Origin of the sequence: Solibacillus sp. FSL W7-1324, assembly GCF_038008025.1 — a bacterium.
Lineage (GTDB): Bacteria > Bacillota > Bacilli > Bacillales_A > Planococcaceae > Solibacillus.
In genome coordinates this window covers 3305001-3360000 of record NZ_JBBOYH010000001.1, presented here as the reverse complement: position 1 = coordinate 3360000, position 55000 = coordinate 3305001, and the positions used below count along the sequence as shown (strand labels likewise).

At 40.9% G+C, this 55000-nt stretch carries 43 protein-coding genes, 2 rRNA genes and 3 riboswitches (1 of these 48 running past the window's edge); of the genes, 35 read left to right on the top strand and 10 right to left on the bottom strand.

Annotated features, from left to right (window positions below; all coding sequences use genetic code 11):
* Positions 1-74 precede the first annotated feature (74 nt).
* From MKY71_RS16735 to tsaD, 8 genes are all read left to right on the top strand, one after another.
* Positions 75-3003, top strand: a 23S ribosomal RNA gene (locus tag MKY71_RS16735).
* Between the two features lie 163 nt (positions 3004-3166).
* Positions 3167-3282: ribosomal RNA gene (gene rrf / locus MKY71_RS16730) — 5S ribosomal RNA — on the top strand.
* Between the two features lie 132 nt (positions 3283-3414).
* On the top strand, positions 3415-4506 hold the full coding sequence (locus MKY71_RS16725; protein ID WP_340733409.1) for an NADH-dependent flavin oxidoreductase: 1092 nt from the start codon (positions 3415-3417) through the stop codon (positions 4504-4506).
* A 147-nt stretch (positions 4507-4653) separates the two neighbouring features.
* Positions 4654-4992, top strand: coding sequence for a hypothetical protein (locus MKY71_RS16720; RefSeq protein ID WP_340733407.1), 339 nt, complete (start codon positions 4654-4656; stop codon positions 4990-4992).
* A gap of 199 nt (positions 4993-5191) precedes the next feature.
* A complete protein-coding gene (tsaE, locus tag MKY71_RS16715; RefSeq protein ID WP_339174004.1) occupies positions 5192-5644 on the top strand; it encodes a tRNA (adenosine(37)-N6)-threonylcarbamoyltransferase complex ATPase subunit type 1 TsaE in 453 nt (150 codons plus the stop codon).
* Entirely contained in the window at positions 5641-6345 is a 705-nt protein-coding gene (tsaB, locus tag MKY71_RS16710) for a tRNA (adenosine(37)-N6)-threonylcarbamoyltransferase complex dimerization subunit type 1 TsaB (RefSeq protein WP_340733406.1), read from the top strand. Before tsaE ends, tsaB begins: the two co-directional genes overlap by 4 nt.
* Positions 6345-6788 (top strand): ribosomal protein S18-alanine N-acetyltransferase, encoded by a 444-nt coding sequence (gene rimI, locus MKY71_RS16705; protein WP_339174001.1) that lies wholly within the window; start codon positions 6345-6347, stop codon positions 6786-6788. The genes tsaB and rimI overlap by 1 nt, the downstream gene beginning before the upstream one ends.
* Positions 6788-7801: a tRNA (adenosine(37)-N6)-threonylcarbamoyltransferase complex transferase subunit TsaD gene (gene tsaD, locus MKY71_RS16700; RefSeq protein ID WP_340733405.1), complete on the top strand. Its 1014-nt coding sequence runs from the start codon at positions 6788-6790 to the stop codon at positions 7799-7801. The genes rimI and tsaD overlap by 1 nt, the downstream gene beginning before the upstream one ends.
* A gap of 572 nt (positions 7802-8373) precedes the next feature.
* On the opposite strand, the gene MKY71_RS16695 is transcribed toward tsaD, so the two are convergent.
* Positions 8374-10314 (bottom strand): ABC-F family ATP-binding cassette domain-containing protein, encoded by a 1941-nt coding sequence (locus tag MKY71_RS16695; RefSeq protein WP_340733403.1) that lies wholly within the window; start codon positions 10312-10314, stop codon positions 8374-8376.
* A 247-nt stretch (positions 10315-10561) separates the two neighbouring features.
* Between MKY71_RS16695 and MKY71_RS16690 the strand changes: the two genes are divergently transcribed.
* From MKY71_RS16690 to tatC, 3 genes are all read left to right on the top strand, one after another.
* Entirely contained in the window at positions 10562-11197 is a 636-nt protein-coding gene (locus tag MKY71_RS16690) for a redox-sensing transcriptional repressor Rex (RefSeq protein ID WP_079523189.1), read from the top strand.
* Positions 11198-11275: 78 nt separating this feature from the next.
* Positions 11276-11503 carry a twin-arginine translocase TatA/TatE family subunit gene (gene tatA, locus MKY71_RS16685; protein WP_008408483.1) on the top strand — a complete coding sequence of 76 codons (228 nt, stop codon included), beginning with the start codon at positions 11276-11278 and terminating at the stop codon, positions 11501-11503.
* Positions 11504-11520: 17 nt separating this feature from the next.
* Positions 11521-12345, top strand: a complete 825-nt coding sequence (gene tatC / locus MKY71_RS16680) for a twin-arginine translocase subunit TatC (RefSeq protein WP_340733401.1) — start codon at positions 11521-11523, stop codon at positions 12343-12345.
* A gap of 79 nt (positions 12346-12424) precedes the next feature.
* On the opposite strand, the gene MKY71_RS16675 is transcribed toward tatC, so the two are convergent.
* Positions 12425-13153 carry a CPBP family intramembrane glutamic endopeptidase gene (locus MKY71_RS16675; protein ID WP_339196318.1) on the bottom strand — a complete coding sequence of 243 codons (729 nt, stop codon included), beginning with the start codon at positions 13151-13153 and terminating at the stop codon, positions 12425-12427.
* 275 nt (positions 13154-13428) lie between these two features.
* Here MKY71_RS16675 and groES point away from each other — a divergent pair, with 275 nt between their 5' ends.
* Entirely contained in the window at positions 13429-13713 is a 285-nt protein-coding gene (gene groES, locus MKY71_RS16670) for a co-chaperone GroES (RefSeq protein WP_008408486.1), read from the top strand.
* A gap of 113 nt (positions 13714-13826) precedes the next feature.
* A complete protein-coding gene (groL, locus tag MKY71_RS16665) occupies positions 13827-15458 on the top strand; it encodes a chaperonin GroEL (protein WP_339173985.1) in 1632 nt (543 codons plus the stop codon).
* Between the two features lie 108 nt (positions 15459-15566).
* Here groL and MKY71_RS16660 read toward each other — a convergent pair whose 3' ends face one another.
* Positions 15567-18980, bottom strand: a complete 3414-nt coding sequence (locus MKY71_RS16660; protein ID WP_340733399.1) for a beta strand repeat-containing protein — start codon at positions 18978-18980, stop codon at positions 15567-15569.
* A 210-nt stretch (positions 18981-19190) separates the two neighbouring features.
* Positions 19191-20279: a tetratricopeptide repeat-containing glycosyltransferase family 2 protein gene (locus tag MKY71_RS16655; protein WP_340733397.1), complete on the bottom strand. Its 1089-nt coding sequence runs from the start codon at positions 20277-20279 to the stop codon at positions 19191-19193.
* Between the two features lie 141 nt (positions 20280-20420).
* On the opposite strand from MKY71_RS16655, the gene MKY71_RS16650 reads away from it, so the two are divergent.
* Positions 20421-21785, top strand: coding sequence for an S-layer homology domain-containing protein (locus MKY71_RS16650; RefSeq protein WP_340733396.1), 1365 nt, complete (start codon positions 20421-20423; stop codon positions 21783-21785).
* A 147-nt stretch (positions 21786-21932) separates the two neighbouring features.
* On the opposite strand, the gene MKY71_RS16645 is transcribed toward MKY71_RS16650, so the two are convergent.
* Complete coding sequence (locus MKY71_RS16645) at positions 21933-22679, bottom strand: alpha/beta hydrolase (RefSeq protein WP_340733395.1); 747 nt, start codon at positions 22677-22679, stop codon at positions 21933-21935.
* A 187-nt stretch (positions 22680-22866) separates the two neighbouring features.
* On the opposite strand from MKY71_RS16645, the gene MKY71_RS16640 reads away from it, so the two are divergent.
* From MKY71_RS16640 to MKY71_RS16595, 10 genes are all read left to right on the top strand, one after another.
* Positions 22867-23754, top strand: a complete 888-nt coding sequence (locus MKY71_RS16640) for a LysR family transcriptional regulator (RefSeq protein WP_340733394.1) — start codon at positions 22867-22869, stop codon at positions 23752-23754.
* A gap of 5 nt (positions 23755-23759) precedes the next feature.
* Positions 23760-24602, top strand: a complete 843-nt coding sequence (locus MKY71_RS16635) for a tetratricopeptide repeat protein (RefSeq protein WP_340733393.1) — start codon at positions 23760-23762, stop codon at positions 24600-24602.
* 143 nt (positions 24603-24745) lie between these two features.
* A complete protein-coding gene (locus MKY71_RS16630; RefSeq protein ID WP_340733392.1) occupies positions 24746-25237 on the top strand; it encodes a chemotaxis protein in 492 nt (163 codons plus the stop codon).
* A gap of 142 nt (positions 25238-25379) precedes the next feature.
* The gene (gene hemG, locus MKY71_RS16625; protein WP_340733391.1) at positions 25380-26765 is read left to right on the top strand and encodes a protoporphyrinogen oxidase; all 1386 of its coding nucleotides are present in this window, start codon (positions 25380-25382) and stop codon (positions 26763-26765) included.
* 87 nt (positions 26766-26852) lie between these two features.
* A riboswitch (SAM riboswitch) is annotated at positions 26853-26950 on the top strand.
* A 103-nt stretch (positions 26951-27053) separates the two neighbouring features.
* Positions 27054-28898, top strand: coding sequence for a bifunctional homocysteine S-methyltransferase/methylenetetrahydrofolate reductase (locus MKY71_RS16620; protein ID WP_340733390.1), 1845 nt, complete (start codon positions 27054-27056; stop codon positions 28896-28898).
* Positions 28891-32322 carry a methionine synthase gene (metH, locus tag MKY71_RS16615; RefSeq protein ID WP_340733389.1) on the top strand — a complete coding sequence of 1144 codons (3432 nt, stop codon included), beginning with the start codon at positions 28891-28893 and terminating at the stop codon, positions 32320-32322. Before MKY71_RS16620 ends, metH begins: the two co-directional genes overlap by 8 nt.
* Before the next feature lie 68 nt (positions 32323-32390).
* Entirely contained in the window at positions 32391-32903 is a 513-nt protein-coding gene (locus MKY71_RS16610) for a GNAT family N-acetyltransferase (RefSeq protein ID WP_340733388.1), read from the top strand.
* 129 nt (positions 32904-33032) lie between these two features.
* On the top strand, positions 33033-34064 hold the full coding sequence (locus MKY71_RS16605; protein ID WP_340733387.1) for a fatty acid desaturase: 1032 nt from the start codon (positions 33033-33035) through the stop codon (positions 34062-34064).
* 88 nt (positions 34065-34152) lie between these two features.
* On the top strand, positions 34153-35289 hold the full coding sequence (locus MKY71_RS16600; protein ID WP_340733386.1) for a sensor histidine kinase: 1137 nt from the start codon (positions 34153-34155) through the stop codon (positions 35287-35289).
* Positions 35286-35900, top strand: a complete 615-nt coding sequence (locus MKY71_RS16595; protein WP_339196295.1) for a response regulator transcription factor — start codon at positions 35286-35288, stop codon at positions 35898-35900. The genes MKY71_RS16600 and MKY71_RS16595 overlap by 4 nt, the downstream gene beginning before the upstream one ends.
* 94 nt (positions 35901-35994) lie before the next feature.
* Here MKY71_RS16595 and MKY71_RS16590 read toward each other — a convergent pair whose 3' ends face one another.
* From MKY71_RS16590 to MKY71_RS16580, 3 genes are all read right to left on the bottom strand, one after another.
* On the bottom strand, positions 35995-36966 hold the full coding sequence (locus MKY71_RS16590; protein WP_340733385.1) for a proline dehydrogenase family protein: 972 nt from the start codon (positions 36964-36966) through the stop codon (positions 35995-35997).
* A 375-nt stretch (positions 36967-37341) separates the two neighbouring features.
* Complete coding sequence (locus MKY71_RS16585; RefSeq protein WP_340733384.1) at positions 37342-38694, bottom strand: ammonium transporter; 1353 nt, start codon at positions 38692-38694, stop codon at positions 37342-37344.
* 28 nt (positions 38695-38722) lie between these two features.
* Positions 38723-39064: a P-II family nitrogen regulator gene (locus MKY71_RS16580; protein WP_079523171.1), complete on the bottom strand. Its 342-nt coding sequence runs from the start codon at positions 39062-39064 to the stop codon at positions 38723-38725.
* A 362-nt stretch (positions 39065-39426) separates the two neighbouring features.
* On the opposite strand from MKY71_RS16580, the gene MKY71_RS16575 reads away from it, so the two are divergent.
* The 9 genes from MKY71_RS16575 (at position 39427) to MKY71_RS16535 (ending at position 51625) form a co-directional block, all read left to right on the top strand.
* Entirely contained in the window at positions 39427-40896 is a 1470-nt protein-coding gene (locus MKY71_RS16575) for a nicotinate phosphoribosyltransferase (RefSeq protein ID WP_340733383.1), read from the top strand.
* Positions 40897-40914: 18 nt separating this feature from the next.
* Positions 40915-41739 carry an ammonia-dependent NAD(+) synthetase gene (gene nadE, locus MKY71_RS16570; RefSeq protein ID WP_339176663.1) on the top strand — a complete coding sequence of 275 codons (825 nt, stop codon included), beginning with the start codon at positions 40915-40917 and terminating at the stop codon, positions 41737-41739.
* Between the two features lie 153 nt (positions 41740-41892).
* On the top strand, positions 41893-42834 hold the full coding sequence (locus tag MKY71_RS16565) for an AAA family ATPase (RefSeq protein ID WP_339173950.1): 942 nt from the start codon (positions 41893-41895) through the stop codon (positions 42832-42834).
* Complete coding sequence (locus MKY71_RS16560) at positions 42834-44021, top strand: DUF58 domain-containing protein (protein ID WP_339173947.1); 1188 nt, start codon at positions 42834-42836, stop codon at positions 44019-44021. Before MKY71_RS16565 ends, MKY71_RS16560 begins: the two co-directional genes overlap by 1 nt.
* Positions 44018-46168, top strand: coding sequence for a DUF4129 domain-containing transglutaminase family protein (locus MKY71_RS16555; protein ID WP_340733382.1), 2151 nt, complete (start codon positions 44018-44020; stop codon positions 46166-46168). The genes MKY71_RS16560 and MKY71_RS16555 overlap by 4 nt, the downstream gene beginning before the upstream one ends.
* 31 nt (positions 46169-46199) lie before the next feature.
* Positions 46200-46301: riboswitch (purine riboswitch) on the top strand.
* A 132-nt stretch (positions 46302-46433) separates the two neighbouring features.
* A complete protein-coding gene (guaA, locus tag MKY71_RS16550; protein ID WP_445265755.1) occupies positions 46434-47972 on the top strand; it encodes a glutamine-hydrolyzing GMP synthase in 1539 nt (512 codons plus the stop codon).
* A 310-nt stretch (positions 47973-48282) separates the two neighbouring features.
* Positions 48283-50343: a bifunctional diguanylate cyclase/phosphodiesterase gene (locus tag MKY71_RS16545; protein WP_340733381.1), complete on the top strand. Its 2061-nt coding sequence runs from the start codon at positions 48283-48285 to the stop codon at positions 50341-50343.
* Positions 50321-50470 (top strand): hypothetical protein, encoded by a 150-nt coding sequence (locus MKY71_RS16540; protein ID WP_339173936.1) that lies wholly within the window; start codon positions 50321-50323, stop codon positions 50468-50470. The genes MKY71_RS16545 and MKY71_RS16540 overlap by 23 nt, the downstream gene beginning before the upstream one ends.
* A 249-nt stretch (positions 50471-50719) precedes the next feature.
* Positions 50720-51625 carry a DUF2382 domain-containing protein gene (locus MKY71_RS16535; protein ID WP_339173934.1) on the top strand — a complete coding sequence of 302 codons (906 nt, stop codon included), beginning with the start codon at positions 50720-50722 and terminating at the stop codon, positions 51623-51625.
* Positions 51626-51917: 292 nt separating this feature from the next.
* On the opposite strand, the gene MKY71_RS16530 is transcribed toward MKY71_RS16535, so the two are convergent.
* Together MKY71_RS16530 and MKY71_RS16525 are read right to left on the bottom strand one after the other, a co-directional pair.
* On the bottom strand, positions 51918-52319 hold the full coding sequence (locus MKY71_RS16530) for a hypothetical protein (RefSeq protein ID WP_339173932.1): 402 nt from the start codon (positions 52317-52319) through the stop codon (positions 51918-51920).
* A gap of 77 nt (positions 52320-52396) precedes the next feature.
* Complete coding sequence (locus MKY71_RS16525) at positions 52397-52807, bottom strand: NUDIX hydrolase (RefSeq protein WP_339173930.1); 411 nt, start codon at positions 52805-52807, stop codon at positions 52397-52399.
* A 198-nt stretch (positions 52808-53005) separates the two neighbouring features.
* Positions 53006-53107, top strand: a riboswitch (purine riboswitch).
* A gap of 141 nt (positions 53108-53248) precedes the next feature.
* Between MKY71_RS16525 and MKY71_RS16520 the strand changes: the two genes are divergently transcribed.
* A complete protein-coding gene (locus tag MKY71_RS16520) occupies positions 53249-54583 on the top strand; it encodes an NCS2 family permease (protein WP_339173928.1) in 1335 nt (444 codons plus the stop codon).
* A 95-nt stretch (positions 54584-54678) separates the two neighbouring features.
* Positions 54679-55000, top strand: partial view of a GNAT family N-acetyltransferase gene (locus MKY71_RS16515; protein ID WP_340733379.1) — the 5' portion only. It continues 155 nt past the right edge of the window; the window shows 322 of its 477 coding nt (coding positions 1-322); it begins with the start codon at positions 54679-54681; its stop codon lies off the right edge, out of view.

The window sequence follows — 55000 nt, the reverse complement described above, 5'->3', positions numbered from 1 at the left end:
AAACTTTTTGAGTAAACTCAAAAAAATCTGAACGCAATTACGCCAAGGCGAAATTGATCTAAGTGTTAACTTTTGGTTAAGTTAATAAGGGCGCACGGTGGATGCCTTGGCACTAGGAGTCGATGAAGGACGGCACTAACACCGATATGCCTCGGGGAGCTGTAAGTAAGCTTTGATCCGGGGATTTCCGAATGGGGGAACCCACTATCTTTAATCGGATAGTATCTTCACGTGAATTCATAGCGTGTCGAAGACAGACGCAGAGAACTGAAACATCTAAGTACCTGCAGGAACAGAAAGAAAATTCGATTCCCTGAGTAGCGGCGAGCGAAACGGGAAGAGCCCAAACCAAAGAGCTTGCTCTTTGGGGTTGTAGGACACTCTATACGGAGTTACAAAAGAATGAACTAGACGAAGCGACTTGGAAAGGTCCGCGAAACGAGGTAAAAGCCCTGTAGTCAAAAGTTCATTCCCTCCAGAGTGGATCCTGAGTACGGCGGAACACGTGAAATTCCGTCGGAATCCGGGAGGACCATCTCCCAAGGCTAAATACTACCTAGTGACCGATAGTGAACCAGTACCGTGAGGGAAAGGTGAAAAGCACCCCGGAAGGGGAGTGAAATAGATCCTGAAACCGTGTGCCTACAAGTAGTTAGAGCCCGTTAATGGGTGATAGCGTGCCTTTTGTAGAATGAACCGGCGAGTTACGATTACGTGCGAGGTTAAGTTGAGAAGACGGAGCCGCAGCGAAAGCGAGTCTGAATAGGGCGAATTAGTACGTGGTCGTAGACCCGAAACCAGGTGATCTACCCATGTCCAGGGTGAAGGTGAGGTAACACTCACTGGAGGCCCGAACCCACGCACGTTGAAAAGTGCGGGGATGAGGTGTGGGTAGCGGAGAAATTCCAATCGAACCTGGAGATAGCTGGTTCTCTCCGAAATAGCTTTAGGGCTAGCCTCGTGATTGAGAATACCGGAGGTAGAGCACTGTTTGGACTAGGGGGGCATCTCGCTTTACCGAATTCAGACAAACTCCGAATGCCGGATATTTATACACGGGAGTCAGACTGCGAGTGATAAGATCCGTAGTCAAGAGGGAAACAGCCCAGACCACCAGCTAAGGTCCCCAAGTAATCGTTAAGTGGAAAAGGATGTGGCGTTGCTTAGACAACCAGGATGTTGGCTTAGAAGCAGCCATCATTTAAAGAGTGCGTAATAGCTCACTGGTCGAGTGACGCTGCGCCGAAAATGTATCGGGGCTAAACGATTCACCGAAGCTGTGGATGCATACTTTGAGTATGCGTGGTAGGAGAGCGTTCTAACAGCGTTGAAGTCAGACCGGAAGGACTGGTGGAGCGGTTAGAAGTGAGAATGCCGGTATGAGTAGCGAAACATGGGTGAGAATCCCATGCACCGTATGACTAAGGTTTCCTGAGGAAGGCTCGTCCGCTCAGGGTTAGTCGGGACCTAAGCCGAGGCCGATAGGCGTAGGCGATGGACAACAGGTTGATATTCCTGTACCACCTCCTCACCGTTTGAGAAATGGGGGGACGCAGTAGGATAGGGTAAGCACGCCGTTGGTTGCGCGTGTTCAAGCAGTAAGGCGTGTATGTAGGCAAATCCGCATACTTTAACGTTGAGCTGTGATGACGAGCTCGTATGAGCGAAGTTCCTGATTTCACACTGCCAAGAAAAGCCTCTATCGAGGTGAGAGGTGCCCGTACCGCAAACCGACACAGGTAGTCGAGGAGAGAATCCTAAGGTGTGCGAGAGAACTCTCGTTAAGGAACTCGGCAAAATGACCCCGTAACTTCGGGAGAAGGGGTGCTTCTTTGGGTGCATAGCCTAGAGAAGCCGCAGTGAATAGGCCCAGGCGACTGTTTAGCAAAAACACAGGTCTCTGCAAAACCGTAAGGTGACGTATAGGGGCTGACGCCTGCCCGGTGCTGGAAGGTTAAGAGGAGCGGTTAGCGCAAGCGAAGCTGTGAATTGAAGCCCCAGTAAACGGCGGCCGTAACTATAACGGTCCTAAGGTAGCGAAATTCCTTGTCGGGTAAGTTCCGACCCGCACGAAAGGCGTAACGATCTGGGCACTGTCTCAACGAGAGACTCGGTGAAATTATAGTACCTGTGAAGATGCAGGTTACCCGCGACAGGACGGAAAGACCCCGTGGAGCTTTACTGTAGCCTGATATTGAATTTTGGTACAACTTGTACAGGATAGGTAGGAGCCAGAGATCTCGGAGCGCCAGCTTCGAAGGAGGCGTCGGTGGGATACTACCCTGGTTGTATTGAACTTCTAACCCATGCCCCTTAGCGGGGTAGGAGACAGTGTCAGGCGGACAGTTTGACTGGGGCGGTCGCCTCCTAAAGAGTAACGGAGGCGCCCAAAGGTTCCCTCAGAATGGTTGGAAATCATTCGTAGAGTGTAAAGGCATAAGGGAGCTTGACTGCGAGACCTACAAGTCGAGCAGGGTCGAAAGACGGGCTTAGTGATCCGGTGGTTCCGCATGGAAGGGCCATCGCTCAACGGATAAAAGCTACCCCGGGGATAACAGGCTTATCTCCCCCAAGAGTCCACATCGACGGGGAGGTTTGGCACCTCGATGTCGGCTCATCGCATCCTGGGGCTGTAGTCGGTCCCAAGGGTTGGGCTGTTCGCCCATTAAAGCGGTACGCGAGCTGGGTTCAGAACGTCGTGAGACAGTTCGGTCCCTATCCGTCGTGGGCGTAGGAAATTTGAGAGGAGCTGTCCTTAGTACGAGAGGACCGGGATGGACATACCGCTGGTGTACCAGTTGTCTTGCCAAAGGCATCGCTGGGTAGCTATGTATGGACGGGATAAGTGCTGAAAGCATCTAAGCATGAAGCCCCCCTCAAGATGAGATTTCCCATTACGCAAGTAAGTAAGACCCCTGAAAGACGATCAGGTAGATAGGTTCGAGGTGGAAGTGCGGTGACGCATGCAGCTGACGAATACTAATCGGTCGAGGACTTAACCACATTTTATTGCACAAACTCAATGAAACGTTTATCCAGTTTTGAAAGAATGAAAATTTTTTCAAGGGTTTCAAGACACACTAGTGTATTGGAAGCCGATTAAGGAACGTCTACTAAAAGCACCACGTCCTGTGGTAACGTAGACGCCAGCACATCCATGTGCAAGTGAAGTGATGATGGCAAAGAGGTCACACCCGTTCCCATACCGAACACGGAAGTTAAGCTCTTTAGCGCCGATGGTAGTTGGGGGCTTCCCCCTGTGAGAGTAGGACGTCGCTTCGCACACGCAAAACCACTGAGGAATCAGTGGTTTTTTTGTTGTTTATAAAATGGATATTTAAATTGAGGACCTCTAACTTGAAAATAAAATGCAGTTTCGTTAAAGTACTTACATAGCAAAAGGGAGGAATTGTAATGAAGGCACTTTTTGAAAAATTTAAATTGAGTGAAGAGGTTGAATTACGTAACCGTTTAGTTATGGCACCGATGACAACCTACTCTGCAAATGAAGATGATACCGTTTCCGATGAGGAAATCACATATTATAAAGAACGTGCTGAAGGAGCCGGGATGATCATTACAGCGTGCGCATATGTTGCAGCAAACGGTAAAGCATTCCCAGGGCAAATTGCCGCTCATGAAGACCGTTATATTCCAAGCTTGCGAAGAATTGCACAGGCTATACAACAAGGCGGTGCTAAAGCGGTATTACAAATTCATCATGGTGGCCGTCAATCGTATCAACAGTTAGTACCGAATGGAGATGTTGTAAGCGCGAGTACAGCTGTTACCATCGAGAAAAAAGAAGCACGTGCATTAACTCTTGAAGAAACTAAAGAAATGGTTAAAGCGTATGGAGAAGCGACAAGAAGAGCAATTGAAGCGGGATTTGACGGTGTTGAAATCCATGGTGCGAATACGTATTTAATTCAACAGTACTTCTCAGCCTTTACTAATAAAAGAACTGACGAATACGGCGGATCATTTGAAAATAGATTGCGTTTCCCATTACAAGTGGTAAATGAAGTCATTAAAGTAAAAAACACATATGCAGATGAAAAGTTTATTATCGGGTACCGTTTCAGTCCGGAAGAGCCTGAAGAAGATGGTATTACAATGGATGATACAGTGAAGTTGGTGGATGAATTAGCGAGAACAGCGCTAACGTATTTGCATATTTCACTTGGTGATTACAAATCTGAAACACATCGTTATGTAGAAGGCCAACAAAACCGTATTTCTGTGATCCACGACTTATTAAATGGACGTAAACCATTAATTGGTGTCGGTTCAATTTATACTCGTGAAGAAGCAGAACAAGCGTTACAGTTAGGTGCAGATTTAGTAGCACTTGGTCGTGCCTTATTAATTGAGCCGCATTGGGTGGAAAAGGTACAAAACGGTGAAAACGTTGTAACATCTTATGATGAAAATATTGATACTGTAATCCCTGGTCCTTTAATGGAGAAAATTCTGTCAAGACCAGGATGGATTCCAGGTATATAATTTAATACTAGACATTAGAATATAAAAATCTAAGTTTATTAAAATAAGGAGGATACGGATACGTTCGTATTCTCCTTTTCCTATTGGGAATGTTTGAACCGCTTAATTTCGGGAATGGTTTCATAAGGATATTGAGGGGGGATACAAATGAATAAAAAGGGCTTTTATGTCTTCCTGTCTATTTGTCTCGTTATGTTGCTGACAATGTTAATAGCAGCTTGTCAGGATGAAGTTTTAGAGATAGAAGAAAGTAATACATATGTTTGGCAAAAATACATGAATGAAGATGAATATGAAAAAGTAAAAGAAGGGATGTCTTATTTAGACGTTGTGCGCATTTCTGGAGGTGCCGGACAGAAGATCAATAAAGATACTTATGAATGGAATGATGAAATTCTGCTGACGAAAGGATATCGCTTAAAATTTAACGATGAAGTATTAGTAAAAAAAGAAGTAGTGGAACGCAAAGGTAATTCAAAGCGTTAGGGATTCGCTAAAAACTAAATACAGAGTAATCAGGAACATTCACTTTTTTTCAAAAAAAATGAGTGTTTTCTTTTTTTCATAGCTACTTTATCTTAGTGTATTTAAGTAAGAACCAATCCAAAAGTGATACATTTTGAACAATTGCTTCAGTTCAAGTAAACTAGAGATAATGGATTTTTTTTTGGAAGGAAGCAATCAGATGATATTTGAAAAAGATATAAATACGCTGGAAGAAACGCAAGCGCTTGCGATGAGATTGGCGGAATTAGTCGAGCCGCAGTATACGATTACACTTGAAGGTGATTTAGGTGCCGGCAAAACGACATTTACACAGAGTTTTGCAAAAGGGCTTGGCGTAAAAAGAACGGTCAATAGTCCAACATTTACGATTATGAAGCAATATGTAGGTCGTATCCCACTTAATCATCTTGATGTATATCGTCTGGAAGATAGCGATGAAGATTTAGGTTGGGAAGAAATTTTTTATGGGGATGCTGTAACAGTTGTGGAATGGGCACATCTTATACAGGAAGATTTGCCAGAAGAGCGTTTAGCAATTGAAATTACACGCATCGATGAAACGAAACGCAAATTTGTATTGAAGCCGATAGGCGAAAAGTATGTTCGCCTTTGTGAGGAGTTATTAAAATGATTTGGTTAGGTATAGAGACAGCAAATGCACCGCTTTCTGTCGCCATCGTACAAGATAATAAAGTAATTGCAGAAGTTGTACAAAATATAAAATTAACACATTCAGTTGGTGCAATGCCGGCAATTGAGGAAGTTATAAAAAAGGCAGGTTTAACACCGGAACAAATTGATGCGGTTGCCGTTTCTGAAGGTCCAGGCTCTTACACAGGTGTCCGTATTGGTGTTACTCTTGCCAAAACCCTTGCCTGGTCTTTGCAAAAACCATTGGTAGGCGTATCTAGTTTGAAAGCACTGGCTGCTAATGCCCGTGTTGCGAACTATGCGATTTGTTCATTGATCGATGCCCGCCGTCAAAATGTATATGCAGGTGTTTATGAGACAGCTACTTTGGAGCCGATTGTTGAAGATCACCATGATCATATCGACGGGTTATTACAGAAACTTCAGCAGTTAGAGCAGCCAATATTATTTGTCGGAACTGATGTTGATTTGTATATGGAAAAAATTCAGCAAGTGTTAGGTGATTTGGCTGTTCGCGCACCATTTACGATGGATCTGCCTCGTGCGTCTGAATTAATTGCTATAGCACAACAAATGCCATTACCAACAATAGAGGCTGTCCATAATTTTGTTCCCCAATACCGCCGTATTGCAGAAGCGGAAGCAAATTGGATAAAGGAACAGAAAAAGGAGCAACGTTAATGGTACAGTATCGCAGAATGACAATAGATGATGTTCAGGCTGTCCATAAAATTGAGCTTGCAACATTTCCTACACCATGGACATTGGATTCGTTTTATTACGAAATGACCGAAAACCAATATGCCCATTATTTAGTGGCGGAAGACGGAAACGGTGAAATTATTGGTTTCTGTGGAATTTGGCTTGTTATTGATGCAGCACAGATTACAAACGTAGCGGTTGTACAATCTGTACGTGGTCAAGGCATTGGTGAAACACTTATGCGTGAAGCAATGCGGGTTGCAAAAGAAGCAAATATGGACGTCATGAGCTTAGAAGTACGTGTAACAAATACTGTTGCACAAAATTTATATCGCAAACTTGGTTTCCAAGATGGAGGTCTTCGTAAAGGCTACTATACGGATAACCAGGAAGACGCGTTAGTAATGTGGGTGAATTTATAATGGATAACTATATATTAGCAATTGAAACAAGTTGTGATGAAACAGCAGCAGCCATTATTAAAAATGGTACAGAGATTATTTCGAATGTTGTATCATCGCAAATCGACAGTCATAAGCGTTTCGGCGGGGTTGTCCCGGAAATCGCATCACGTCACCACGTTGAACAAATGACAATCGTTTTAGAAGAAGCATTAAAACAGGCAAATATGGAACCGAAAGATTTAACAGCTGTTGCCGTAACTGAAGGACCAGGCTTAGTCGGTGCTTTGTTAATCGGTATTAATGCGGCTAAAGCGTTCGCATTTGTCCACGGTTTGCCATTAATCGGGACTCATCATATTGCCGGGCATATTTATGCGAATAATCTCGTACAACCAATGGAATTTCCACTGCTGGCACTCGTTGTTTCAGGTGGACATACAGAGCTTGTCCTGATGCGTGAACATGGTTCGTTTGAAGTGATCGGTGAAACACGTGATGATGCTGCAGGTGAAGCATATGACAAAGTAGCGCGCGTATTGAATATGCCATATCCGGGTGGTCCACATATTGACCGCCTTGCACATGAAGCGACAGAAGCGGTTCCTTTCCCGCGAGTATGGTTGGAAGAAGATTCGTACGACTTTAGCTTCAGCGGCTTGAAATCGGCAGTCATTAACTATAAACATAATATGGATCAGCGTGGTGAAGAAATCATTGCCGAGCATGTTGCAAAAGGTTTCCAGGACAGTGTAGTGGAAGTATTGACGGGTAAAACAGTACGAGCAGCACGTGAATATCACGTAAAACAAGTCATCGCAGCTGGCGGTGTATCGGCTAATAAAGGACTCCGCACATCATTGGAACAAGCGTTTAAAGAAGAAGGTATTCCATTTTATGTGCCGCCTTTGAAATTATGTACAGATAATGCTGCAATGATTGGTGCAGCTGCTTATGAAATGTATGAAGCAGGGGTTCGGGGTAATTTAGCTATGAATGGACGACCTGGAATGGAGCTTTTGAGCTGGAAATAGGGTATATAAGTATGGGGAAGAGATGTAGCAGTACATCCTTTACCCATACTTTTTTTATAGAGAAAATAAATTTTTCTTCATTTGTTTTCTTTCAATAATAAAAAAAGTCGAATCTAGTAATTTATGATGGATAAATCTCATTTATAACAAGTTTTTATCGACTGTTCAACTTTTCTGAAAATTATCCACAGATAAAGTTAAATACTCACAAAAAAACGTGCGAACATGCGTACTTATACACAAACTGTGTATAACTTGTGGGTAACATGTGATTTATCTATATATAGTAGTGTCTTTTTCACACAGCGATGTGCATAACTTTGATTTTAAATGTGGATAATGTGGAAAACTATGTTGATATGTTGATACTACTAGATTTGTATTGTGAATAAAATTGTGGAGAAATTTGTAGAAATTTGGCGTATTGACCTATATATATGATTATTATGTAGATAAGATGATAGAAAGCTTTAATATTATACAATAACAATCAAAAAAATATGTTCCTCGTAAAGCAGACTTGTGTATAGATATAAAAAAGGAGTGTCCATATGTTGCTGGACACTCCATCATTATAGCTGTTCGAGCTCTTCATTCAGTTCAAGCCATTCCATTTCAAATGCTTCATGCTGTTCCTTTACATCATTCAGCTCAGATTGAATGGATAGCGTTTTTTCATGATCCGAAAAAATGTCAGGATCACATAATTGTTCTTCAAAGATGGCGATTTTTTCATCTAAAGCGCCCATCTGCTTTTCAATATCTTCAATTGCACGACGAATTTGGCGTTCTCTTTTTTTAGCATCCTTATCAATCGTCGATGTAGTCTTCGCTTGGACAGCCGGTTCAGTTGAATTCTTTTCAACTGCTGCGGCTTTCATTGCAGCTAATTCTTCAAGCTCCTGTTTCTTTTCCACATAATAATCGTAGTCGCCTAAATACTCGAATGAACCTGTGCCTGATAGTTCAACGACTTTAGTAGCAATACGATTGATGAAATAACGGTCATGGGATACGAATAGCAATGTTCCTGGATAATCGATTAAAGCATTTTCCAGTATTTCTTTACTGTCTAAGTCTAAATGGTTTGTCGGCTCGTCGAGTACTAGAAAATTAGATTTTTGCATCATTAATTTCGCAAGTGCAAGTCGTGCCTTTTCTCCACCTGATAGGGAGTTTACCGTTTTTGATACGTCATCTCCACTAAACAGGAAGCGACCTAAAATATTCCGGATATCCTTTTCGTTCAGTAACGGCCATTCATCCCAAAGCTCACTAAGAACCGATTTATTCGAATGAAGTTTCGCCTGCTCCTGATCATAATAGCCAATTTGAACATTTGTACCGTATCGAATGTCCCCGGCAAGTGCCTCAATATCTTGGACGATTGTTTTCAATAACGTAGATTTCCCAACACCGTTTGGACCGACAAGTGCAATACGATCTTCTCTAAAGACGCGCATTCCAATATTTTCGGAAATAGCTTTGTCCGTAAAGCCGATTTTTAAATTATCAATCGACAGCACGTCATTTCCACTTTGACGCTCAATCGTAAAGCCGAAGTTTGCACTCTTTTCATCGCCATCCGGAGATTCCATCCAACTTGTCTTTTCCAGCACTTTACGACGTGATTGGGCCATTTTTGTAGTCGAAGCTCGGGCAAGATTCTTTTGGATAAATGTTTCGAGTTTCGCCTTTTCATCCATTTGACGCTCATACATTTTTAAATCGCGTTCATAGTTTTTCGCCTTTTCATCTAAATAAGCACTGTAGTTGCCTACATACTTCGACACTTTCGTACGGGACACTTCGTAAACAATCGACACGACCTGATCTAAGAAATAACGGTCATGCGAAACGATTAAAATTGCGCCGTCATAACCTTTTAAATAGCCTTCCAGCCATGACAATGTTTCAATGTCCAGGTGGTTGGTCGGCTCATCTAAAATAAGGAGGTCGGGCTTGGACAAAAGAAGCTTTGCGAGTGCTAAGCGTGTTCGTTGTCCGCCGGATAGTGAACGGATCGGCTTTTGATAATCTTCAGGGAAAAATTGCATCCCATGCAGAACAGAGCGGGTATCGGCTTCATACTGGTAACCGCCTGCATCTTTGAAATCATGCTGCAACTGGTCATACTCTGCCATGATGCGGGCATATTGTTCGCTATCTTCATATATTGCAGGATCAGCCATTTGCTGTTCAAGTTGACGCAATGTTTGTTCCTGTTTTTGCAGATTTACGAAAATTGTCATCATTTCGTCCCAAATCGAAAGTTCAGAGTCAATGCCTGCATGCTGCTCTAAATAACCGACTTGAATATCTTTTGGAATAATAATTTCACCGGAATCATAGCTCATTTGACCGGCAATTATTTTTAATAACGTTGACTTGCCGGCACCGTTTCGCCCTACTAATGCCACGCGGTCATGATGCTGTACTTCTAGTTTTACCCCGCTTAATATTTCATCTGTAATAAAGGATTTATATAATTGATTCACTTGTAAGACAATCATGTTTACACCTCAGTTTCTTCCTATTTAGTTTAATGTATGGGAACATTGTTCGCAACGATGGATACTTTACTTGTCGCTCCTTGTTTAGTAAGATTAACTTGCTTCTGCACAAAGAGTGAAGTTTATGATAAGTGTGTCATAACGCTTGGGGACAACTACGTGATACAATCATGTTGGTAAGCCCCGACAGGTTATATGGAGGCATTATTAGAAAAAGAGTTTGCAACTGTACATAGGAGGAGAATGTGTGAAACAAGAAGTAAAAATTCCACAAGCAACAACAAAAAGACTTCCTCTTTATTATCGATTTTTGAAAAACTTCGCAACTGAAGGTAAAAAGCGTATTTCTTCACAGGAATTAAGTGATGCGATGAAAATAGATTCGGCTACGATTCGACGGGACTTTTCCTATTTTGGAGCACTCGGTAAAAAGGGATATGGATATGATGTTCAGTATTTACTCGAATTTTTCCGTCAAACTTTGGATCAGGACGAGGCGATGAATGTTGCGCTTATAGGAGTCGGAAATTTGGGGAATGGCTTATTAAAATATAACTTCCAAAAAAATCATAATACGCGTATCGTTGTAGCATTTGATACGAAGGCACCGATGGAAGGAACAACGATTAGTGATATTCCAGTATTCCATCCAGATCGTTTGGAGGAAATGTATGAGGAGTTTGGCGCGGAGCTAGCAATTTTGACGGTTTCGTCCCGCTCAGCACAAATGATGACAGACCGACTCGTAAAAATAAATGCAAAAGGTATATTAAATTTCACTCCAGTAAGATTATCTGTTCCTGACACGATTAAAGTAATGAACATTGATCTATCGGTAGAATTACAGGCACTTACGTATTTAGTACGAAACTCAGGTAAGTAACAAAATGTTCATTACTATAAATAGCAAATTCTAGTTAATTAATGTAAAATATACATAATAATAGAGGAGGTGGCTATAGTGATTGTACATCTTAATGCGATTACACCTGTGAGCCTGATTATCATTGGACTGATTGCTTTGTTAATATTCGGTCCGAAAAAATTGCCATCATTAGGTCGTGCGATGGGGACAACTTTACGTGAATTCCGTAGCGCTACGAAGGGCCTGACGGATGACGATGACGATTTCGATACAAAGAAAAAAGTGATTGAACATAAAGAGAACGAAAAAAACGAAGTTAAGTAAAATAAGGATGTCTTGCTATGAATTCAAGAGAATTAACCGTAGTTGAACATATGGAAGAGCTTAGAAAACGTCTATTCTTCGTAGCGATTTTCTTCGTGATGGCTCTTTTCATCGGTTTCTATACGGCGAAACCACTTATTCGATACATTCAACGCAGTGATTTAGCTGCCAGTTTTTCGATGAACGCATTTAGTCCGGCAGATCCTTTAACCGTTTATTTACAAGTAACATTTATTGTAGCGGCCGTTATAGTATCGCCATTATTGCTGTACCAGCTATGGGCGTTTATAACACCTGGTTTGCATGAGGCTGAACGTAAGGCAACATTGAAATATATTCCGTATGCTTTTATATTGTGTATAGGGGGAATAGCCTTTGCTTATTTTGTGTTATTTCCATTTATAATGCGCTTTATGACGGACTTATCCAATGATTTGAATATTACGCAAACAATCGGTATTAATGAATTCTTCTCATTTTTAATTAAGTTAATCGTACCTTTTGCGCTGCTATTTCAGTTGCCTGTTGTGACACTGTTTCTTTCACGACTCGGAATCATCAATCCGAAGCTTATGGTGAAATTTCGGAAATATGCGTATTTTGTTTTAATTGTAATTTCGGTATTGCTGGCTCCGCCTGATTTAGTATCGAATATTATTATAGCGATTCCATTATTTGTTTTATATGAATTAAGTATTGTCATAGCGCGTCTTGGTTATCGGAAGTATGAAGTTGCTGAAAAAGAGCGCATCTTAGCAGAAGAAGAGCGTGAACGTGAACTGCAAGTAGAGGAGCTGCTTGAAATGCAGCGTAAACAAATGGAACAGATGAATAATAGTTAATGACAACGCTATCGAAACCGGGTAGCGTTTTTTTATTTTCTATATATAAAAACCCGCTATATTACATAGCGGGCAATAGTTATATTTGAAACTTATCGGCATTCATTTGGATAAATGTGACGAAACCGTTCAATAGGACATGCGCGATAATCGGTGTGAGAAGACGCTTTGTTTTATGATATAAAAATGCGAAGATCATCCCGCAAATCGTATACAGTAAAATATGCGTAAAATCCATATGAATCGCAGCAAATACAATTGCACTGATTATGCTCGCAATCCAGAAATTATAGTTTTGTATAATCGATCCGAAAATGACACGGCGGAATACAAGCTCTTCCAAAATCGGTCCTAAAAATACAGTCGCAATAATCATAATCGGAGCTACCTTTGTGACACTCATAATTGCTTCGGTATTTTCAGAGCCCATATCAATTCCTAAAGCAAGCTCGATGTAGGCGCCGATTGTCTGCCCTAAAAAGACTAGGAAGAAACCGATGACACCCCAACCGATAGAAGCCCCAATTGAAGCCTTTTCCCCTTTAAATACATCCCAAAATTGCTTATTGCGTGAGATTAATATAAAACTCACAATAAAAGCAACTGCAAATGATATTGTTGACCACCAAGCAGATAACTTTATAAGTTTATCCTGCTCAGAAATACCAGAAAATAATTGTAAAAGGGAATCTTTTAAGCCTGGAATGAATATAAGTAATAAGACTGATAACTGACAAATGATATAAGTTATTAACACATAAAATGCGGTCTTCTGTGTTTTGAACTTATCTGATGGACGGGAAGCCACGAATGAAAAACCTTCTTTCTCTTACAGACTAGTAGAATTTCACACTCTCAAAATGCATGAGGAATGCCTTATCTTCTATTATAGAGTTTACTAGGGGCTCTTATGAATGCCCCACTGTTATATTTAACATCATTGTAGAGGAATTTGCCAATAAATCAAATTTTTTTGGTGCACATACTTGCAAAAAAATATGGAATTCTTTAAACTAATAAATGTGTTAGCACTCAGCCAACGAGAGTGCTAAAAATAGAAAAATTTTTAGGAGGTTGTTTCATTTGTTAAGACCATTAGGAGATCGCATCATTATCGAACTTGTTGAGGTAGAGGAAAAAACAGCATTTGGTATTGTTTTACCCGACTCAGCAAAAGAAAAACCACAAACTGGTAAAGTAGTGGCAGTAGGTACAGGTCGTGTTCTTGACAACGGCACTCGTCTTGAGCTTGACGTAAAAGAAGGCGACGAAATTATCTTCTCTAAATTCTCTGGTACGGAAGTTAAGTACGACGGCGTAGAATATTTAATTCTGCGTGAGAGCGATGTACTTGCAATTGTCGGATAATTACAAAATCAAAAGAACTGCAGCTAGTTATACATACTAAGCTTTGCTAGCTGCACAACTTCATAAACAATAAATTAAAAAATAGATCGTGAATATTAGGAGGAAAATGGATTATGTCAAAAGATATTAAATTTTCAGAAGAAGCACGTTCATTAATGGCGGCTGGTGTAGATAAATTAGCTAACGCTGTAAAAGTAACTTTAGGCCCTAAAGGACGTAATGTTGTTTTAGAGAAAAAATTCGGTTCTCCACTTATTACAAATGACGGTGTATCGATTGCAAAAGAAATTGAATTGGAAAACGCTTATGAAAATATGGGCGCTAAATTAGTAGCGGAAGTAGCTTCTAAAACGAACGAAATCGCAGGGGATGGTACAACTACAGCAACAGTACTTGCGCAAGCGATGATTCGTGAAGGACTTAAAAACGTAACAGCTGGTGCAAACCCAGTAGGTATTCGTAAAGGTATGGACAAAGCGGTTGCTGCTGCATTAACAGAGCTTCAAGCTATTTCACGTCCAGTTGAAAATAAAGAATCAATCGCACAAGTAGCGGCAATCTCTTCTGCAGATGATGAAATTGGCCAATACATTGCAGATGCGATGGAGCGCGTAGGAAACGACGGCGTTATTACAATTGAAGAGTCTAAAGGTTTTACAACAGAATTAGATGTAGTAGAAGGTATGCAATTCGACCGTGGTTATGCATCACACTACATGGTAACGGATACAGATAAAATGGAGGCGGTTCTTGATAACCCATTCATTTTAATTACAGACAAAAAAATCTCAAACATTCAGGAGATTTTACCGGTATTAGAACAAGTGGTTCAACAAGGACGTCCAATTTTAATTATTGCTGAAGATGTTGAAGGCGAAGCGCTTGCGACATTAGTAGTAAATAAATTACGTGGTACATTCAACGCAGTGGCAGTAAAAGCTCCAGGTTTCGGTGATCGTCGTAAAGCAATGTTAGAGGATATTGCTGTATTGACTGGTGGTCAAGTAATTACACAAGATCTTGGTTTAGATTTAAAATCAGCTGATTTATCATCACTAGGTCGTGCTGCAAAAGTTATCGTATCAAAAGATAACACAACAATTGTTGAAGGTGCTGGTAACACAGATGCAGTAGCTGGTCGCGTGAACCAAATCCGTGCACAACTTGCTGAAACAGCATCAGAATTCGATAAAGAAAAATTACAAGAGCGCTTAGCTAAATTAGCTGGTGGTGTTGCAGTTATTAAAGTTGGTGCTGCAACAGAAACAGAATTAAAAGAGCGCAAATTACGTATTGAAGATGCATTAAACTCAACTCGTGCAGCAGTAGAAGAAGGGATCGTATCAGGTGGTGGTACAGCACTTCTAAACGTATACGCGGCTGTTGAAAAAGTATTGGATCAAGTGGAAGGCGATGTAGCAACGGGTGTACGCATTATTTTACGTGCATTAGAAGAGCCGGTTCGTCAAATTGCTGAAAATGCTGGTCTAGAAGGTTCAATTATCGTTGACCGTTTAAAACGTGAAGAGATTGGTATTGGCTTCAACGCGGCAACAGGCGAGTGGGTAAACATGGTCGATGCAGGCGTAGTAGACCCAGCAAAAGTTACACGTTCAGCATTACAAAATGCAGCATCAGTAGCTTCACTATTCTTAACAACAGAAGCAGTAGTTGCAGACATTCCAGAACCAGCAGGCAGCGGTATGCCGGATATGGGTGGCATGGGTATGCCAGGAATGATGTAATTACAAGTTAAACCTGTATTTACAAATCGCATATAAAAAATTACCACTTCTCAAGTTACCTTGGGAAGTGGTATTTTAATTTTCCTGTATGAAGTGCTTATTCAACTTCTAAGAAATTCGGTGACAGGACCATACAATACCAGTAGATGAAGCGCCTGTTCCTCCTAAATTAAGAGTTAATGATAAACCGCCAGATTGATAATGCAAATCAATAGTATCCCCGGCAGTTAACTGTGCTTCCCCCGTCAATGTTACTGTTCCGCTCCCTAAAATAGTTCTTAAAGTTAATAGTGTTACAGCTATGTTTAAAATAGGGAACAGACCGCTAATTATATTTGAAGAAGTATTTCGTCTAATCTCAAATGCAGGATTTATCCCAGCACCTAGAGAGAGACTAATCGCTGCTGTAGTAGAGTAGTTGATTGTAGCTTCAAATACATATCTTCCTGTTGCGGGAACAGTAAATATGCCAGTAGCAGGGTTAAATGCTGGTGTTGTGAAATATGGTGCTGCAACGCTCCAGTTGTTAATTGTAGTAGATCCACTAACTGTCAAAGTGTTTTTAAATGCTGAAAATCCTTCTGTGAATACAGGACCTGTCGGCCCAGTAGGTCCAGTAGGTCCAGTGGGTACAGTAGGTCCGGTAGCGCCAGTTGGACCAGTAATACCAGTGGCCCCAGTAGGTCCGGTAGCCCCGGTAGCCCCAGTAGGTCCGGACTCCCCAGTGGCCCCAGTAGCTCCGGTAGCGCCCGTAGCTCCGGTAGGTCCAGTGTCACCAGTCGCCCCTGTTGGTCCAGTAGGTCCAGTGTCGCCAGTAGCGCCCGTTGCACCAGTAGGTCCAGTGTCGCCGGTAGCGCCCGTTGCTCCGGTAGGTCCAGTCTCCCCAGTGTTACCAGTAGCCCCGGCAGGACCGATCTCGCCGGTAGCCCCTGTTGCCCCAGTAGGTCCGATATCCCCAGTGGCTCCTGTTGCTCCAGCAGGACCGATCTCGCCGGTAGCGCCTGTTGGTCCAGTAGGTCCAGTGTCGCCGGTAGCCCCCGTTGCTCCAGCAGGTCCAATCTCGCCGGTAGCACCAGTAGCGCCTGTTGCACCGGTAGGCCCAATCTCGCCTGTTGGTCCAGTAGGCCCGGTTTCCCCAGTGGCGCCCGTTGCACCGGCAGGTCCAATCTCCCCTGTAGCGCCCGTTGCGCCAGTAGGTCCGGTATCCCCAGTAGCGCCTGTTGCTCCAGTAGGTCCGATTTCTCCAGTAGGCCCTATATCCCCAGTGGCCCCAGTAGGTCCAGTCTCCCCAGTAGGTCCAGTATCTCCAGTAGCCCCAGTTGCTCCAGCAGGTCCAATCTCACCGGTAGCACCTGTTGGTCCAGTAGGTCCAGTGTCGCCAGTCGCACCCGTTTCTCCAGTAGGTCCAGTATCTCCGGTAGCCCCAGTTGCTCCGGTAGGTCCAGTGTCCCCAGTAGCGCCCGTAGCTCCAGTAGGTCCAGTATCACCGGTAGCCCCCGTTGGTCCAGCAGGTCCGATCTCGCCAGTAGCCCCAGTTGCTCCGGTAGGTCCAGTATTACCAGTAGCCCCAGTTGCTCCGGTAGGTCCAGTATTACCAGTGGCCCCTGTTGCCCCAGTAGGCCCGGTTTCCCCAGTAGTGCCCGTTGCTCCAGCAGGTCCGATTTCTCCAGTAGCCCCCGTTGCGCCAGTAGGTCCGATATCACCAGTGGCTCCTGTTGCGCCATTAGGTCCGGTCTCCCCGGTAGCCCCCGTTGGTCCAACAGGTCCAATCTCGCCGGTAGCGCCCGTAGCTCCGGTAGGTCCAGTATTACCAGTGGCCCCTGTTGCCCCAGTAGGCCCGGTTTCCCCAGTAGCCCCCGTTGCGCCAGTAGGTCCGATATCACCAGTGGCTCCTGTTGCGCCATTAGGTCCGGTCTCCCCGGTAGCCCCCGTTGGTCCAACAGGTCCAATCTCGCCGGTAGCGCCCGTAGCTCCGGTAGGTCCAGTATTACCAGTGGCCCCTGTTGCCCCAGTAGGCCCGGTTTCCCCAGTAGTGCCCGTTGCGCCAGTAGGTCCGATATCACCAGTGGCTCCTGTTGCGCCAGTAGGTCCGGTCTCCCCGGTAGCCCCCGTTGGTCCAACAGGTCCAATCTCGCCGGTAGCGCCCGTAGCTCCGGTAGGTCCAGTGTCACCAGTAGCCCCTGTTGCCCCAGTAGGCCCGGTTTCCCCGGTAGTGCCCGTTGCTCCAACAGGTCCGATTTCTCCAGTAGCGCCTGTTGGTCCAGTAGGTCCGGTATCCCCAGTAGCGCCTGTAGCGCCAGTAGGTCCGGTATCCCCAGTAGGGCCCGGTGCTCCAGCAGGCCCTATATCCCCAATGGCCCCTGTTGCTCCGGTAGGCCCAATTTCGCCGGTAGCGCCTGTTGGTCCAGTAGGTCCAGCAGGTCCGATGTTACCAGTAGCGCCCGTTGCTCCAGCAGGTCCAATCTCGCCAGTAGCCCCTGTTGCCCCAGTAAGTCCAGTAGGTCCAGTATCACCAGTAGCCCCTGTTTCCCCAGTAGGTCCAATCTCGCCGGTAGCGCCCGTTGCGCCAGTAGGTCCAGTGACGCCAGTAGCACCCGTTGCTCCAGCAGGTCCGATTTCGCCAGTAGCCCCTGTTGGTCCAGTAGGTCCAGTGTCGCCGGTAGCGCCTGTTGGTCCAGCAGGTCCGATATCCCCAGTGGCTCCTGTTGGTCCAGTAGGTCCAGTGTCTCCGGTAGCGCCCGTTGCTCCAGCAGGTCCGATCTCGCCAGTAGCCCCAGTTGCTCCAGCAGGCCCGATGTCGCCAGTAGGTCCTGTTGCACCAGTAGGTCCAGTGTCGCCAGTCGCACCCGTTGCTCCAGCAGGTCCGATTTCTCCAGTAGGTCCAGTATCACCAGTGGTACCTGTTGCTCCGGTAGGTCCAGTATCACCGGTAGCGCCCGTAGCTCCAGCAGGTCCGATTTCTCCAGCAGCCCCAGTTGGTCCAGTAGGTCCGGTCTCGCCAGTAGCCCCAGTTGGTCCAGTAGGTCCGGTCTCGCCAGTAGCCCCAGTTGGTCCAGTAGGTCCAGTCTCCCCAGTGGCACCAGTAGCCCCGGCAGGACCGATCTCGCCGGTAGCCCCAGTTGCTCCGGTAGGTCCAGTGTCGCCGGTAGCCCCCGTAGCTCCGGCAGGTCCGATTTCTCCAGTAGCCCCAGTTGCACCGGTAGGCCCAATCTCGCCTGTTGGTCCAGTGTCGCCAGTAGCCCCCGTTGCTCCAGCAGGTCCAATCTCGCCGGTAGCCCCAGTTGCGCCAGTAGGTCCAGTATCACCAGTGGCCCCCGTTGCTCCGGCAGGCCCAATTTCACCGGTAGCCCCAGTAGGCCCTGTGTCTCCAATGGGCCCAGCAGGACCAACAGGACCGGTAGGCCCGGTAGGACCAGTAGGACCAGTTACACCTGTATCACGCCCACAGTAAGGAGAACATTTATGATAAGCCCCGCAACAGTTCAAATAGCCTTGGTTGTATTTCCTTATGTCGAATTCCATATAATGCCTCCTTTACATAGTGGATTATAAAAAGTTATTTCGAAATAATATATTCGGCGGAATATATAATAGCTAAGACAATAAACTATATAAATAGGAAATAACTTCTGTGAAGGAGGTTTATAAAAGAAAAGTTAAAATTAAAGACAGCAATATTTTAAAATGTAGATGCTAAAAAATTTAAACAACACAGCTCGTTTTTAGGTTTATTTATGGTTCTAAGAAAAGGTCTTTTTTTAAAATCTTATTAAAATACTTTTGGTTAAACAGTATTCTTTCATCGTTTGGTTTGTAGCTTCTTGCTTTTTCATTGTGGAAGTAAGCCTTTTCGTATTGCTGTAATCGATCATAAAGGACACATAATTGTAGATGGGGAAGCCATGTAGTAAAGGTGTTATTTTGAAATGGAGAATTAGGTGGGATTTTTACTGTTAAAGCTTGCTCATACCAATAGATTGCTGCATTATTCTTTGCTTGTTCCATAAAGTAATAACCTAATCGACAGCATGCTTCAGGTCTGGGGCTATCATATTCAAAAATTCTTAAAACAGAAGTAATTTTATTGCCATCATCTTTAATCGCTGCATAACAATCAGATAGTTTATAGCAGGCTTGAATACAGTCCTCGACCCACCCTAAATTAGAAGTTAAAAATTGCTCATAATAATAGATTGCTTCATCATATAATTGGTGGTCTTTCAATTCATTAGCATAATAATAAAGGTCACGTGGCGACAGTTCCTTTCCGTCGTTAATTAACTTCTTGTAAATCTCGATGTTGCGATATTGATCATGGGAAAGGGGGACGTGACTTATCCCAATGTCACTTTCCAAAAACGTTCCGTATACTTCCAGGTATTCATGTACTGCACCAATCCACTGAAAGTTTTTTTCGCGTTTTACTAAGCGGTTTCTTCTTATTAATGAAGCTACATTCTCATCGTCATCAAAACTTAAATAATAATTCATGGAAATGACATCAATTTCAGGGGAAAGTGTGTTTTTTAATACTCTAAACTTTTCTTGCTCTTCAATATTAAGAAGATCATCTGCGTCCAGCCAAAGAATGTAATCTTTTGTCGCTTGCTGAAATGAAAAATTCCGCGCTGCGGCAAAGTTATCAATCCATTTAAAATCAAAAATCCGATTTGTATATTGTTTAACAATTTCTTTTGTATTATCTGTAGATCCTGTATCTACAATATTCATTTCGTCTACTAAATCTTTTACCGAATCTAAACAGCGGGCAATAACGGCTTCTTCATTTTTGACAATCATACATAAGCTAATTGAAATCATTTTCTTTCCTCCAACAGTTGATTTACTAATATATGTGAAAAGCAGTTTTTAAGGGATAGCCTATCTGTTTAAACAATATTTTGTATTTTAATAATCGATAAATTATAATATGGAAAGGTTCCAAAATAAGGGAGGAATTGGATGAAGAAGTTTGCAGTTTTACTGACATTTGTACTCGTATTACAACTCGTTTTACCTTTAACAACTATAGTGCAGGCCGAAAGTGAGAGTAATGAGCTTTATTATGTAGCACTTGGTGACTCGCTGGCAGCGGGAATGAATGAAAAAGGTGAGATTGGTTTTGGTTATGCAGACCTGCTTGCTAAAAATTATCAAGAGCAGAAAAGTGAAGTAATGTTTAATAAAGGGTTCTCTTACCCAGGATTTACAACCGTTGACGTGTTAAAGGAAATCGAAGAAAACGTCACGAAACCTATTTACGACTTAAATGGTGTTTCGCAAAAGACTATCGCAATCAAGGATGCAATTGGGCAGGCAGACCTCATTACATTGAGTGTTGGAGCAAATGATATTTTGAATGTAAATCGCTCTGATTCGGGTGAGTTTAGCTTTGATACTGCAGAAGTTATTAAAAGCATTCAGGCTGTATCAGTGAATTATAAGAAGATTTTTGATAGTATTTATAAAATTAATCCGGACGTTGATATAATCGTCATGGGTCTTTACAATCCGTTTCCTTATATAGAGGATCCGGCAATTCAAAAACAATTAAGCTTGCTAGTAACTACTTTGAATAATTCAATGAAGAATATTGTAGAAAATAATGGTGGCATATTTACTGAAGTAGCTGCACAAATCGCAACGGATGCAAAAACTTATTTACCGAACCCTCAAAATATCCATTTAAGTGAAGCAGGTTATCAAGTAGTAGCGGATGCGATGTTAAAAAATTATTTGGATGCATTGATCAGAGAAGAAGATAATACGGAAGGCGAGATTGTGAAAGCGCCGTTTACTGATATTCAAAACCATTGGAGCAAAGATTATATTGATGTTGCCTATGCAAAAGGAATTATGAATGGTTATGAGGATGGTACATTCCAGCCAAATGCCAATATGACGCGTGCTCAAGCGATCTCTGTAATTTCAAGGGCTTTTGGATTAACTGCAAAAAACAAGGCCCCTTTTAAAGATATTAGTCATTATGCACCGCAAACTCAAAATGCAATTGCCGCTGCATATGAAGCTGGCTTGATTAAAGATAATAACGGGGATTTTAATCCTCAAGGTAAAATTACACGTTCACAGTTAGCATTGATTTTAATGCGACTTTCAACTGTTCAAACTGGGCAGCAATATATTCCTGCAAAACAGGCACCTTTCCATGATATTGCAAACTATAACGATGAAGCGCAGTTAGCAATTACTTTTTTATATGATACGGGCCTAGTCCAAGGAACAAGTGCTACAACGTTTTCACCTCAAGGCAATGTAACACGTGCTCAAGCGGCGAAAATTTTAGTGCTTGCAATAAATGAAAAATAAAAAACAAGCGTTAAATGGACGGGGATCCATTTAACGCTCGTTTTTTGCTGACGAGTAAACAAATGCAAACTCGTCTATATCATTGCAAAAACGGGGATTTTTGCAAGGGGACACAATGTTGTTTATAAGATGAAGCGGGTGTGAAAATTATTCTTTCCACTTTAACCCTTCAAAGAAACGATAAATTTCTTCAAACACTAATTCACGTTCTTTACCTAATGTTAATATATGTCCGGAATTAATGAAAGTTTTAACTGATTTAATTCGTGAATTAACTGAACTATAGATAAGGTCGGCACTCTCACAATAATATTCATCATCTTCCAAACCACGTAAAATGTGGACTGGTGTTTGAATAACATTTAGTTTTTCACTTGTTTCATTAATCATATTTTGTAAATAATTTAATGAAGGCATTTTTACAAGTTCAGCTATTTTATTTCGGCTATCCACTGTTTCGTCATAAGTGCCTGATAACTTTTTATAGTTAATAGCATAGTCAATAATTCGATTTTGTAAACTATCTGTTGATTTTGCAGTTGCTGGAGCAGACATTGTAACAATCGCTTTTGTCGGACGTTCCTCACCAAGCTTTAAAGAGAAAATGCCGCCAAGAGAAACACCTGCTACTGCAATTTCATCATAACCACGATTACGCAATTCATCGTAGCCTTCTATAACACTGTCCCACCATTCTGCGGGTTGTGATTGAATTAATAAATCTGGGCCACCACCATGGCCTTTATATAATGGTGCATGTACTGTATAGTTACGATCCGCTAAATACTTTCCTAAACGTTTTACATCATTTGTATTTCCGGTAAAGCCATGCAGTAATAAAACAGCACGTTTTCCGGATTCAATTGTAAAAGGTTTCGGTGCGATGAGTTTCATTGTCAATTAGACCCCTTTTTTTTATGTCAATTTTATAAAACTTCAAAAAAATGCTTGAAATCTTAAAATAATTTTGTTATGAAAAGCTGTTGCTATCGATTATTATAAAGGTATTAATATATAAGTACAATTTATTATTTTTATTATTTCGATGCAAAAAAGTTATGAATGATGTGAGGTGTGAAAAATGGAGATTGAACAGCTTCAATATTTCAAAACCGTTGCTACAATGCAACATATGACCCGTGCGGCAGAAGTTTTGGCGATTTCCCAACCGGCGTTAAGTAAGTCGATTGCGAACATCGAACAGAATTTAGGAGTACCGCTTTTTAACCGTGAAGGAAGATCTATTTATCTGAATCGTTTTGGCGAGCTTTTCTTACAAAGTGTCAATGTCATTTTGGATGAATACGATCGGATTAAAGAAGAATTTGAAGATATTATTAAACCTGGTTCGGGAGAAGTGTCCTTTGGTTTTATTCATACACTTGGCATGGAAATTGTGCCGGAACTGATTGCTTCAACAAGTGAGGCATTTCCGAATATGCAATTTTCTTTAACACAGGCGACATCGTTAAGCTTATTAAAGCGCCTTGAAGAAGGTGCCATCGACCTGTGCCTATCCCAAAAAATCGAATCAAAAGTAATTGAAATAGAGACAGAAGAATTATTTGAGGAAGAGCTGTTTGTCATTGTCCCGACAACTCATCCATTGGCTAAGCAAGATGCCGTTAAATTTGAGGAAGTAAAAAATGAACCATTTATCGCAATTAAAAAAGGAAATTCACTTCGTCAATTAGTGGATGAACTTTTTTTAGAGCGGGGGATTACTCTAAATACTACATTTGCCGCTGAAGAAATGCATACAGTAGCAGGGTTTGTCGGTGCAGGAATGGGTATATCCGTAATACCGAATATTAAAGGGCTTGACCATTATAAAGTAAAACGTTTGAAGCTAAATCCACCTTGCTATCGTTCCGTCTGTGTATCATGGGCGAAAAATCGTTATCTGCCTCCAGCAGTATCAGAGTTTAAACAATATTTACTGGATTATTTTCAGCAAAGAGAAGAGTGAATTAAATGGACCATAATCAATTTAAAGCCTTGCTTAAATTACATGAAATCGAGCATGAGGACAAGTGGCTGGAGCAATTTGACTCGGCAATGAAAGGGGACGGGCAGGCAATCGTTAATATTGCCATGTTATTTAAAGAATATGGACAATATGACGAAATGTACGACTTGTTAGATAAGGCGAGTGAACAGCAAAACAGAGAAGCTATGTATGAACTGGGGAATTGTTATTTTGAGGAGCTTGGCGAAAAAGGAAGCGAGCAGCAGGCGTTTTCACTCTATAAAAGAGCTGCACAGTTAGGTCACCCTGATGCAATGAATAATTTAGCAGATATGTATTTGAACGGTGAAGGAACTGCGGTAGACGAGCAACAGGCACTCAATTGGTTTAAGAAAGCGGCAGGATTAGGTGTCCCTGAAGCGATGTTTACCCTCGGAATGATGTATGAACAAGGATTGGGAACCGAATGTGATGAATCGCAGGCCTTTGCCTTTTATTCGCAAAGTGCCGAACAGCATGATGTCGAGGCGATGTATCGCATCGGTATGATCTATTTTTCAGGAGAACTTGGGCAACAGCAGGATTATGAAAAAGCGTTGGAATGGTTTTTAAAAGCGAGCGAACAGTTTCATGTCGATGCAACATACAATATCGCCTACTGTTATGAATACGGTTATGGAATTACTCAGGATAAAGAAAAGGCAATCCGTTACTATAAAAAAGCAAGTTTACTTGGAGACTTGGAAGCGACAAAAAAAGTTGTCAGCTACTATGAGATGACGGACGCAGTTGAAGCATCCAAGTGGCGGGAAAAGCTATTAGTTCTAAATAACGATATATATGAATAATAATATGATAGATACAGTAAAAGGTTCAATTTCCTGTCTCTCTGTCATAATTTAGACCCATTTCATGGAGAAAAATAGGTTTAAATTCCGTGAAAAATAGGAAATATATTATAAGGGGAAAGTATTAAGAAGGGGGAATTTTTATGTTTATGTTTGCAGTCCACCAATTCTCTTCTGAACACAATGAGGATAGTATTCAAAAACTACAACAAATGCTATTAGAACAGCGGGAGAATTTGACGACGCTATGTACAATCGTTGAATATTTAAAAAGTTATATCCAAACAGGACTAGATCATAAAGATGTTATTAAATACAAGCAAAAAATCCAAATGATGACGGATAAACAAGAAAAACGTTACAATCAAATTGATGAGCTTATCAATACTAATATTTTGGAATTGAAGAAGGGTAAAACAGCAGATAATACCGCACTTATTTATGGCAAGGAAGTTCGGAAAATTGAATCTGGTGTCCGTACTTTAAAACTGTTTGCGAGCGATGCAGTAAATATGTTAGATCTAAACAAACATTTAGAAAATCGCAGTATTGAACGTATCCGTTATTTTGATAAACGCTCTACATCTTTGGAGGCAGAAATTATTTCCCTAACAAAGCAACTATCTTATAAATAAACAAGAAGCCATCCTACCATATTTTTAGGTAGGGTGGCTTTTCTTATGAGGTTCTGAAAATTGTGATACCCAGCAGACCATATTTCGTATAAAAAAGTTTATACTTATTAAAGAGAAGCGAACGAAATAGGAGAGAGTGGATATGAAAACAGTAGTAGTTGTAGGTGGCGGAATTACCGGATTATGTACAATGCATTATTTGAAAAATAAAATGCATGAGCAAAATGTGGAAGCGCGGTTAATACTGATTGAAAAGAACACATATTTAGGCGGGAAAATTCATTCCGAAAAGGATAAAGGCTTTATTATGGAAACGGGGGCTGACTCAATTGTAGCTCGTCATCCAGGGGTTTTGGAACTTGTAAAGGAGCTTGATTTTGAATCAGAGCTTGTCTATAACGAAACAGGTATTTCCTACATTCATACGAATAATGAGCTTCATGCAATTCCGGCAGGCTCGACATTCGGCATTCCGATGAGTGTAGAATCACTTATGTCGAGTACGCTAATTTCTGAAGAAGGTAAAAAGAGAGCACTGCAAGACTTAGAAATACCGAACACTACATTTACAAAAGAAAGCTCTATCGGAACGTTTTTGGAGTACTTTTTAGGGGAAGAAATTGTCCGCAAACAAATTGCCCCTGTATTAGCAGGTGTTTATTCAGGAGATTTATATCAATTAAGCCTGGCATCCACTCTGCCTTATTTAGTGGATTATAAAAACAACTACGGGTCGATTATTAAAGGATTCGAAGCACATCGTGAGCAATTCGAAAAAGCTGCGAATAAGAAGTTTATTTCTTTCCGTTCAGGTTTATCGGCATTGATCGATCGTTTAGAGGAACAGCTGCCGGAAGTTGAATTCATGAAAAATACAGTAACAAAGCAAATCAATAAATTAGGCGAGCAATATGAAATCGTGCTGGAAGATGAAACGATTTTAGCGGATGTTGTTGTACTGGCCGTTCCGAATGAAACCGTACGTCATGTCATACAGGATGACTCACTGGAAGAACAGCTTAAAAAGTTCACGACAGCATCTGCTCTAACGATGTATGTTGGCTTTGATGTACCGGACGATATTTTACCGGCAGATGGCACAGGCTTTATCGTTTCGCATAATAGTGATTTAGTTTGCAATGCATCGACATGGACGAGCCGTAAATGGAAGCATACGTCGGCAGAAGGTAATTTACTCGTTCGCCTGTTTTATAAAAATATTAATCCGCGCTATGAAGAGTTGGCAGCCATGTCTGATGAAGAACTGACAAAAGTTGCGCTGGAAGATATACGACTTAGCTTAGGTGTTGAAGCGGAGCCGACAGTCGTCAATGTAACAAAGTGGATTGATCAAATGCCACGCTATGATTTGGCTCATAATGAAGCATTATCGAAAGTTGTGCAGCAGCTGGTGACAGATTACCCGAATGTTCTATTAGCGGGATGTGCCTATTTCGGAGTCGGAATCGGTGCCTGTATTTTAAACGGCAAAAAAACGGCTGAACAGATTATTAGTCGAATTATGTAAAGAAATACTTCATTCGGCTAAAGGGTATTGACGTAACTATTAGATAACGTTATGATTCATTTAATTATTTTAAAAATTCATATTATTTTCTTATCAAGAGAAGTCGAGGGACTGGCCCGATGAAACTTCAGCAACCAACATTAAGTCAGGTGCTAAATCCAGTGGCTAATGCCAGAAGATGAGAAGGGATTAAGTTGATAACTACTAAGCCTTCTTTTATTTAATGAAAGAAGGCTTTTTTTATATCGTTAATATACTGAAAATACTGTAAATGATGGAGTGAAGGCAATGGGTTTACTTGAAGAATTACAAACACGGGTTTTAACAGCAGACGGGGCAATCGGAACACTTCTTTATTCATATGGGTTGGATTATTGTCATGAAGAAATGAATATTGCACGTCCTGATATTATAGAGAAGATTCATAGCGAATATATTGCAGCTGGTGCAGATATTATCCAAACAAATACATATGGGGCAAACCGGATTAAGCTTGCACGTTATGGCTATGAAAATCGTGTCCTGGAATTTAATGAAGCCGCATTAAAAATCGCAAAGCGTGCTGCCTCTCTTGATGGGCAATACGTTCTGGCGACAATTGGCGGTATTCGCGGAATCCGAAAAAGTGATGCGACATTAGACGAAATTTTAGCTGCATTCCAAGAGCAGGCTGAAGTATTACTAGCTGGAGAACCGGACGGATTTTTACTTGAAACGTATTATGATTTTGAAGAACTATCCCATTGTGTCCATCTATTACGTTCAATGACCGATTTACCGATCATTGCCCAAGTCACAATGCAGGAACCGGGTGTTCTTCAAAATTTGATGTCTTTAAATGAAGCTTTTCATGATTTGGAAAGATTAGGTGCAGATATTGTTGGGAGCAACTGCCGATTAGGTCCTTTCCATACAATCCAGGCGTTTGAAGGAGTCAATTTACCGGAAAAGGCATTTTTATCGGCATACCCAAATGCATCATTACTGGATATTGAAGATGGTCGTGTTGTCTATGAGTCGGAAACCGATTATTTTGCACGTGCAGCTGTCGAACTCGTAAATCAGGGAGTCCGTTTAATTGGCGGTTGCTGCGGAACAACACCGAAGCATATTGCAGCAGTAAAAAAACGTTTGGCGAATATGGAGCCGGTTGATACAAAAGAAGCCAAACCTGGGCAAACGCAATTTGTCCGTATTCCGGAGCCGCGTAAGCAAGAGCCGCTCCACGAAAAAGCAAAACGTGAACGCTCTGTTATTGTGGAACTTGATACACCGCGTCATCTGGAAATTGACGGGTTTGTCGAAGGGGCAAAACAGCTGGCAAAAGCGGGCGCAGACGTCATTATGATGGCGGATAACTCACTTGCTTCACCGCGAATTAGTAATATCGCGATGGCCGCTATTTTGAAAGAGCATGGGATTCGCTCATTGCCGCATTTAACATGCCGTGACCGCAACTTAATTGGGCTTCAGTCACATTTGATGGGGCTGGATGCGCTGGAACTTCACGATATTCTTGTCATTACAGGGGACCCGACAAAAGTGGGAGATTTCCCGGGTGCGACAAGCGTCTATGATGTTTCATCAATGGAGCTTATTTCCTTAATTAAGCAGTTAAATAAGGGTGGTTCTTTTACAGGGAAATCGTTACGAAAACAGGCGAACTTCTCTGTGGCCGCTGCCTTTAATCCGAATGTCCGTGTTTTGGACCGTGCTGTTGCCCGTTTAGAGAAGAAAATCGAGCATGGTGCAGATTACTTTATTTCGCAGCCGGTCTATACGAAAGAGAAAATCGTCGAAATCTATGAGGCGACTAAACATTTGGAAACACCAATCTATATCGGAATTATGCCGTTGACGTCATCGCGCAGCGCGGAATTTTTACATCATGAAGTACCAGGAATTAAGTTATCAGATGAAGTACTTGCGCGTATGGCTGCTTGCGGGGATGACAAGGAAGCAGCGACAGCAGAAGGAATCGCGATTGCGAAAGAGCTACTCGATACGGCTTGCAAATACTTTAACGGGATTTATTTAATTACACCGTTTTTACGCTATGATATGACGCTTGAATTAATGGACTATGTAAAACAATATGATGCGGAAAGTAAAGGAGTTCAGTCGAATGTATAATCACCCAATTCATGAGCAATTACAAAAAAGAATACTTATCATCGATGGTGCCATGGGGACGATGCTTCAGGCAGAAAACCTAACATATGAAGATTTTGGCGGAGAAGATTTAGACGGTTGTAACGAAAACCTCGTGCTGACAAGACCGGATGTATTGGGCAAAATCCACCGTGAATATTTAGCTGCAGGCGCTGATATTATTTGTACAAATACATTTGGCGGAACACCGCTCGTATTGGATGAATATGACTTAGGTGACAAGGCGGTTGAAATTAATAAGCGGGCGGTTGAGATTGCACTGGAAGCGGCGAAAGAGTTTTCGACACCGGAATGGCCACGCTTTGTTGCAGGTGCAATCGGACCAACGACAAAAACATTGTCGGTAACAGGCGGTATTACATTTGAAGAGCTGGAAGAAAACTTTTATATACAGGCGAAAGCGTTAATCGAAGCTGGGGCGGATTTAATCTTAATGGAAACTTCCCAGGATATGCTGAATGTAAAAGCAGGAACAATTGCGATTCACCGCGCATTTGAAGAGCTTGGCAAAGAGCTGCCTGTCATGATTTCCGGAACAATTGAGCCGATGGGAACAACGCTTGCCGGTCAATCAATCGAAGCATTTTATATTTCGATCGAGCACATTAAACCTTTGTCTGTCGGACTGAACTGTGCGACAGGCCCGGAATTTATGACCGATCATATCCGTTCATTGGCCGAACTTTCAAATGGCTATATTAGCTGTTATCCGAATGCCGGTTTACCGGACGAGGAAGGCTGCTACCATGAAACGCCGGATTCATTATCGAAAAAACTGCAAGGTTTCGCAGAAAAAAGCTGGCTGAACATCGTCGGCGGCTGCTGCGGTACAACACCGGCGCATATCGCGGCAATCCGTGAAGCTGTAGAAGGCTATAAACCGCGTGAGCCGAAAGATGTAACACACGGACATGTCGTATCAGGTATCGAGCCACTGCAATACGACGAATCAATGCGTCCGTTATTTATCGGGGAACGTACGAATGTAATCGGCTCCCGTAAATTCAAAAACCTGATTGTTGACGGTAAATTTGAAGAAGCAGCGGAAATTGCGCGTGCACAAGTTAAAAATGGAGCACATGTCATCGATATTTGTTTAGCAAACCCTGACCGTGATGAAGTGGAAGATATGAAAAACTTCATGCAGGAAGTTGTGAAAAAAGTTAAAGTGCCGCTTGTAATCGACTCTACAGATGAAAAAGTAATGGAAGTTGCACTGAAGTATTCGCAGGGGAAGGCCATTATTAACTCCATTAACTTGGAAGATGGCGAAGAGCGTTTCGATGCGGTAATGCCACTTGTGAAAAAGTATGGGGCTTCACTTGTTGTCGGTACAATCGATGAAACGGGAATGGCTATTACACGTGAGCAAAAGCTTGAAGTGGCGAAACGTTCTTATAAGCTCTTAACAGAAAAATGGGGCATGTCAGCTGAAGATATTATCTTTGACCCGTTAATGTTCCCGGTTGGTACAGGCGATGAGCAATATATCGGTGCCGCTGAGGAAACAATTGAAGGAATTCGCCTGATTAAAGAACATTTACCTGGCTGCTTAACAGTGCTTGGTGTAAGTAATGTTTCGTTCGGTCTGCCGCCTGTAGGACGTGAAGTGCTGAATGCGGTGTACTTATATCACTGTACACAAGCCGGCTTGGACTATGCGATTGTAAATACTGAAAAGCTGGAGCGCTATGCATCGATTCCTGAAGAGGAAATCAAGCTGGCGAACGATCTGATCTTCAATACAAATGATGAAACACTCGCTGTATTCACTGACTTTTACCGTGATAAAAAGAAAGATGCAGTCGTGAAAGAATTGCCGGCGACAGTGGAAGAACGCCTTGCGTATTACATATTGGAAGGTACGAAGGAAGGGTTAATTGACGATTTAAATGCAGCTCTTGAAAAGTTCGATACACCGCTAGATATTATTAACGGACCATTGATGGCAGGGATGGCGGAAGTCGGCAAACTGTTTAATGAAAACCAGCTGATTGTAGCAGAAGTACTACAAAGTGCCGGTGTCATGAAGGCAGCGGTCGCTCATTTAGAGCAGTTTATGGAAAAGGGCGATACGAGTGCCAATAAAGGGACAATGGTATTGGCGACAGTAAAAGGCGATGTTCATGATATCGGCAAAAACCTGGTCGACATTATTTTAAGCAATAATGGCTATCGTGTTATAGATTTAGGGATTAAAGTGACACCTGCACAGCTGATTGAAACAATCCGAAGAGAAAAACCGGACTTTATCGGCTTATCAGGCTTACTCGTAAAATCAGCCCAGCAAATGGTCATTACGGCACAGGACTTTAAAGAAGCAGGTATTGATATTCCGATATTAGTAGGGGGCGCGGCATTGTCACGTCGCTTTACTGAGACGAAAATTGCCGATCAGTATGATGGACCGGTAATCTATTCAAAAGATGCGATGCAAGGTTTGGAACAGGCAAATCGCTTAATGAATACAAACGAACGGGAAGTATTAATAGAAGAATTACGTGATGCGCGGGAAAAACGCCTCGAATCGGATGCGAAGCGTGCGGCACGTCCTGCAGTTGCAGTACTTGAAAAACCGGTTCGAACAGTGGGAGATGCCGCTGTTTGGAAGCCAAAAGATTTAGTGCCGCATATTAAACCGGATTATTCGGTTGCCCACTTACATCCGTATGTGAATATGCGTACATTGATCGGGCATCATTTAGGGCTTAAAGGGAACTTGGAACAATTGCTTGCGGATCAGGATGACCGTGCAGTTTTATTGAATGATTTAGTAAATAGCTATTTAACTGGCGGTGAATTGAGTGCTTCAGGAATGTATCAGTTCTTCCCGGCCCAATCCGATGGCGATGATGTTGTTGTGTACAGTCCGGAAGATGCAAAAACGGAAATCAAACGCTTCACATTCCCGCGCCAGCAAGTAGCACCTTATTTATGTTTATCTGATTATTTAAAGCCGGTTGATAGCGGTGAGATGGACTATATTGCGTTAATGGTTGTAACGGCAGGTAAAGGGGTAAGCGAAAAGGCAAATGAGCTGAAACAAGCAGGCAAGTTCCTGGAGAGTCATGCACTACAGGCGACTGCACTTGAGCTTGCGGAAGGATTTGCGGAACGTATTCATCAGGAAATCCGTGACCAATGGGGCTTCCCGGACGCAACGGACTTTACGATGCGTGACCGGTTTGCAGCGAAGTACCAAGGACAACGATTCAGCTTTGGCTATCCGGCCTGTCCGAATCTGGAAGACCAGGAGAAACTGTTCGCTCTATTGAAACCGGAAAAGATTGGCGTACATTTAACGGAAGGCTTTATGATGGAGCCGGAAGCAAGTGTATCGGCAATAGTATTTGCTCATCCGGATGCACGTTATTTTAATGTATAATTGATTTAAAAATACCGCTTTGCCTTTTTGGAGGTAAGGCGGTTTTGCGACCTTTAGGAGGGAAAAGTATGATTCGACGCGCAACAAAAGAAGATATACCAATGATTTTGGAAATATTTAATGATAATATTCGAAACTCCACAGCGATTTACATGTACGAGGAGCAAACTTTGGAAAATCGTTTGCGATGGTTTGAACAGAAACAGGCTTCAGGTTATCCGCTCTTCGTATTTGATGAAGACGGAGAAGTGGCGGGCTATGCAACGTATGGAAGTTTCCGTGATTATCCGGCTAACCGATATACAGTAGAGCATTCGGTGTATGTGCATAAAAATCACTATAAAAAAGGGATTGCCAGTAAACTGATGAACGCCATTATAGAAGAAGCGAATGTAAATGATATTAAAACGATGGTTGGTTGTATCGATAAAGAAAATGTCGCCAGTATTAAAATTCATGAGAAATTCGGGTTTTTATATAGCGGTACAATCCGCAATGCAGGATATAAATTCGGGAAATGGCTGGATTTAGTGTTTTACCAATTAGATTTGGATGGTCCGCAAAATCCCGAGGAAAATTAAGAAGCATACTAGTTGTTACCAGGTCATATGACATCTGTCATAAAAAATATGTGATGTTTGAGCGTTTTACCATGTTCCGTCTTTTTATATGATGTTATTAACAACTTTTGTGGAAAGAGGGATCGACACATGGTAAGCACACATGCAGATAAAACAAAGCAGCTGAGAAAAGATGTTGCACCGTTCGCAAAATCAGAAACGCGACTTAGTATTCAACAAATATTAAATACGCTTGTACCACTTGTATTAATTTGGGGGGCAGGTTATGTATTGCTACAGTACTCACCTTGGTTTACGGCGTTATGTAGTATCCTAGCATCAGGATTTGTTATTCGTGCATTTATTATTTTCCATGACTGTACACACGGTTCATTCTTTAAAAGCAAAAAGGCGAATGCCATTATCGGAAATATAACAGGTATTGTAACATCTTTCCCTTATGAGAAGTGGAAGCGTGAGCATACGATTCACCATGCGACAAGTTCAAACTTGGATAAGCGCGGGATTGGCGATATCGATATGCTGACAGTTGATGAATACCTTGAAAAATCAAAATTAAGCCGTTTAGGTTACCGTTTATACCGCAACCCGCTTGTCATGTTTGGTTTAGGGCCGCTATTTATGGTACTTATACTGAACCGGTTCAATCGCAAAGATGCAAAGCGTAAAGAGCGCTTAAACACTTACTTCAATAACATTGCATTGTTAATTATTTGTACAACCCTTATTTTAATATTTGGTTGGTCTACATTCTTGTTAGTGCATGGTTTAACATTATTTGTTGCAGGTGCATTAGGGATCTGGCTGTTCTATATTCAGCATACTTACGAAGATTCATATTTTGAAGTTGATTCGGAATGGGATTATGTAAAAGCTGCAGTAGAAGGAAGCTCGTATTACAAATTACCGAAAGTACTGCAATGGATTACAGGGAATATTGGTTTCCACCACGTACACCACTTGTCACCACGTGTACCGAACTACAAGCTGGAAGATGCGCATGAATCGATCAAGCCTCTTCAACAGGCAACAACGATTACATTAAAGACAAGTCTGGAATCAATTCGCTACAAATTATATGATGCGGACAACTACCGCTTTATAACATTCAAAGAAGCGGCCGAACTTGAGGCATCGCGTAACCGAACTGTTACGAACTAACTATATACAACAATTAAGGTACCTCAATTTATAGCTTGAGGTACCTGTTTTATTATAGAATATAAGTAAAAAGAGAATCGAGGCAATTATGCAAACTTGGTATAGTATCATCCCGAAAAGTCCGATGTTGAGTATTTATATATGGATAATCTTTTGTATTATGCCATTTTTCTTCATTATACAGTCGTTCACATTATGGCAGATCATGTTGGGGATCACTTTAATTTTAAGTTATTTTTTATGTCATTATTTTTCATTCAGTGCTAAACCCGGGCTGAAATATATGTGGATCAGCTTCCAAATGCTGCTGAATATTGCCATGACACTTGTATTTGGCTACGTGTATTTGGCACTGTTTACTGCGTTTTTTATCGGCAATATTAAACAGCCGGTTGGATTTTATATAATGTATGGCTTACATATAGGCTTTACCGTTCTTTCGATTGTCGGAGGATATTTCATCTTCCTTGATTTATTTTTATCACAAACGCCATTTATCATTATTAATATGCTAGGTGTAGTGCTATTGCCGTTTACACTCTTCTCGAAAACACGACGTGAAAACTTGGAAGGTGAGCTGGAGACAGCGCGGGAACGTATTTCTGAACTGACGGTGATTGAAGAGCGTCAGCGTATTGCACGTGATTTACACGATACACTCGGTCAGAAACTTTCGATGATCGGATTAAAAAGTGACCTGGCAGCACGACTGATTGAAAAAAATCCGGAACAAGCCATTATAGAAATTAAGGATATTCGTCAAACTGCGAGTGTCGCATTAAAAGAAGTGCGTGAGCTTGTAGCCGATATGCGGGCGGTGAGAGTGGAAGAAGAGCTGCACCGTGTAGAGCAGATCTTAAAAGCCGCACAGATTAAACTGCGGTTAAATGGAGATAAAAGTGAAATTAAAATGCCGATTTTAGCGGAAAATGTAATTAGTATGTGCTTGAAGGAAGCAGTTACAAATATCGTCAAACATAGTAAAGCGACGATTTGCCGTATTAGCTTTTATCAAAGTGATGATGAATTCAAAATGACGATTCAGGATAATGGGGTTGGCTTTGAACGCATGGATACATTACTCGGTGGAAGTGGATTAAAAGGGATGCAGGAGCGTATTGAATTTATCAACGGTTCACTTGAAATAGAGAGCGATGAAGGGACGACGGTCGTGCTGAAAATACCGTTGGCGATCACGCATCAAAAGGGAGAGAACATGAAATGATTCGAATTGTAATTGCGGAAGATCAAGGAATGCTGCTTGGAGCGATGAAATCATTGCTCGGTATGGAAGACGATATGGAAGTAATCGGACTTGCCAAAAACGGGGAAGAGGCCATTGAAATGGTAACAGAACTAAACCCGGACATTTGTATTATGGATATCGAAATGCCGATCAAAACGGGATTGGATGCTGCCGAAGCGTTAAGAGGTAGCGAGTGCAAAATCATTATTTTAACGACGTTTGCACGACCAGGTTATTTTGAACGTGCAAGAAAAGCGGGAGTGCGCGGCTATTTATTGAAGGATAGTCCGATTGAGGAGCTCGTCAATTCCATTCGGATTATTATGGATGGGCGTCGCATTTATGCACCCGAGCTAGTGGATTTTGTATATGAAGATGATAGTGAAAATCCGCTGACGGAACGGGAAAGCCAGGTGCTGGAACTTGTTGCGGAAGGGAAGACGACAAAGGAAATTGCCGCAGAGCTCTATTTATCGGCAGGTACAGTACGAAATTATATTTCGGTCATACTTGATAAGCTTGGTGTCGGCAATCGAATTGAAGCAATCGCACGCTTTAAAGAAAAAGGCTGGAATAAAAAGAAGATGTGATTGATAAAGAACCTGACTAATAAACTTTACTATTAAATAAATCCCCTCATTTTGACTGTGAACAAAATGAGGGGATTTTTAGATGAGAGAAGACTTATTTCTTTTTCGATAGCCGGCCGAGAAGATATGCTCCTGCTGCTACTGCCAGTAAAGTATTTGTCTTTTTATTGAATACTTGTTTAGTGACAAGACTGATGTTTTGTGGACGTTCCGCTAAGCGGCGCATGAAATACCCGTACCAGTCCTTGCCGTATGGGACATATACACATACTTGATACCCTTCACGTGCAAGTTCCAGCTGCAAGTCTTTACGGAATCCGTAAAGCATTTGGAACTCGAATTTTTCTTTTGGAATATCATATTCCTCAACAAAATACTTCACATGTTTAATAATATTATGGTCATGTGTGGCGATTGAAGTAAAATGTCCGTGAGCCAAGTGATATTCGATTAGTTCGATAAAGTTGATATCAATATCAAGTTTATCCTGGTAAGCTACTTCTTCCGATTCTTTATAGGCACCCTTTACAACCCGTAGGCGGTAATCCTTGAAATTTTCAATGTCGTCCTTAGCGCGATGAAAGTATGCTTGAATGACTGTGCCGACATTATCGAATGATTTTGCAAGTTCTTCCACAATATCGAATGACGGCTGAAGTCGCTTATAATCCTCCATATCAAAATTGACGAAAATCCCGTATTCATGTGCACGTTCCACAATCTCATATAAATTGTCATAACAGAAGTCGATGTCGATATCCAACCCTAGCTGTGAAGGCTTTAAGGAAATGTGGGCATCCAGTTCTTCCACCTGAATGGCTTCAATCATAGCTAAAATTTCTTCTTTCGCTTTCGTTGCTTCAGATTCATCAGTAACATATTCGCCTAAATTATCAACCGTGCAAGAAATTCCTTGCTCGTTTAATTTACGAATACTTTCGATTACTTCTTCAATCGTTGTTCCTGCAACAACGCTTTGTGCGCCCAATTTTAAGCCGTATTGCTGCGCTGCATTGTTAAGAGTTTGGTTTTCGGATAATGAAATGAAAAAATCACGTAATGCCATAAAAAACATCTCCTTAAAATTCATCATTTTCTTAAAATTATACCATAGCGTTATTTTTGTAGATTAAGAACATCCATCTTAATTAATACCCATTTTAATCTTCTGCATGCGGTTAGGAAATAAATTAAATAATGTAGGATGGATAACAATTGATTAATGTCCTCCAAATGCTACATTGTTGTAGAGAAGAGCTTGTTCTATCATATGTTGTGCCTTCACTATCAATTGCTATAGATTAGGATATCCTATTGAGTGAAGAAAGCAAAATAACAAGGAGCTGTCTGAAAAACTTTTCAGAACAGCTCCTTGTTCAGTTCATAATTTATTGAAAGAATGGTTCGAAAATGTGTGGGGGAAGGGGGCACACATTTCGCTTTAGCTCTTCGATGAGCTTAAAGAATTCGGGAACCCTGCTTTAGTTTTAGCCCCGCTGTCTTGTACATTAGTAGGAGTAGGAACTTTTCCTAAGTTCGTTAGACGTTGGGCGAAACTGTCATTTGATTTTGTAAGACCTTTAAATGTTTCCTGCATTTCATAAGCGTATGCGCCATGTTCAGCAATATCCAAACCTTGGACTTCTTCTTCATGTGTAACACGCAGAGGGATAAATGCTTTAATAATATATGTTGCAATGGCAACAGTGCTTGCAGTCCAAGCAATTACTGCTACAACTCCTAATGCCTGCACCCCTAATAACTGAGCACCGCCGCCGTAGAATAGACCGCCGCCTGCAGTATCGAATAATCCTACAGCCAATGTACCCCAAATACCAGCAACACCGTGTACAGCAACAGCGCCAACCGGATCATCCACTTTTAATTTATGTTCAATAAAGCGGACCGCTTCTACTAACACAACGCCACCAATAGCACCTGCAATAATAGATCCGACAATGCTTAAGTTGGCAGCACCCGCAGTAATACTTACTAAACCAGCTAAAGCACCGTTTAATGTTAAAGAACCATCGATAAAACCGTAACGAAGACGTGTATAAAATGCAGTAGCAATGACACCGGCAGATGCAGATAAGAAAGTATTTGCAATAACGCCAGGAACTAATGCCGGATCTGCTGCTAATGTTGATGCACCATTAAAGCCGTACCAACCTAACCAAAGGATGAAAACCCCTAGTGCTCCAAGTGGAATGGAATGACCAGGAATAACGTTTACAACACCTTTCGCATATTTCCCGAAACGCGGACCAATGATTGCTGCTACAACTAGAGCTCCAACAGCACCAGTTAAATGTACAACAGTTGAGCCTGCAAAATCTACGAAGCCTAAAGCAGTTAACCAGCCATCACCTTGCCATACCCAATGGCCCACAACCGGATAAATAACAGCTGTCATGACAACGACCAATGCAATATAAGCCATAAGATTTGTACGTTCAGCAACAGCGCCTGAAATGATTGTTGCACATGTTGCAGCAAACATTGCCTGGAATACGAAGAATGCGATATCATCTACACCGCTTAATGCAAAACCTGTAGAACCGATCAATCCGCCTGAACTTTCACCGAACATAATGGCATATCCGACTGCGAAATAGACAAGACCACCGATCGAAATTGTTAAAATGTTTTTCATTAAAATATTGACGGCATTTTTAGAGCGTGTAAATCCTGCTTCTACCATCGCGAATCCCGCATGCATGAAGAATACGAAAAACGCCCCAAGCATTACCCAAACTAAATTAATTGATAATTCCAATGCTTCATTTGTCATTAGAAACTCCTCCTTTTAGGAAATTTTTTTAGTCAATTGCAATTGAGCCGAGCTCTTTTGTCCGTATACGAATCGCCTGCTCTACAGGATAAATAAAGATTTTACCGTCACCAACTTCACCTGTAGATGCTTCACGCAACAATACATCAATAATCGGCTGTACTTTTGCGTTGTCTACTACCATTTCGAGCTTGAGCTTTTGCGAAAATTCCATTGAGAAAGAGTTTCCGCGAAACAGTCCGATTTTCCCTTCTTGTCGCCCAGCTCCGGCAATCTCGGAAATACTTAATCCATCAATTCCTTCAAGAGCTAACCCCTCTCGAACTTGTGCAAACACCTCAGGTCGAATAATCGCTTCAATTTTTTTCATGCTCAACAACTCCTTGTGTTATGTTATCTAACATGATAAATTGAATTTCTAGATAAATCAATAACTAATGTTAGGAAAATTAACATGTATTTTCGATTGGTTTAATCGCATTGTGAGATAATGTAAAAATAAGGAAGGGTGATGGCACGTAACGGCAAGGTGTAATACAGGAAGTGGTTACCCGGCAAAAGTTTCAAAACGTTTTTTATTTAGTCAATTGGGGAAAACTATAGAACCAGCACAGCAAAATGAACTGCCATGTAAAAGTAGGTGACATGGAAGAAGGAATCTTCATACTTCGAAATAATTGAAGATGGTGTATACTATGACTAAATTATGTTTTGGAAGAAGGGGAACTCACGATGAACGAAAAGTATGTAGATGATAGTTTTGCTTTGCATACCGATTTATATCAAATTAATATGGCAGAAAGCTATTGGGCAGATGGAATGCATAACCGGAAAGCTGTATTTGAGTTGTATTTCAGACAATTGCCATTCGGAAACGGCTATGCAATTTTTGCTGGATTAGAGCGCATGCTGAATTATTTAAAAGATTTCCGATTCAGTGAAACCGATATCGCATATTTACGAGATGAACTTCATTATAAAGAGGATTTTATCGAATACTTAAAAACAATTCGTTTTACAGGTTCCGTGTATTCGATGGAGGAAGGTGAACTTGTTTTCGCGAATGAACCGATTGTGCGAATTGAAGCGCCGCTAGTGGAAGCCCAGCTGATTGAAACAGCGCTATTGAACATCGTAAACTATCAAACGCTGATTGCGACAAAAGCCAGTCGTATTAAGCAAGTTGTCCAAAAGGAAATTGCGATGGAATTCGGTACACGCCGTGCACAAGAAATGGATGCAGCGGTTTGGGGAGCTCGTGCCGCAGTAATTGGCGGTTTTGAATCCACTTCAAATGTACGTGCCGGAAAGCTGTTTAATATTCCTGTATCGGGTACACATGCACATGCATTGGTTCAAGCATATAAAAACGACTATGATGCCTTCCATTCCTATGCAAAGCGTCATAAAGACTGTGTATTTTTAGTTGATACGTACAATACGTTAAAATCAGGTGTGCCGACAGCGATTCAAGTAGCAAAAGAGCTTGGCAATAAAATCAATTTTATCGGAATTCGTTTAGACAGCGGAGATATTGCCTTTCTTTCAAAAGAATCGCGCCGGATGCTTGATGAAGCAGGTTTCCCGAACGCGAAAATTATCGTATCGAATGATTTGGACGAATATACAATCCTGAACTTAAAAGCGCAAGGTGCCCGAGTGGATATGTGGGGAATTGGTACAAAGCTCATTACGGCATATGATCAGCCGGCCTTAGGTGCTGTCTATAAAATGGTATCAATCGAAAATGATCACGGTGAAATGGAAGATACGATTAAAATTTCAGCCAATGCCGAAAAAGTAACGACACCTGGGTTAAAGAAAGTTTACCGGATTATAAATAAAAAAAGCGGGAAATCAGAAGGGGACTATATCGCTATGGCTGATGAAAATCCTGCTGCTGAAGAACGAATTAAAATGTTCCATCCGGTGCATACATTTATCTCAAAATTCGTAACGAACTTTGAAGCGAAAGAATTGCACCGAAAAGTGATTGACAATGGTGAGATTGTGTATAAAAACCCAACATTAATGGAGATTCGCCAATATGCGTTCGACAATTTGGAATTGCTTTGGGATGAATATAAACGTTCGTTAAATCCTGAAGAATATCCGGTCGATTTAAGTCAAAAGTGTTGGGATAACAAAATGCGCAATATCCAGGAAGTGCGCGATATGGTGATAGAACTCGAAGAACGATAAGGAGTGAGAACATTGTCTATGTTGCAACAACAAATTATTGAAGAGTTGAAAGTACAGCCGACAATCGATGTCGAACAGGAAATCCGTAAGTCTATTGATTTTTTAAAGGAATACGCAAAGTATCATCCGTTCTTGAAAGGATTTGTACTCGGTATTAGCGGTGGGCAAGACTCAACGTTAACAGGTAAGCTTGCTCAAATGGCTGTCGATGAACTAAATGAAGAAGCGGGAGAATCTAAATATTCATTTTGGGCTGTAAGATTACCTTATGGAAAGCAATTCGATGAAAAAGATTGCCAAGATGCACTCGATTTCATAAAGCCTACTAAAGTGTATACGGTTAATATTAAAAATGCTGTCGATGCAAGTGTAAATGCACTTTTGGAAACAGGAATCACATTGAGTGATTTCGCAAAAGGTAATGAAAAAGCTCGTGAACGAATGAAAGTACAATATTCGATTGCTGCAGCAAATGATGGTGTCGTACTGGGTACAGACCATGCTGCGGAAGCAGTAACAGGCTTTTATACTAAGTATGGCGATGGCGGCACGGATTTAATGCCGATCTTCCGTTTAAACAAACGCCAAGGCCGAGCGATTTTAAAACATTTAAATTGTCCTGTACATTTATATGAAAAAATTCCGACTGCCGATTTAGAGGAAGACCGTCCTGCATTGCCGGATGAAGTGGCGCTTGGTGTTACGTATGAGCAAATTGATGATTATTTGGAAGGTAAGGAAATCCCGGGAGAAGCACGTGAAAAGCTTGAAGGACATTACTTGCGTTCTATGCATAAACGTCATATGCCGATTACAATTTTCGATGATTTCTGGAAACAATAGTATACGTTAGTACGTGATAAATCACCTTACTTCTTTTTGATGAAGTGGGGTGATTTTCCATTTTAAAGGGAAACTAGTTGTGCTCGCATTTTGTTTTCGTTATGCTTAAACTACATGCCAAAGATGCAACGATTACAGGTGGGAGGACAATTCATGAATGAACAGATCGAAGGAATAATCAGAAACATCGAGAAAGTTATGATAGGAAAAAGAGAGATTGCCGAGCTAAGTATTGTTTCATTATTAGCAGGAGGGCATGTATTACTGGAAGACGTACCGGGCGTTGGGAAAACGATGATGGTACGTGCGCTATCGAAGTCTTTAGGTGCAAGTTTTAAACGTATTCAATTTACACCGGATTTATTGCCGTCCGATGTAATTGGCGTTTCAATATATAATCCGAAATCATTGCAGTTTGAGTTCCGTCCTGGGCCGATTGTCGGCAATATTGTATTGGCGGATGAAATTAACCGTACATCACCAAAAACACAGGCCGCTTTATTGGAAAGTATGGAAGAGGGGTCGATTACGGTAGATGGTGAAACGATTCAACTGCCAAAACCGTTTTTTGTAATGGCGACACAAAATCCGATTGAATATGAAGGGACATACCCGCTTCCGGAAGCTCAGCTGGACCGATTTTTACTGAAAATAAAAATGGGTTATCCGACGAAGGAAGAGGAAATTGAAGTGTTGAACCGTGCTGAAAGATCAGTTCCGATTGATGACCTTTTCCCTGTATTAACAATTGAGCAATTGAACGATTTAAGAGAACAAGTAAAACAAGTCCATGTTGAAAATAATATTAAAGAATATATCGTGTCGATCGCACAACATACACGTCACCACGAAAATGTGTATTTAGGTGTAAGTCCCCGTGCTTCCATCGCATTAATGCGTGCCGCGCAAAGCTATGCCTTTATGAAAGGGAGAGACTATGTCATCCCTGACGATATTCAATATTTAGCGAAATTCGTTTTCGGCCACCGGATTATTTTAAAACCAGAAACCCGCTATGAAGGAATTACGGAAGAAAAGGTGATTGAAAGTGTTCTTCGTTACGTCCATGTTCCTGTAAAAAGGTATGCACAGTAATGAAGGGAATCAAGCAGTTTCTGAAGCATGGCGGACGTTTAATTACCGTTGTTTCATTGCTTATCATTACGTATTGCTATGCAATGTTCCAAGGGGGCTTTGTTAGCTGGTTCGTTTTCTTCACGATTCTACCGTTTTTGGTCTATTCGATATTATTGGCGGTTATACCAATCCGTTTTAAAGAAATATCCAGGACTTTATCGAAAGAACGAATTGAACGTGGGAGCAATGTACAAGTTACCGTAACATTCCGAAACACGAGCTGGTTTCCATTTGTTTTCATGATGGTCAGGGAACTGCCGATGAGAGAGGAACATTTTGAGAAACCGAACGGAAATGTAACAAAACTATTTTTGGTTGGGTGGAAACGGGAGTTTAAGTGGACATATGAATTGAAAGAGTTAAAGCGCGGAGAGCATCATTTTAGAGGATTGCTGTTTACATGTACGGACTTTTTTGGATGGACAGTGCGGAATGTAGTAATGAATCACCCGCAGCTGTTTTTAGTATATCCAAAAGTATCCGACGTCAAATTAATGCCGATTGGTATGCAATATGATCAAGGTACAAGTCAATCGCGCTATTCTTTGATCAAAGATACAACGGTTGCCACAGGTGTGCGCGAATATGTACCAGGTGACCGGTTTTCCTGGATTCACTGGAAGTCATTTGCGAAAAATGGTGAACTGCGCACAAAGGAATTTGAAGATCAAAAATCACAAAATACATTTGTGCTCATCGATCGTGCAGTACAGAAAAACTTTGAAGATGTTGTTGATTACACAGCGTCTTATATAAAGAAAATTGTAAAAAAACAGGGCGACGTTTCATTTCTTAGTGTTGGCGTTGACCGGTATTTTACGCCGATCATTAAAACCGGCAAACAATATGAAAAAGTGCTGCAGCATTTGGCGACAGTCGAACCGGATGCGCAGTTTGGTGTCGAGCGTCTGCTATATGAAGAACAGAAAATGATGAGCCGCTCTGTTGTTGTTATCATAACAGGTGAAATGACCCCTCAGCTGCAGGAAGTACTGAATGCCGGAACGAAATATGCACGTAAAATTATATGCTTTGTCGTAAGTAATCAAAAAGAACCGGTACAGCATATGAGCCAAAATAATGAAGTACATTATATTGGCATGAACGAATTGCAGCGAACGTATTCGGAGGTGAAGCACGCATGAGACGCAGCGCAGCCGAAAAAATAGAACTCGCGATTTTTTATTTTATTATTTTCCTGATTTTACGAGAATGGCTAGTACCGGTTATGGAATTGACGGATACCGGCTACTTTACACAGTTTGTTTTATTCATAGGACTTTGTTTAATTCTTGGGATCTTTTCTCTGCCGTTTATTATAAACTGGTTCATTAAACTGGTGTACATTACATGGTTTATAGTCAGTGTATATAAAGATGAGACATTGACGACAGTGCAATTTTTATCGGAAGAATTGAAATATAATTTGGATATACTGTTTGCAGGAGAGTGGATTTATGTAAGTGATCCTTTCCGGACAAGTCTGTTTTTTATACTGATCTGGATGCTGATTTATTTAATTCAGCATTGGGTAAGTGTGCGCTATAGCATTTACTATTTCCTGCTGCTTACAGTATTCTTCATCGGGACACTCGATACTTTTACAGAATACGATGGCACAGCAGCGATCATAAAAGTAATGCTGTTAGGTCTTGTACTTACATCATTACTGTTTATAAAACGTCTTATGCAGGCTGCGGAAATGCAGAAAGACTGGATGAACTACTTGAAGTATGCGACACCGATCGTTATTTTCGTCATGATGGCAGGTATTATTGCGACAATTATGCCGAAAGCAGAGCCACAATGGTCGGATCCGGTGCCGTATGTCAAAAACATTGCAGGTATTGGAGGCAACGGGAGTCAATCGGTTGCAACAGTTGGCTATGGAGAAAATGATGAGCGATTAGGCGGCCCATTTGCAGGGGACAATACACTTGTCTATGAAATAAAAACACCGATCCGTCAATATTGGCGTGTGGAAACGAAGGACGTTTATACGTCTAAAGGCTGGGAACAATCGAGTGATGAGGCAGTGCAGCAAACGCTTCAGCTTTCAGATCCGCTGCCTCTTTCAATCACACCTGGAAATGAAGAACCCGAATCGGTGGAAGTACAGGCTGTAAATGAAGAATATTTATTTCTATTACAGGCTTATGGAGTGACATCCTATGCTTTGGACGAAATGCATACCGGGTTAAGATATAATACTGGAAATGAGAAAATTTTACCGCTTATTAACAGTGATGTGATTGCACCTGCCTCATACGAAATGACTTTTCAACAGCCGGAATATAGTTACGTAGCTTTGAAGGAAACGTTATCTTCAACTGAAAATAATCCGCGCTATTTGCAGCTGCCGAATAATTTGCCGCAGCGTGTAACGGATTTAGCATATGAAATTACGGATATGTATGACAGCGTATATGACAAAGCGCGGGCGATTGAAGGTTATTTTGCGCGCAGCGGCTTCCAATATGAAACGACAAATGTACAAGTACCATCGGCGGACCAAGATTATGTAGACCAGTTTTTGTTTGAAACAAGACTTGGCTATTGCGATAACTTCTCTACTTCGATGGTCGTCATGCTCCGTTCGATAGGAATTCAGGCGCGTTGGGTAAAAGGTTTTTCAAGCGGAGAACGGATCGATTCACAAGATGGTATGTTTACGTACCAGGTGACGAATAATGATGCCCATTCATGGGTTGAAGCGTATATTGACGGCATTGGATGGATGCCGTTTGAGCCGACAATTGGGTTTAGCAATCCGATGAATATTAACTATGATGTGGATTTCGAAGCTCCGGAAGAAGAGCAATTACCTGAAATGGAAGAACCGGAAGCGCCAAAGCCGGAGTTGGAAGAGCAAGATACAGCGAAGCAATCAACTAACGGTACAAGTGGTATGGACTGGTCGAAATTCAAATGGGTGCTGTACGTATTATTGGCAGTTGTTGCAATTGGTTTAATTATTGCTTGGAAAAAGCGCGGGCAATGGCAACCGAAACTTGCTGTCCAAATGAACCGTTCAAAATTAGAGAAGGCGGCAACATTTGAAGAAGCTTACTTTGTGTTGTTAAAACAATTGGAGCGTATTCATTTAAAACGAGGGCAGGATGAAACGCTGCAACAGTTTGCAATGCGTGTCGACCGACAGTTGGAAACAACGAAAATGAGTGAACTGACGGCGTTTTATGAGCGTCTTATTTACGCTAAACAAACCGATCAAATAAATACAAATGAAATGAAAGAAATTTGGGAATATTTAATCAATCGTACGAGTGGTTGATTTTAAGTCGGCGAAAGAGTAAAATTTAGAAAAATAAATAGTATTGTGCCTTCATATAAGTCTGGTAATATGGTCCAGATGTTTCTACTAAGTTACCCTAAATAACTTATCTATGACGGTGGGTCTCACTATATCCTTATAAGGGATAGTTATACCCACTTGAAGAAGAGATGAAATATGAACGCGTAGAAATTATTTTCTTACGCGTTTTTTTCTTAATATAGGCCGCAAAAAATTAGAAGAGGTGGAAATAGTGTCAACTCCTATGTTAAAAGAGCAAGAAAAGATTGTCGTTCTTGATTTCGGTAGTCAGTTCAACCAATTAATCACTCGTCGTATTCGTGAATTCGGTGTATTCTCGGAATTACATCCACATACGATTACTGCTGAAGAAATTAAAGAAATGAATGCTGTAGGTATCGTATTCTCAGGTGGTCCAAACTCTGTATATGATGAATCTGCATTCCGTGTAGATCCAGCAATTTTCGAGTTAGGTTTACCGATTTTAGGTATTTGTTACGGCATGCAATTAATGGCCTATACACATGGTGGTAAAGTGGAAGGCGCGGCAACTCGTGAATACGGAAAAGCTGAAATTAACATTACTTCGGATAATAAATTATTTGCGGATTTACCAAAAGATCAAGTTGTATGGATGAGCCATGGTGACCATGTAACAGCGGTTCCAGAAGGTTTTGAAGTAATTGCGACAAGCCCGGCATGTTCGATCGCGGCAATGGCTGATGCTTCTCGTAAGTTTTATGCAGTACAATTCCACCCGGAAGTACGCCACTCAGTATACGGAAATGACTTACTGAAAAACTTCGTATTCAATGTTTGTGAAGCGAAAGGCGACTGGTCTATGGCAAACTTCATTGAAATCGAAATTGCAAAAATCCGTGAGCAGGTTGGAGACAAGCAAGTACTTTGTGCATTATCAGGCGGAGTTGATTCATCTGTAGTAGCAGTGTTAATCCACAAAGCAATCGGTGACCAATTAACTTGTATGTTCGTGGATCACAACTTAAACCGTAAAGGCGAAGTTGAGCAAGTTATGAAAACTTTCACAGAAGACTTCGATATGAAACTGATCAAAATCGATGCGCGTGAACGTTTCATGAATAAACTTGCAGGTGTTTCTGACCCTGAACAAAAACGTAAAATTATCGGTAACGAATTCATTTATGTATTTGATGAAGAATCATCAAAGCTAAAAGATATGGACTTCTTAGCGCAAGGTACGCTTTACACAGATATTATTGAGTCTGGTACAGCTACTGCCCAAACAATTAAATCACACCATAATGTTGGTGGTTTACCGGAAGATATGAAGTTCGAATTAATCGAACCATTAAATACACTGTTCAAAGACGAAGTACGCGCTTTAGGTCTTGAATTAGGTCTACCTGAAGAAGTGGTATGGCGTCAGCCTTTCCCTGGTCCTGGATTAGGAATCCGTGTACTTGGCGAAGTAACAGAAGAAAAACTGGAAATCGTTCGTGAAGCAGATTATATTCTTCGTGAAGAAATCAAAAAAGCTGGACTTGAACGCGACATTTGGCAATACTTCGCTGTATTACCTGATATCCGTTCAGTAGGTGTAATGGGCGATGGCCGTACGTATGATTACGCAGTCGGTATCCGCGGTGTAACATCAATCGACGGCATGACATCTGACTGGGCACGTATCCCTTACGATGTATTGGAGAAAATTTCTGTACGTATCGTAAACGAAGTAAAACACGTAAACCGCGTGCTGTATGACATCACTTCTAAGCCACCAGCAACGATTGAGTGGGAATAGTACCGCATTACTGTAGTCTTATTACATTTACAGAATTGCATTTCTTATAATGACAATGCCCCTGGAAGTTAGGAACAAGTCTAACCTCCGGGGGCTTTATGTTTTAATGGTGCTGGTTAGCATCGAATTTTCAAAATAAGGAATTATCTTTTATTAGTAAAAGAATCCGATTTATTCTGTTCAATTTAAATTGGATATATTAAAATTTATGAAACCACCATTCACTTCTTACAAGTCGCAGCAATTTGAGGTTTACAAGAAGTGTAATTGGAAAACAGTAATCGCCATTAGATAAGGGGAGCGAAGTTCTTTGTTTACAAAACCGGACCTGGAGAGCATGCGTATTATTGAAGGTAGTTTGGATCCTTTAATAGTACTATTGTCTTTCATCATCGCTTTTGGTGCATCGTATACAGCGATTTATATTAATCGGCGCATCAATGTAAAAGGTTTTTTTCATAAAAATTTATGGTTAGTGCTGGCTTCACTGGCGATGGGTCTTGGGATTTGGTCGATGCATTATGTTGGAATGAGTGCCCTCGTAATATCCATTCCTATGAAGCATAATCTGTTCCTGACACTTATCTCTGTCATTCCTGCGATCGTTGCATCTTATATGGCATTTTATTTAACCAACAGTGAATATAAAAAGATTCGAACATTTATTGTCGCTGGTATTTTAATGGGATGCGGTATAGCACTTATGCATTATTTAGGTATGGCAGCAATGGAGATGGATGCAGCGGTTGTATATAATCCGATGCTGTTTGGCTTATCGATTCTGATAGCGATTGTGGCATCATTTGCTTCTTTGTATATCTTTTCGATTACAGATACTAAAATGGAAAAGATTTTAGTGAAAAGTATCGCCGCTTTTTTAATGGCAATCGCTGTGACGAGTATGCATTATACGGGAATGTTAGCGATGAAGTTATATATTGAAGGTACGATTCATGTACATGCGCATGATTCCAATATGATGGATGTTGTGTTGTTTGTGACAATCGGTATTGTCAGTTTATTTATCCTTGCAATTTTAGCCAGTCGCTTAGACCGATATGTGGATTACCGTATGAAAAATTTCGATGCGGTAACACAATTGCCGAATCAAAATCAATTTACAGAAGACCAGCGTATTAAAAAGGATACGAAATTGGTAGCCGTTGTGCATATACACAACTTGGAGAAGTATATTTTAGCTTATGGCTATTCTTTTGGGGATGCGATTGTTAAAACTGTGATGGAAATAATGCAGGCTAATTTGCCAAAAGAGACAAAATTGTATCGAACGGAAGCTAATCGCTTTACGATAATACATGCACCAGCTGAAAGTGTGCAAAATACAATTGATGGATTGCGGTGTATTTGTCTTTTGTTGGAGCGTCCGCTAAATATTGATGAACGTATGGTTTCGGTAGAGGCGGTTGTTGCTGTTTCACAGTCAGATGATAAAAAGGCAGTCCGAGAACATTTTGCCAATACAATTGCGGTATTACATGCACCGTCCATACAATCTAGGCATGAAATAATTATGTACGATCCGAAGATTCATACGTTTAATTTTGAGCGTCAACTAAGCCTTGATATTCAACGGGCAATGGATGAAAACGAATTGTTCCTCGTATACCAGCCGAAAGTAGACCCGGAGCTAAACATTGTAGTAGGATTAGAGGCACTTATCCGTTGGAAGCATCCGGTATTCGGAATAATATCTCCGGCCGTATTTATTCCGATATTAGAAAATACAAATCGTATATCAGATGTGACGGATTGGCTAATTGCGAGAGTTTGCCAACAATTAGCTGTATGGAACAATATAGGAATGGAGCTTCCGCAAGTATCGATTAATATTCCAGGCGTATATTTGACATCACCGCGTTTAAATAGGGTAATTAATGAAAATCTGGCTAGGTATAATATTCAAGTGTCCAAGATTGAACTGGAAATTACAGAAACAAGTGTTATTCATGACATTCATAATGCTATAACGGCAGTTCGGATTTTTAGGCAAAGTGGCTTGTCGGTTGCGTTGGATGACTTTGGTACAGGCTTATCCTCGTTATCTTATTTAAAAGAAATACCGATATCCACGATTAAGATCGATAAATCCTTTATAGATGGTGTGCCGGAATCTGAAAAAGACGCCTCTATCCTAAAATCGATTGTACATTTATGCTATTCTCTTGGTTTGAATGTCCTGATAGAAGGTGTGGAAACGAAAGAGCAATGCCAGTTTATTATGGGCTTGGAGAGAGTGCCGATTATCCAAGGCTATTATTATTCAAAGCCATTGACAGTTGAAGAGTACGAACAGTGGTTGGAAAAGCGAAAAGAAGTAGGTGAACAAAATGGGAAAATATCAATTGGATAGTAAAGGCAAGGCAGCTGTTGCGAAGTATCACGAAAAAAACAAGCCTGCCCAATTCGATAAAAAGCAGCAACTTGAAAAATTGCGTGCGCAGTATTTGGAAAAGAAACAACAACAAAACGATAAATAAATTGAAGTGAAACATGGAAGGAGTAATATCTTTCTATGTTTTTTTATTTGGCTTCACTTTTCGTGCTTATCCAATTAATAATAAAATATTGTCATAGCGGTGTTTTATTTTCTTTCATTTTTATTACAGAATATTAAATATATCAACCTCAAGTTTATTATTTAGGAGAAAAGGTATTGTATAGTATGCCAAATCAAGCATAGACAGTCGGTATAAAAAACTAATTAAATTAAACTGGAGGAATGAAACATGGAAACACGTGATAACAAATTATATGGTATTTATGACAATGAAGCAGAATTACAGGCAGAAATGGATCGCCTTCGTGCACAAGGTTACGGCGAGGAAGATATGTACATCGTATCCAACCGCAATGATCAATTATCAATGTATCGAAACTCAAAAGGTTACAGCACTAACACGGATGGTTATGACGCGGATCATAAAGAAGGTTCTTGGTGGGACCGCTTTAAAGCATTCATGATGGGTGAAGATCTAGTACGCGATCAGCACTTTAATCAAATGGGGATCTCAGAAGATGAACGAAATCGTTATTATGATGAATTACAGGCAGGAAAATATTTATTGTATGTAGATAGAGACTACGGTACTTATTTTGATGAAGGGACAAAAAATTACGGCATGAATGATAATGTTGGTGTGAATAATCATTATGAGCGTGATTATGAAAAAACGGATGAAGAACGTTTAGCACTTCATGAAGAACGCCTGCAAGTAGATAAAAAACGTGTGCAAACTGGTGAGGTACAAGTCGACAAACATGTAGTCGAAGAGCAGCAAAATATTGAAGTGCCAGTTGAACATGAAGAAGTTTATGTAGAAAGACGTCCTGTTAATGAGGACACAACTCTTAATGCAAACGGAAAACTTCAAGATGGTGTCACTCATGCCTATGAAGAACAGGGCAAAATTCATATCCCGGTTACAGAAGAACAAGTGGATGTTACGAAGAAAGATGTCGTAACGGAAGAAATCGTAGTCGGTAAACGAAAAGTAACGGATACGGAAACTGTGTCGGACACGGTTCGTCGTGAAGAGGCAGATATCAAAGATACGACTAATACTACGAATCATTTAAATGACTATGACAATTTGGATGATGATCCGTTAAAACGTACAAACCGTGGATTATAAAATAATTATAAAAAATAGGAAGCCTGTATTATGCAGGCTTCCTTGTTTTATATGTTAGTTATAATCTAGTTTGTAGTTTTGAGCTGAAATTATTCTTCAACAGTGGCTTTTTCACGAGTTTTCCACTCGATTCCACTAGTAACACATCCGAATGTAACGATTATTAAAAGTACAAATAATGTGTTATGTAACCAGTAGGGCATTTAAACCCCTCCTTTAATAGTCTGTGTTTCGTTTTATTATTTTAACATATTAAAGGGTAATACTCTCATTTTTAGATAGTGAGATATAATTATTTTTCATGTTTTTGAACAAAAAATGTCACAATTATAAAGAAGAAAAATGCGATTAATAAAATAGAACCCCCTACAATGAAGAACACCATGTTCAGTGTTTCGTTTGTATCAAGCGGATTTAAATTATACAGCCACATGCCAATACATAAACCAAAAGCACCGATCATGCCTAAAATACTTTGAATTTTAACGAAAATCAACTTGCGGATTGGTACTGAATAATAGAAAATCCCCCAAGCAAAAACGGATAACCAACCGACCAATACAAAGTGTGCGTGGATTGGGCGTAATGAATAGTTCATCTCACCACTCATAATTGATCCGATTAATACACCGATAAAGCCCGAAATAGCAGCAAAGCGAATTAAAAGTAATGCCCATTTTCGTTGTTGTTGCAAAAAAAATCCCCCCTCTATTTGTTCAAACACCACTATAGAGGAATAATATAACATTTCTATAAACTTTCTCTAATTAATTATGAATCTAGCAAATCGAACACTTTATGCTGCTGGAAATCTGTAATAATTTCTTTTGGTAATAATTTGTAAAGTTCATCTTTTGTCGCCCACAAATAGTTGAGGTGTTCATCGGATAAAGTGATTTGCTCCTCTTCTGTATCGCATAAAAACGTGAGCAGGACAATTTGACGTGTTTTACTCGTGTGGAATGTTGTGGAAAACAGCTGATTTTTTACAGTGATATTCAATCCAACTTCTTCTAAAAACTCCCTCATAAGTGCTTCTTTAAATGATTCACCAAACTGCAGGTTTCCACCGACTGTCTCCCATGTGCCTGCCCCAACCGTTTCAATTTGTGAACGCTGAACGATCAGTATTTTATTATTTTTAACAAGAACTCCTTTTACAACTACCTTAATTTCATTCATTTTGATTTCCTCGATTCAGTATAAAATTAATGAAAATAGAATGGAATTTTTTGTTTTCCAAGCTTAATAATAACAAAAAGGAAAAGAGAAATAGAAGTAAATGAATATTTTATGGATGTTTTCACGAACTATGAATTAAAATATATAAAAAATGTTCGGAAATAGCTTGTAATTTGAAAATTGAAATGATATATTACAAACGTAAATTAAATACGTCGTCGTATAATGTCGGGAATAAGGCCCGTAAGTTTCTACCGAATCACCGTAAATGATTCGACTACGATTTATAAATAAGTAATCTCACTTCTATAATAAGAGTGGAATATGCTTATTTTCCTTAAATCGTGGACATGCGGCATTTATGCTTTGCGTGTCTTTTTTGTTTTTAAGGTTAAGTGTTCTTTAGATGTTGAAGACGACAACACGGAGGAAAGTTTTATTATGAAAAAGTATTTCGAGTTCGATAAACTTGGAACTAATTATCGCCGGGAGATTTTGGGTGGTTTTACAACATTCTTGGCAATGGCTTACATTTTAGTAGTAAACCCTAGCATTTTAACGCTATCGGATATTGAAGGTTTACCAGACGCACTACGCATGGATTACGGTGCGGTATTTGTGGCAACAGCTGTTTCAGCAGCAATTGGATGTTTCATCATGGGGATTGTTGCAAGGTACCCATTAGCTTTAGCGCCAGGTCTTGGCTTGAACGCATTCTTTGCTTACACGGTTGTCTTAACAAACGGAAGCCCTTGGCAACATGCTTTGGCTGCGGTTTTTGTATCAGGTGTATTCTTCTTACTTTTAACGATTACAGGATTACGTGAAAAATTAATCAACGCTATTCCAATGGAACTTAAAATTGCCGTTGGTGCTGGTATCGGATTATTCGTATCGTTCATCGGTTTAAAAAATGCTGGTATTATCGTTGCGAGTGATGCAACAGTTGTCGGTTTAGGTAACTTACATGATGGTGAAGTTTTATTAGCGATTTTTGGTATTCTTCTAACAGTAATTTTCCTAGTTCGCGGAATGAAAGCTGGCGTATTTATTGCCATGGCGATTACTGCAATCGTAGGTATGTTTATTGGTCTAGTGGATTTACCATCACAAGTTGTATCGGCACCACCAAGTGTTGAACCAACTTTCGGTAAACTATTCTCGGCATTCACTGATCCTGAGTTCTACTCGCTAACAATGGTATCGGTTATTCTATCATTCCTGTTCGTAGACTTCTTTGACAACGCAGGTACTTTAATGGCTGTTGCCAACCAAGCAGGATTTGTTAAAAATAATAAATTACCTCGTGCAGGTAAAGCATTAATCTCGGATTCAATCGCATCAATTTCAGGTTCGATCTTTGGTACATCAACAGTAACATCTTATGTAGAATCTTCTGCAGGGGTTGGAGCTGGCGCACGTACAGGTTTCGCTTCAATCGTTACAGGTATCTGTTTCTTATTGGCTCTATTCTTATCACCAGTATTAAGTGTTGTAACAAACGCTGTTACTGCACCGGCATTAATCGTTGTAGGTATTTTAATGGTATCTTCACTTGGACAAATCGAGTGGAATAAATTCGAAGTAGCTGTACCAGCATTCTTCACAATGTTAATGATGCCATTAACATCATCGATTGCAACAGGTCTTGCAGTAGGTTTCGTATTCTACCCGTTAACAATGGTGTTAAAAGGTAAAGCAAAAGAAGTAAGTCCGATTATGTATATTTTCGCAGTGCTCTTCCTGATTTATTTAGGTACTGTCGGTTCAATGTAAAATCATTTACCAGTCAACTATTGTTGGCTGGTTTTTTATTTTTGCAGGAAAATATAATTGGGGACTCGAATTTAATAGTAAAGGGGGGGAGTTTAATGGTTATCCAAATTGAAGAAGCAAAGGAACATCACTATATAGAAGTAAATCGATTAGTAAAGCAAGGGCATGATGATCATGTGCAAGGGGATGGTACGGTTTTTCGCGAAGTGGAGGCTGTTATGCCGAAAGAATATTATATGGAATTGCTTGAGCAAGAGCACAGTACAGTATTAGTTGCGCAGGAGGAAAGTAAAATAATAGGCTTTGCTGTCATTAGTATAGAAGGTTCTCCGGATTATCCTTCGTTAGTTCAAAGGAAGTTTGCCTACATTCATGATTTTGGTGTTGACCAGTCATCAAAACGGCAAGGGATTGGCT

What these genes read in the sequence shown, in the direction of transcription:
- MKY71_RS16725 (WP_340733409.1), top strand. Translation starts at nt 3,415, where the DNA reads ATGAAGGCACTTTTTGAAAAATTTAAATTGAGTGAAGAGGTTGAATTA.
- MKY71_RS16720 (WP_340733407.1), top strand. Translation starts at nt 4,654, where the DNA reads ATGAATAAAAAGGGCTTTTATGTCTTCCTGTCTATTTGTCTCGTTATG.
- tsaE (WP_339174004.1), top strand. Translation starts at nt 5,192, where the DNA reads ATGATATTTGAAAAAGATATAAATACGCTGGAAGAAACGCAAGCGCTT.
- tsaB (WP_340733406.1), top strand. Translation starts at nt 5,641, where the DNA reads ATGATTTGGTTAGGTATAGAGACAGCAAATGCACCGCTTTCTGTCGCC.
- rimI (WP_339174001.1), top strand. Translation starts at nt 6,345, where the DNA reads ATGGTACAGTATCGCAGAATGACAATAGATGATGTTCAGGCTGTCCAT.
- tsaD (WP_340733405.1), top strand. Translation starts at nt 6,788, where the DNA reads ATGGATAACTATATATTAGCAATTGAAACAAGTTGTGATGAAACAGCA.
- MKY71_RS16695 (WP_340733403.1), bottom strand. Translation starts at nt 10,314, where the DNA reads ATGATTGTCTTACAAGTGAATCAATTATATAAATCCTTTATTACAGAT.
- tatC (WP_340733401.1), top strand. Translation starts at nt 11,521, where the DNA reads ATGAATTCAAGAGAATTAACCGTAGTTGAACATATGGAAGAGCTTAGA.
- groL (WP_339173985.1), top strand. Translation starts at nt 13,827, where the DNA reads ATGTCAAAAGATATTAAATTTTCAGAAGAAGCACGTTCATTAATGGCG.
- MKY71_RS16660 (WP_340733399.1), bottom strand. Translation starts at nt 18,980, where the DNA reads ATGGAATTCGACATAAGGAAATACAACCAAGGCTATTTGAACTGTTGC.
- MKY71_RS16655 (WP_340733397.1), bottom strand. Translation starts at nt 20,279, where the DNA reads ATGATTTCAATTAGCTTATGTATGATTGTCAAAAATGAAGAAGCCGTT.
- MKY71_RS16650 (WP_340733396.1), top strand. Translation starts at nt 20,421, where the DNA reads ATGAAGAAGTTTGCAGTTTTACTGACATTTGTACTCGTATTACAACTC.
- MKY71_RS16645 (WP_340733395.1), bottom strand. Translation starts at nt 22,679, where the DNA reads ATGAAACTCATCGCACCGAAACCTTTTACAATTGAATCCGGAAAACGT.
- MKY71_RS16640 (WP_340733394.1), top strand. Translation starts at nt 22,867, where the DNA reads ATGGAGATTGAACAGCTTCAATATTTCAAAACCGTTGCTACAATGCAA.
- MKY71_RS16635 (WP_340733393.1), top strand. Translation starts at nt 23,760, where the DNA reads ATGGACCATAATCAATTTAAAGCCTTGCTTAAATTACATGAAATCGAG.
- MKY71_RS16630 (WP_340733392.1), top strand. Translation starts at nt 24,746, where the DNA reads ATGTTTATGTTTGCAGTCCACCAATTCTCTTCTGAACACAATGAGGAT.
- hemG (WP_340733391.1), top strand. Translation starts at nt 25,380, where the DNA reads ATGAAAACAGTAGTAGTTGTAGGTGGCGGAATTACCGGATTATGTACA.
- MKY71_RS16620 (WP_340733390.1), top strand. Translation starts at nt 27,054, where the DNA reads ATGGGTTTACTTGAAGAATTACAAACACGGGTTTTAACAGCAGACGGG.
- metH (WP_340733389.1), top strand. Translation starts at nt 28,891, where the DNA reads ATGTATAATCACCCAATTCATGAGCAATTACAAAAAAGAATACTTATC.
- MKY71_RS16610 (WP_340733388.1), top strand. Translation starts at nt 32,391, where the DNA reads ATGATTCGACGCGCAACAAAAGAAGATATACCAATGATTTTGGAAATA.
- MKY71_RS16605 (WP_340733387.1), top strand. Translation starts at nt 33,033, where the DNA reads ATGGTAAGCACACATGCAGATAAAACAAAGCAGCTGAGAAAAGATGTT.
- MKY71_RS16600 (WP_340733386.1), top strand. Translation starts at nt 34,153, where the DNA reads ATGCAAACTTGGTATAGTATCATCCCGAAAAGTCCGATGTTGAGTATT.
- MKY71_RS16595 (WP_339196295.1), top strand. Translation starts at nt 35,286, where the DNA reads ATGATTCGAATTGTAATTGCGGAAGATCAAGGAATGCTGCTTGGAGCG.
- MKY71_RS16590 (WP_340733385.1), bottom strand. Translation starts at nt 36,966, where the DNA reads ATGGCATTACGTGATTTTTTCATTTCATTATCCGAAAACCAAACTCTT.
- MKY71_RS16585 (WP_340733384.1), bottom strand. Translation starts at nt 38,694, where the DNA reads ATGACAAATGAAGCATTGGAATTATCAATTAATTTAGTTTGGGTAATG.
- MKY71_RS16580 (WP_079523171.1), bottom strand. Translation starts at nt 39,064, where the DNA reads ATGAAAAAAATTGAAGCGATTATTCGACCTGAGGTGTTTGCACAAGTT.
- MKY71_RS16575 (WP_340733383.1), top strand. Translation starts at nt 39,427, where the DNA reads ATGAACGAAAAGTATGTAGATGATAGTTTTGCTTTGCATACCGATTTA.
- nadE (WP_339176663.1), top strand. Translation starts at nt 40,915, where the DNA reads ATGTTGCAACAACAAATTATTGAAGAGTTGAAAGTACAGCCGACAATC.
- MKY71_RS16565 (WP_339173950.1), top strand. Translation starts at nt 41,893, where the DNA reads ATGAATGAACAGATCGAAGGAATAATCAGAAACATCGAGAAAGTTATG.
- MKY71_RS16560 (WP_339173947.1), top strand. Translation starts at nt 42,834, where the DNA reads ATGAAGGGAATCAAGCAGTTTCTGAAGCATGGCGGACGTTTAATTACC.
- MKY71_RS16555 (WP_340733382.1), top strand. Translation starts at nt 44,018, where the DNA reads ATGAGACGCAGCGCAGCCGAAAAAATAGAACTCGCGATTTTTTATTTT.
- guaA (WP_445265755.1), top strand. Translation starts at nt 46,434, where the DNA reads ATGTTAAAAGAGCAAGAAAAGATTGTCGTTCTTGATTTCGGTAGTCAG.
- MKY71_RS16540 (WP_339173936.1), top strand. Translation starts at nt 50,321, where the DNA reads ATGGGAAAATATCAATTGGATAGTAAAGGCAAGGCAGCTGTTGCGAAG.
- MKY71_RS16535 (WP_339173934.1), top strand. Translation starts at nt 50,720, where the DNA reads ATGGAAACACGTGATAACAAATTATATGGTATTTATGACAATGAAGCA.
- MKY71_RS16525 (WP_339173930.1), bottom strand. Translation starts at nt 52,807, where the DNA reads ATGAATGAAATTAAGGTAGTTGTAAAAGGAGTTCTTGTTAAAAATAAT.
- MKY71_RS16520 (WP_339173928.1), top strand. Translation starts at nt 53,249, where the DNA reads ATGAAAAAGTATTTCGAGTTCGATAAACTTGGAACTAATTATCGCCGG.